Annotated in this window: 46 protein-coding genes and 1 pseudogene; 21 read left to right on the forward strand and 26 right to left on the reverse strand. The window is 42.1% G+C overall.

All coding sequences use genetic code 11. The annotated features are described in order from the left end of the window. Window positions 1-128: 128 nt before the first annotated feature. The gene (locus tag H6G97_RS21075) at window positions 129-374 is read left to right on the forward strand and encodes a GNAT family N-acetyltransferase (RefSeq protein WP_242055043.1); all 246 of its coding nucleotides are present in this window, start codon (window positions 129-131) and stop codon (window positions 372-374) included. A 730-nt stretch (window positions 375-1,104) separates the two neighbouring features. Beyond that, the gene (locus H6G97_RS21080; RefSeq protein ID WP_190942640.1) at window positions 1,105-2,814 is read left to right on the forward strand and encodes a fasciclin domain-containing protein; all 1,710 of its coding nucleotides are present in this window, start codon (window positions 1,105-1,107) and stop codon (window positions 2,812-2,814) included. Window positions 2,815-2,873: 59 nt separating this feature from the next. On the opposite strand, the gene H6G97_RS21085 is transcribed toward H6G97_RS21080, so the two are convergent. Further along, window positions 2,874-3,539, reverse strand: coding sequence for a class I SAM-dependent methyltransferase (locus H6G97_RS21085; RefSeq protein ID WP_190942641.1), 666 nt, complete (start codon window positions 3,537-3,539; stop codon window positions 2,874-2,876). Window positions 3,540-3,606: 67 nt separating this feature from the next. Here H6G97_RS21085 and H6G97_RS21090 point away from each other — a divergent pair, with 67 nt between their 5' ends. Continuing rightward, window positions 3,607-4,014, forward strand: coding sequence for a hypothetical protein (locus H6G97_RS21090; RefSeq protein WP_190942671.1), 408 nt, complete (start codon window positions 3,607-3,609; stop codon window positions 4,012-4,014). A gap of 205 nt (window positions 4,015-4,219) precedes the next feature. Further along, window positions 4,220-4,993 carry a hypothetical protein gene (locus H6G97_RS21095; RefSeq protein ID WP_190942642.1) on the forward strand — a complete coding sequence of 258 codons (774 nt, stop codon included), beginning with the start codon at window positions 4,220-4,222 and terminating at the stop codon, window positions 4,991-4,993. Window positions 4,994-5,237: 244 nt separating this feature from the next. Here H6G97_RS21095 and gcvP read toward each other — a convergent pair whose 3' ends face one another. The 3 genes from gcvP to gcvT all read right to left on the reverse strand — a co-directional run bounded on the left by gcvP (window position 5,238) and on the right by gcvT (window position 10,130). Then, a complete protein-coding gene (gcvP, locus tag H6G97_RS21100) occupies window positions 5,238-8,156 on the reverse strand; it encodes an aminomethyl-transferring glycine dehydrogenase (RefSeq protein ID WP_190942643.1) in 2,919 nt (972 codons plus the stop codon). A gap of 322 nt (window positions 8,157-8,478) precedes the next feature. Further along, window positions 8,479-8,868, reverse strand: coding sequence for a glycine cleavage system protein GcvH (gene gcvH, locus H6G97_RS21105; protein WP_190942644.1), 390 nt, complete (start codon window positions 8,866-8,868; stop codon window positions 8,479-8,481). A 125-nt stretch (window positions 8,869-8,993) separates the two neighbouring features. Continuing rightward, a complete protein-coding gene (gcvT, locus tag H6G97_RS21110) occupies window positions 8,994-10,130 on the reverse strand; it encodes a glycine cleavage system aminomethyltransferase GcvT (protein ID WP_190942672.1) in 1,137 nt (378 codons plus the stop codon). 211 nt (window positions 10,131-10,341) lie between these two features. On the opposite strand from gcvT, the gene H6G97_RS21115 reads away from it, so the two are divergent. The 3 genes from H6G97_RS21115 (at window position 10,342) to H6G97_RS21125 (ending at window position 15,578) form a co-directional block, all read left to right on the forward strand. Further along, the gene (locus H6G97_RS21115) at window positions 10,342-10,839 is read left to right on the forward strand and encodes a pentapeptide repeat-containing protein (protein WP_190942645.1); all 498 of its coding nucleotides are present in this window, start codon (window positions 10,342-10,344) and stop codon (window positions 10,837-10,839) included. Window positions 10,840-11,413: 574 nt separating this feature from the next. Continuing rightward, window positions 11,414-12,979, forward strand: a complete 1,566-nt coding sequence (locus H6G97_RS21120; protein ID WP_190942646.1) for a P-loop domain-containing protein — start codon at window positions 11,414-11,416, stop codon at window positions 12,977-12,979. 1 nt (window position 12,980) lies between these two features. Further along, entirely contained in the window at window positions 12,981-15,578 is a 2,598-nt protein-coding gene (locus H6G97_RS21125) for a WD40 repeat domain-containing protein (protein ID WP_190942647.1), read from the forward strand. 12 nt (window positions 15,579-15,590) lie between these two features. On the opposite strand, the gene H6G97_RS21130 is transcribed toward H6G97_RS21125, so the two are convergent. Then, window positions 15,591-16,154 (reverse strand): Uma2 family endonuclease, encoded by a 564-nt coding sequence (locus H6G97_RS21130; RefSeq protein ID WP_190942673.1) that lies wholly within the window; start codon window positions 16,152-16,154, stop codon window positions 15,591-15,593. Between the two features lie 45 nt (window positions 16,155-16,199). Here H6G97_RS21130 and H6G97_RS21135 point away from each other — a divergent pair, with 45 nt between their 5' ends. Beyond that, the gene (locus tag H6G97_RS21135; protein WP_190942648.1) at window positions 16,200-17,444 is read left to right on the forward strand and encodes an ATP-binding protein; all 1,245 of its coding nucleotides are present in this window, start codon (window positions 16,200-16,202) and stop codon (window positions 17,442-17,444) included. Here H6G97_RS21135 and H6G97_RS21140 read toward each other — a convergent pair. The 4 genes from H6G97_RS21140 to H6G97_RS21155 all read right to left on the reverse strand — a co-directional run bounded on the left by H6G97_RS21140 (window position 17,438) and on the right by H6G97_RS21155 (window position 22,295). Continuing rightward, window positions 17,438-18,313, reverse strand: coding sequence for an SDR family oxidoreductase (locus H6G97_RS21140; RefSeq protein WP_190942649.1), 876 nt, complete (start codon window positions 18,311-18,313; stop codon window positions 17,438-17,440). The genes H6G97_RS21135 and H6G97_RS21140 overlap by 7 nt on opposite strands. Window positions 18,314-18,502: 189 nt before the next feature. Continuing rightward, window positions 18,503-19,246, reverse strand: a complete 744-nt coding sequence (locus tag H6G97_RS21145; RefSeq protein ID WP_190942650.1) for a tetratricopeptide repeat protein — start codon at window positions 19,244-19,246, stop codon at window positions 18,503-18,505. A 491-nt stretch (window positions 19,247-19,737) separates the two neighbouring features. Beyond that, the gene (gene crtO, locus H6G97_RS21150) at window positions 19,738-21,432 is read right to left on the reverse strand and encodes a beta-carotene ketolase CrtO (RefSeq protein ID WP_190942651.1); all 1,695 of its coding nucleotides are present in this window, start codon (window positions 21,430-21,432) and stop codon (window positions 19,738-19,740) included. 104 nt (window positions 21,433-21,536) lie between these two features. Then, window positions 21,537-22,295 (reverse strand): LmeA family phospholipid-binding protein, encoded by a 759-nt coding sequence (locus H6G97_RS21155; RefSeq protein ID WP_190942652.1) that lies wholly within the window; start codon window positions 22,293-22,295, stop codon window positions 21,537-21,539. Window positions 22,296-23,252: 957 nt separating this feature from the next. Here H6G97_RS21155 and H6G97_RS21160 point away from each other — a divergent pair. Then, a complete protein-coding gene (locus H6G97_RS21160) occupies window positions 23,253-23,474 on the forward strand; it encodes a ferredoxin-thioredoxin reductase variable chain (RefSeq protein WP_190942674.1) in 222 nt (73 codons plus the stop codon). 5 nt (window positions 23,475-23,479) lie between these two features. On the opposite strand, the gene H6G97_RS21165 is transcribed toward H6G97_RS21160, so the two are convergent. From H6G97_RS21165 to H6G97_RS56005, 7 genes are all read right to left on the reverse strand, one after another. Then, window positions 23,480-23,701 carry a hypothetical protein gene (locus H6G97_RS21165; RefSeq protein ID WP_190942653.1) on the reverse strand — a complete coding sequence of 74 codons (222 nt, stop codon included), beginning with the start codon at window positions 23,699-23,701 and terminating at the stop codon, window positions 23,480-23,482. Window positions 23,702-23,912: 211 nt separating this feature from the next. Further along, a complete protein-coding gene (locus H6G97_RS21170) occupies window positions 23,913-24,704 on the reverse strand; it encodes a YdcF family protein (RefSeq protein WP_190942654.1) in 792 nt (263 codons plus the stop codon). Window positions 24,705-24,802: 98 nt separating this feature from the next. Then, window positions 24,803-25,309 carry a hypothetical protein gene (locus H6G97_RS21175; protein WP_190942655.1) on the reverse strand — a complete coding sequence of 169 codons (507 nt, stop codon included), beginning with the start codon at window positions 25,307-25,309 and terminating at the stop codon, window positions 24,803-24,805. A gap of 131 nt (window positions 25,310-25,440) precedes the next feature. After that, window positions 25,441-26,952, reverse strand: coding sequence for a bifunctional aminoglycoside phosphotransferase/ATP-binding protein (locus tag H6G97_RS21180; protein WP_190942656.1), 1,512 nt, complete (start codon window positions 26,950-26,952; stop codon window positions 25,441-25,443). A 99-nt stretch (window positions 26,953-27,051) separates the two neighbouring features. Continuing rightward, complete coding sequence (locus H6G97_RS21185) at window positions 27,052-27,657, reverse strand: 50S ribosomal protein L25/general stress protein Ctc (RefSeq protein WP_190942657.1); 606 nt, start codon at window positions 27,655-27,657, stop codon at window positions 27,052-27,054. A 69-nt stretch (window positions 27,658-27,726) separates the two neighbouring features. Next, window positions 27,727-29,070, reverse strand: a complete 1,344-nt coding sequence (locus H6G97_RS21190) for an adenylosuccinate synthase (RefSeq protein WP_190942675.1) — start codon at window positions 29,068-29,070, stop codon at window positions 27,727-27,729. A 926-nt stretch (window positions 29,071-29,996) separates the two neighbouring features. Further along, the gene (locus H6G97_RS56005) at window positions 29,997-30,089 is read right to left on the reverse strand and encodes a PEP-CTERM sorting domain-containing protein (RefSeq protein ID WP_199349517.1); all 93 of its coding nucleotides are present in this window, start codon (window positions 30,087-30,089) and stop codon (window positions 29,997-29,999) included. A gap of 1,307 nt (window positions 30,090-31,396) precedes the next feature. On the opposite strand from H6G97_RS56005, the gene H6G97_RS21200 reads away from it, so the two are divergent. The 3 genes from H6G97_RS21200 (at window position 31,397) to H6G97_RS21210 (ending at window position 35,081) form a co-directional block, all read left to right on the forward strand. Continuing rightward, window positions 31,397-33,565 (forward strand): PAS domain S-box protein, encoded by a 2,169-nt coding sequence (locus H6G97_RS21200; RefSeq protein ID WP_190942658.1) that lies wholly within the window; start codon window positions 31,397-31,399, stop codon window positions 33,563-33,565. A gap of 196 nt (window positions 33,566-33,761) precedes the next feature. Beyond that, the gene (locus H6G97_RS21205; protein ID WP_338421804.1) at window positions 33,762-34,640 is read left to right on the forward strand and encodes a phosphodiester glycosidase family protein; all 879 of its coding nucleotides are present in this window, start codon (window positions 33,762-33,764) and stop codon (window positions 34,638-34,640) included. A gap of 129 nt (window positions 34,641-34,769) precedes the next feature. Further along, a complete protein-coding gene (locus H6G97_RS21210; protein WP_190942659.1) occupies window positions 34,770-35,081 on the forward strand; it encodes a threonine dehydratase in 312 nt (103 codons plus the stop codon). A gap of 398 nt (window positions 35,082-35,479) precedes the next feature. On the opposite strand, the gene H6G97_RS21215 is transcribed toward H6G97_RS21210, so the two are convergent. Next, window positions 35,480-35,689: a hypothetical protein gene (locus H6G97_RS21215; RefSeq protein ID WP_094352741.1), complete on the reverse strand. Its 210-nt coding sequence runs from the start codon at window positions 35,687-35,689 to the stop codon at window positions 35,480-35,482. Window positions 35,690-36,055: 366 nt separating this feature from the next. On the opposite strand from H6G97_RS21215, the gene H6G97_RS21220 reads away from it, so the two are divergent. Then, window positions 36,056-37,105, forward strand: a complete 1,050-nt coding sequence (locus H6G97_RS21220) for an adenosine deaminase (protein WP_190942660.1) — start codon at window positions 36,056-36,058, stop codon at window positions 37,103-37,105. Between the two features lie 428 nt (window positions 37,106-37,533). Beyond that, the gene (mutL, locus tag H6G97_RS21225; protein WP_190942661.1) at window positions 37,534-39,267 is read left to right on the forward strand and encodes a DNA mismatch repair endonuclease MutL; all 1,734 of its coding nucleotides are present in this window, start codon (window positions 37,534-37,536) and stop codon (window positions 39,265-39,267) included. Between the two features lie 19 nt (window positions 39,268-39,286). Here the strand turns inward: mutL and H6G97_RS21230 are convergent, their stop codons facing one another. Together H6G97_RS21230 and H6G97_RS21235 are read right to left on the reverse strand one after the other, a co-directional pair. Then, window positions 39,287-39,574 (reverse strand): hypothetical protein, encoded by a 288-nt coding sequence (locus H6G97_RS21230; protein WP_190942662.1) that lies wholly within the window; start codon window positions 39,572-39,574, stop codon window positions 39,287-39,289. A 24-nt stretch (window positions 39,575-39,598) separates the two neighbouring features. Continuing rightward, window positions 39,599-39,970, reverse strand: a complete 372-nt coding sequence (locus H6G97_RS21235) for a hypothetical protein (RefSeq protein WP_190942663.1) — start codon at window positions 39,968-39,970, stop codon at window positions 39,599-39,601. On the opposite strand from H6G97_RS21235, the gene H6G97_RS21240 reads away from it, so the two are divergent. From H6G97_RS21240 to H6G97_RS21265, 6 genes are all read left to right on the forward strand, one after another. Next, window positions 39,957-40,106, forward strand: a complete 150-nt coding sequence (locus H6G97_RS21240; protein ID WP_242055045.1) for a hypothetical protein — start codon at window positions 39,957-39,959, stop codon at window positions 40,104-40,106. The genes H6G97_RS21235 and H6G97_RS21240 overlap by 14 nt on opposite strands. Window positions 40,107-40,193: 87 nt before the next feature. Next, entirely contained in the window at window positions 40,194-41,837 is a 1,644-nt protein-coding gene (locus H6G97_RS21245) for a type I restriction-modification system subunit M (RefSeq protein WP_338421806.1), read from the forward strand. Between the two features lie 217 nt (window positions 41,838-42,054). Then, window positions 42,055-42,264 (forward strand): restriction endonuclease subunit S domain-containing protein, encoded by a 210-nt coding sequence (locus tag H6G97_RS21250; RefSeq protein WP_190942664.1) that lies wholly within the window; start codon window positions 42,055-42,057, stop codon window positions 42,262-42,264. A 12-nt stretch (window positions 42,265-42,276) separates the two neighbouring features. After that, window positions 42,277-42,987 (forward strand): restriction endonuclease subunit S, encoded by a 711-nt coding sequence (locus H6G97_RS21255; protein ID WP_190942665.1) that lies wholly within the window; start codon window positions 42,277-42,279, stop codon window positions 42,985-42,987. Further along, the gene (locus H6G97_RS21260; RefSeq protein WP_190942666.1) at window positions 42,984-45,377 is read left to right on the forward strand and encodes a DEAD/DEAH box helicase family protein; all 2,394 of its coding nucleotides are present in this window, start codon (window positions 42,984-42,986) and stop codon (window positions 45,375-45,377) included. Before H6G97_RS21255 ends, H6G97_RS21260 begins: the two co-directional genes overlap by 4 nt. Next, window positions 45,374-45,721 carry a M48 metallopeptidase family protein gene (locus tag H6G97_RS21265; RefSeq protein WP_190942667.1) on the forward strand — a complete coding sequence of 116 codons (348 nt, stop codon included), beginning with the start codon at window positions 45,374-45,376 and terminating at the stop codon, window positions 45,719-45,721. Before H6G97_RS21260 ends, H6G97_RS21265 begins: the two co-directional genes overlap by 4 nt. A 161-nt stretch (window positions 45,722-45,882) precedes the next feature. On the opposite strand, the gene H6G97_RS21270 is transcribed toward H6G97_RS21265, so the two are convergent. The 7 genes from H6G97_RS21270 to H6G97_RS21295 all read right to left on the reverse strand — a co-directional run bounded on the left by H6G97_RS21270 (window position 45,883) and on the right by H6G97_RS21295 (window position 50,642). Beyond that, window positions 45,883-46,227 (reverse strand): hypothetical protein, encoded by a 345-nt coding sequence (locus H6G97_RS21270; RefSeq protein WP_242055046.1) that lies wholly within the window; start codon window positions 46,225-46,227, stop codon window positions 45,883-45,885. A 364-nt stretch (window positions 46,228-46,591) separates the two neighbouring features. Continuing rightward, the gene (locus H6G97_RS21275; protein ID WP_199349518.1) at window positions 46,592-47,545 is read right to left on the reverse strand and encodes an NAD(P)/FAD-dependent oxidoreductase; all 954 of its coding nucleotides are present in this window, start codon (window positions 47,543-47,545) and stop codon (window positions 46,592-46,594) included. A gap of 134 nt (window positions 47,546-47,679) precedes the next feature. Next, complete coding sequence (locus H6G97_RS21280) at window positions 47,680-48,333, reverse strand: glycerophosphoryl diester phosphodiesterase membrane domain-containing protein (protein WP_190942668.1); 654 nt, start codon at window positions 48,331-48,333, stop codon at window positions 47,680-47,682. A 125-nt stretch (window positions 48,334-48,458) separates the two neighbouring features. Beyond that, window positions 48,459-49,052 (reverse strand): zinc-binding dehydrogenase, encoded by a 594-nt coding sequence (locus H6G97_RS52730; RefSeq protein ID WP_242055048.1) that lies wholly within the window; start codon window positions 49,050-49,052, stop codon window positions 48,459-48,461. 11 nt (window positions 49,053-49,063) lie between these two features. Further along, complete coding sequence (locus H6G97_RS52735; protein WP_242055050.1) at window positions 49,064-49,408, reverse strand: alcohol dehydrogenase catalytic domain-containing protein; 345 nt, start codon at window positions 49,406-49,408, stop codon at window positions 49,064-49,066. A 2-nt stretch (window positions 49,409-49,410) separates the two neighbouring features. Next, on the reverse strand, window positions 49,411-49,569 hold the full coding sequence (locus H6G97_RS21290; RefSeq protein WP_190942669.1) for a RidA family protein: 159 nt from the start codon (window positions 49,567-49,569) through the stop codon (window positions 49,411-49,413). Between the two features lie 68 nt (window positions 49,570-49,637). Continuing rightward, the gene (locus tag H6G97_RS21295) at window positions 49,638-50,642 is read right to left on the reverse strand and encodes an SDR family oxidoreductase (RefSeq protein WP_190942670.1); all 1,005 of its coding nucleotides are present in this window, start codon (window positions 50,640-50,642) and stop codon (window positions 49,638-49,640) included. Window positions 50,643-50,880: 238 nt separating this feature from the next. On the opposite strand from H6G97_RS21295, the pseudogene H6G97_RS21305 reads away from it, so the two are divergent. Beyond that, window positions 50,881-51,258, forward strand: a pseudogene (locus H6G97_RS21305) (transposase); the annotation flags it as partial.

Consider the following 51,258-nt stretch of genomic DNA (forward strand, 5'->3'; position numbering starts at 1 on the left):
TTTAATTCAGCAACTAAAACGCCCAAGTATTCCTATGTGCTTGGTTTGATTTAAATTGTCGTGTGGTAGGGCTACGCCCCGCTCGCTATTTGTTCCAGTTGCGTAAGTCCTGAACTATTGTTCCCAACTTGACGCGTGGCGCACGTCCATACGGGATTATTGAAAATGTTGTCACTCACCCCAATTATCGACAACAGGGATTTGGTACACAAGTGCTGCATTATGCCTTAGCTTTGGCATGGGAGCAACAGTGTTATAAAGTGATGCTTTTAAGTGGCTCAAAACGTGAGGAGACTTTGCACTTCTATGAAAAAGTAGGGTTTAAGCGTGGAGTAAAAACCGGATTTGTTGCCCTACCTCCAGAAAAGTTGTAAGTAAGATTCATCCGGATTGGACAGCTTTTAAAAAGCCTAATTTATCTTTGGATTCCTTTTCATAAAATTGTCTTTTACAAAAAACTTAATTCTTAGGCGAAAATATTGAGTCAATCAGGCTGGAAATTTTTGATTGCGATCGCTAATTTTCAGTTTAATATTTTGAAATTTACCATCGAGGACAACTATCTAAAGAGTGAAAATTTTTCCTCAAAATCCAGCCCTGAGTTAGTTGTATAATCTCGATTAAAGACTAATAATATATTATGTAGGCCAAGATACATTTTACTTATTAAATGTTGCTATAGATCATGATGCATTGAGCTTGACGGCATTAACTCTCCTCGGCAATTCTAAAGACACGGCTATTTAAGGCCAATTATTTTACTGCTTGGTTGCAATTTTAGAACTGATGAAATCGCTTACTTGCACTAATTATCTTTATTGTTGCAATCTACCATATTACCACAGTATGCTTGCTTATTTTTAGCGTCATCTGCGGTTTTTGAAAAAATAAATAAGATTCCTATACCATCTGTAGTGAACATTGGGATAAATGTTATGAGATATCAAAGTAGCTACTCATAATATCCCGCATTTTAATTTTCCAGAGTTAACGGGTTTCATATCGAGGCATAACCAAATAACTATCTGGATATTTGTATTCACCTAACGTTGCATTCAGTATTTCCCAATAGTCAACCCAAAAAATTCAAAAGAGGATATTTCCATGTCTAGTTTGTTTCGTTGCTCATCAACAAAGGTTGCTTTGCTAGTTCTGGGAATGACCACAGCTATAATAAGTCCCATCGTAATTTCTACCCCAGCATTATCCCAAAGCACTGTTCCTACAACCCCATCTACAACCCCATCTACAACACCATCTGCAACACCATCACCAACTTCAACAGTTAACTTGTCTGATGTTTCCTCAGATTATTGGGCGCGTCCTTTCATTCAAGTTTTAGCTCAGAATAACGTGATTAGTGGCTTTCCTGATGGCAGTTTTAGACCGAATCAACCTGTGACTCGTGCTGAATTTGCTGCCTTGATTCAAAAAGCTTTCGGCAACCAAAACCGAGTTCGGCAATTAAGTCCAGGTGGATTTAGTGATGTTCCTGCTGGCTACTGGGCGGCTTCTGCAATTCAAAGCGCCTACGAAACTGGATTTTTGGCAGGCTATCCTGGGAACGTATTTAGACCAAATCAACAAATACCCAGGGTACAGGGAATCGTTGCTTTAAGTAATGGCTTGGGTTTGTCTGGTGGCGATACAAGTATTCTTAGTACTTACTACAACGATGCTTCAGCTATCCCAGACTACGCTGTTGGAAGTGTGGCAGCAGCAACACAAGGTAATCTTGTTGTCAACTACCCAGATGTAAAACAACTCAATCCACAACAGTCCTTGACTCGTGCTGAAGCAGCGGCACTTTTATACCAAGCTTTGGCTAGACAAGGACGGGTGCAACCCATTGCTAGTAATCTTCCAGCTAGTCAGTATATTGTAGCTGGAACTCCTGGCGGTACTCAAACCGGTACCGATATTGTTTCTCTTGCTGCATCTAGTAATTCTTTTACCACTCTGACTTCTTTATTAAAGACATCGGGTTTAGCAGATGTTCTGCAACAGGCGGGGCCTTATACAGTCTTCGCTCCCACCGATCAAGCATTTGCTGCTTTACCTGCTGCTACTTTACAACAGTTACAGCAACCAGAGAATAGAGATGCATTAGTTAAGATTTTGAGATATCACGTAGTTCCCGGTGCGGTAACTTCCAGTCAACTTTCGGCTGGGGAACTGAGAACCGATGAAGGAACACCAGTAAATATTCAAATTGATACCGCTAACAATCAAGTCGGCGTGAATAATGCCAGAGTTCTCCAGGCAGACGTGAAAGCTAGCAATGGTGTTATCCATGCAATTAACCAAGTCCTGATCCCAGCTGATGTTAATATCAGTCAGTTAAATCAGCCACCAACAGGAAACACAGATGGTACAACTGATACTACAGTAGGTAGAGCTACTCGTGGTGGCAGAAGCTATATCGGTGTTGCTGGTAATATTGGTTTGAGTGGCAGTGATACAGCTTTGAGTGAAGGTAACTTTACAGTAATCAGTAAACTTGGTCTGACACGCAATATATCAGTTCGGCCATCAGTATTGTTTGGAGACGATACAATATTTCTGGTTCCATTGACTTTAGATTTTTCTCCCCAAGCAGCAGGTGCGGTAGGGGAAAGAACCTTTGCTATATCTCCTTACGTGGGTGCTGGCGTAGCTATTGAAGCTAATCTTGATACTGATTTTGGATTACTGCTAACTGGTGGTGTAGACGTTCCTCTGGGTACTCGGTTTACGCTGACAGGTGCTGTAAATGCTGCTTTTATGGATGAAACTGATGTCGGGCTACTATTTGGAGTTGGCTACAACTTCTAAGAGTTAACAGTATCAACATACGCTAGGGGGCGCACAATTAGTTGTGCGCTCGCTCCTATTTAGGGGCGCTTGATGGCTAAAGTAAGCCCATCGGCGATGGGGACAAGGGAGAGTGTTATTCGTTCGTCATGATGTAACTTTTTGTTGAGCGCCCGGATAGATTGGGTGCTTTCATCTTGATATTGATCGTCAGCTACTTGTCCCGACCATAAAACATTATCAATAGCAATTAATCCACCTGGACGTACTAATTGCAGCGATCGCTCATAATATACATCATAATTTTCTTTATCAGCATCAATAAAGGCAAAATCATAAGTCTCGGCTTGCCCAGTTGCCAATAGCTGATCTAAAGTTTCCAAAGCTGGTGCTAATCGCAGATCGATTTTATCGGCAACCCCAGCTTTCTGCCAATACCGTCGGGCGATCGCAGTAAATTCTTCACTCACATCACAAGCGATAATCTTGCCATCAGTCGGTAGTGCTAAAGCTACAGAAAGTGAGCTATAACCTGTAAAAACTCCAACTTCCAAGGTTTTCCTCGCTCCAATTAACTGCACCAGAAGGCTCATAAACTGCCCTTGTTCTGGTGAAATCTGCATTCCACTCCAGGGATGATTGGCAGTTTCTTGGCGTAACTTCCCAAGAATTTCTGGTTCCCGCAGCGAAACTGATAAAAGATAATTGTAGAGTTGGTTATCAAGACCTATAGACTGTTTTGGCATGGTAGATGAAAGAATTGAGAGAATCTACAGTTATACTATCGCTGATAAGTGGAATCTCAGGAATAACATGGTGCGCTTAGTTTTGATAGCAATATTGCTGGTGCTAGTAACGGCTTGTGGCAGTATTGGACTGCTACCGACTAACGATTTAGTGCAAAAAGCGATCGCACTTGGGCTAGAGCAAACTCAACAAAAACTTAGCCAACAGTTGGATCTAGATTTTCAAGGATTTGAAATCAAACGTCTATCAATTGCCCAGGAACAACCCTTAACGATTGAAAATTTACCAGCTTTCCACGTTCGGGGAACCTACGACTTGATTATTAAGCTACCAAAACGACAGTTGACGCAACCAAAAAAACCCTTTGATGTTTACCTGCAAATTCAGCAAGAAGGTAAAACTTGGCGATTGCTGCTTCCAGATAAAGGTAGCAAAAATACTCAACCAATTTGGCGTAGTTATCTCATTCAATAGCTGGTTTGTGCAACTACAAAAACCATCACAATCACCTCTGTTACGACTCTTCCCAAAAAGGTAGCAAAGATACTCAACCTAATTGGCGTAGCTATCTCATTCAATAGCTGGTGTGTGCAAATAGAAAAACCAGCACAATTACTTAGGTATAAGTGCTAGGGTAAAGTCATGATCGAGGTGATAGTTTCACCGGAGACAGGATAAGATGTATATCAACTTTTTCATCAGTTCCATTACCGGAATTGTGATTGTGGTGCTAACGGCTTTTGGCTTACTGCAATGGTTGCACCTCCCTGCGGGTAACTTTCTTGATTGGGTGATTGGTGGTGCAAGCTTTTGGTGGCTATTGGTAATTGTTACCGTACCGTGGAATGTGCATTTTCAAGCCAAAGAAGTCTTAGCAGAAGCAGCACAATCAACTGAGAGAGGAATTCCAGTCGATGAAAAACAAGTGAAGTATGTGACAGTGTTGGCAAAGCGATCGCTCTGGGTTGCCATTGCTTTACACTTATTCTCAGCCGTTGGTCTTTATACACTTGCTGTCACTGGTATTAGTACGGTGGGGTATATAAGTTCTGGCGCAGCTTTGTTATTAACAATTCTCCGTCCAGCGATTCGCGCTTATGAGTATTTATATGCGCGGTTAACGATGATTCGCCAAGAATGGAAGTATCCGCGTGAAGATATTATTGAACTGCGCGATCGCTTCTCTATATTGGAACAAAAAATTCAGTCATTGGAAGATCAACTCAACGCCGAACAACCCTATTCATTACCCGCAACTCAACAACGCTTTGCCGAAGAGACTCGTAGAGATTTAGCTCAAGTTGCGGCTAATTTAGAAGAATTACGGGCGACAAATCAAACCGAACATGAGCGTTTGGGAAGAGAAGCCAGAAATGCGATCGCGCAACTTTCCACCGACGGGCAATTTCTCGATCATGTCCGCGAAATTATTCGATTTTTTAAGACTGCTTAATTATTGCTCCCATAACTCTAGGACTTACGCAAAATATCTCTTAAACTTTTATTTCTCCGTGTCCTCTGTGCCTCTGCGGTTCGTTTCTCTTTCTTCTTTCTTGTACTTAAATATGGTTTAGCGCATCTTCATACAGAATTGGTATAAGTCCTAAACTCAACATAACTGATACAAATAGTTAGGGACGTACAATTGTACGCCCCTATAGCCTCAGTCTCCTAATCAGCGTAATAGGGCTGAGGTACTACGAATAAGCATCCATTGGCAGACAAGAGCAAACAAAATTCCTGTCACCAAAAGCTGCATCAATGCGGCCAACAGCAGGCCAGAATTTATATTCACGAGTCCAAGGCGCAGGATAAGCAGCTTGCTCACGAGAATAAGGATGATGCCATTCTCCGGTGATAAGACTTTCGGCAGTGTGGGGTGCGTTCTTCAAAACATTATCTTGGGCATCCACCTTGCCAACTTCTATTTCGGCAATTTCTTGACGAATAGAAATTAACGCATCACAGAAACGATCTAATTCTTGTTTAGATTCACTTTCTGTAGGTTCCACCATGATTGTACCGCCTACAGGCCAGGAGACAGTTGGCGCATGGAAGCCATAATCTATCAGACGCTTGGCAACATCATCGATTTCGATACTTGCCGATTTTTTTAGCGATCGCAAATCTAAAATACATTCATGGGCAACCAGACCATTTTTCCCCTGATACAAAACCGGATAGTACGATTCCAGTTTCTTAGCAATGTAGTTAGCGTTGAGAATTGCCACCTTAGTTGCTTCGGTTAAACCCCCTGCACCCATCATGGCGATATACATCCAAGAAATCACCAAAATACTCGCACTACCCCAAGGCGCAGCCGCAACAGCACCAATACGTTGGGAATTAGAGATTTCTTCCCTACTCCCCACCACAGGATGTCCAGGTAGGAACGGCACAAGATGAGAAGCAACACCAATAGGCCCCATACCAGGGCCACCGCCACCATGAGGAATACAGAAGGTTTTGTGCAGATTCAAGTGACAAACATCCGCGCCAATATCCCCAGGACGGCAAATTCCCACTTGGGCGTTCATATTTGCCCCATCCATGTAAACTTGTCCACCGTGACTATGGACAACAGCGCAGATTTCCTGAATTGGCTCCTCAAAGACACCGTGGGTTGAGGGATATGTCACCATTAAGGCAGCTAAATCATTGCTGTGTTTTTCTGCCTTACTCTTCAGGTCATCAACGTCAATATTACCTTGTGAGTCACAGGCAACAGCCACAACCTTCATCCCGCACATCACTGCACTCGCTGGATTTGTCCCGTGTGCGGAAGTAGGAATCAAACAAACATTGCGGTGTGCTTCACCCCGATTTTCGTGATACTGACGAATGACTAAAAGTCCAGCATACTCACCTTGAGAACCGGCATTTGGTTGTAAAGAAATTCCTGCAAAACCAGTAATTTCAGCTAACCATGCCTCAAGTTGCTCAAACAGAAGTTGATAACCTTGCGTTTGTGACGCGGGGGCAAATGGATGAATTTTCCCAAATTTCTCCCAACTTACCGGAATCATCTCAGATGTCGCATTCAACTTCATTGTGCATGACCCTAAAGGAATCATCGATGTCGTTAGCGACAAGTCCTTGCTTTCTAGCTTGTGCAAATAGCGCAATAACTCAGTTTCTGAGTGATAGCGGTTAAAGACTGGGTGAGTGAGATATGTACTTGTACGGGAGAGAGGGAGATGGGAGGATGAGGAAACAGTTAATTCTTCTAAACTGAAGGGTAAATCATCTGTACCAGCGAAAATTTGCCAAAGGTCGATTAAATCTTTTGGTGTAGTTGTTTCATCCAGCGAGATACCAACAGCAGTTGCATCAAAAACCCGCAGGTTAATTTGCAATTTTTCGCTAGCTGCCAGAATATCTTCTAAATTTCGTCTTCCCAATTCAACTCGCAGCGTATCAAAGTAATCTTTGGAACTGATGTTGTAACCCAAACGCTTCAGTCCTTCCGCCAGCAACACTGTCAAAGAGTGGATATTTTCGGCAATTTGCTTCAGTCCAGCAGGGCCATGATAGACCGCGTACATACTCGCCATTACCGCCAGCAACACCTGTGCAGTACAGATATTACTAGTAGCTTTTTCACGACGAATGTGCTGTTCGCGGGTTTGCAAAGCGAGACGCAATGCAGGTTTACCCTGGGTATCTTTTGATACTCCAATAATTCGCCCTGGAACTAGCCGCTTATACTCTTCTTTTGTAGCGAAGTATGCCGCATGAGGGCCACCATTCCCCAAGGGAATACCGAACCGCTGAGTGCTGCCTACAGCAATATCAGCACCAAATTCCCCAGGAGGGGTTAGCAAAGTTAAACTTAAAGGATCTGCTGCTACCGTCACCAATGCACCCTTAGCATGGGCTTTTTCTATAAAAGCGCGGTAGTCGTAAATGGTGCCATCACTTGCAGGATATTGCAGAACAGCCCCAAAAATTGCTTGTTCAAAATCAAATGTTTGATGATCGCCAACAACAATCTTAATCCCCAATGGTTGAGCGCGTGTTTGCAACACATCGATAGTTTGGGGATGGCAGTCACGAGAGACAAAATAGGCATCTGCATGATTTTTGGAGACACCATAGCTTAGGCTCATTGCTTCAGCAGCTGCGGTGGCTTCATCAAGTAACGAAGCATTGGCAATTTCCAAACCTGTGAGGTCAATAATCAGGGTTTGAAAATTCAGCAGCGCTTCTAGTCGTCCTTGGGCAATTTCTGGCTGATAAGGAGTGTAGGCAGTATACCAACCGGGGTTTTCTAGGATGTTACGCCCAATTACAGGTGGGGTAATAGTATCGTAATATCCCATACCAATATATGAGCGGAAAACTTGATTTTTGGCAGCAACTTTTTTTAACGATGCCAGCGCTGCGTACTCACTTTCTGCTTCTGGTAACTTTAGCGGTTGCTTCAGCCGAATTGCCTGTGGAACTGTTTGGTCGATTAGGGCATCCAGGCTGGGAAACCCCAAAACCTTAAGCATAAGCTGGATGTCATCGGAGTTAGGGCCAATGTGTCTTGGCGCAAAATTACTTAATTTCTGACTTTTTTCGTCCAGCACTTGCTGCTCATGAGATTTGAGAATAGGGGCGTTTAATACCACAAATTACTCTCCAGACGGTACTATTTCATATTTTGCAATAAATACTGATGAGAAGTAGGTGTAATTTTTCAGTTCATCTAAATTTCATGATTTATTTTGAGATGGAGTGGGAGATGAGAGAGATGGCAATATCGTTCGGTTAAGGAATTTTTGGTTGAGGCAGCCTGTTCTTGGGCAGAGGGAGATGAGAGCAGGGGGAGCAGAGGGAGAAGAGAAGCAGAGGGAGAAAGAGCTACTTAGTAATAAGTAATGCTTCCTCCTCCCCTGCCTCCCCCGCCTCCCCTGCTTATCAGAACCAAATTCCCCTTGTTCCCCTTACCCCCTACTCCCCTTCTACCAGCGCCCGATACTCATCGGCTGTCAAGGCATCCTCAACTTCGCCAGGGTCATTGACGCGCACTTTCAAAAACCACCCTTCCCCGTAGGGATCTTCTGACACTTCTTCGGGAGAATTTATTAAGGCTTCATTCCGTTCTATAACGGTGCCTGTCACTGGTGAATTCAGTTCCTCAACGGCTTTCACGGATTCAATTGTGCCAAAGTTTTCTCCTCTAGCAAGAGCATCGCCAATTTCTGGCAGTTCCAAAAAGACGATATCACCCAATTCATGTGTGGCAAACTCAGTAATGCCAATGGTGGCAATTTCACCATCTATTCGCACATATTCATGAGAATCCAGGTATCTGAAATCTTGAGGATATTCAAAAGACATATCACTTCCTCTCCCTTATTAAAAAAATTATTGCCTCAATAGTCATCCAAGCCATATATGGTAATGAACCTTAGTGTAGATTGAATAACTCACAACACATTATTCCTCAAAAACCTCGGCGCTTATCAGTTGGCAACACGATTTTTTGACCGATAAAAGGGACGTTTAACCACAACTGATGGATAAGCTTTGCCGCGAATTTCGACTTCTAGCTGTTGACCGACGGTTGCTAGTTGGGTAGGAACGTAGGCTAAGGCAATGGGATAGCCAAGTGTCGGCGACAGAGTGCCACTAGTTACTTCTCCCACAACTTTACCTGCGGATAACACTTGATAACCATGACGGGCAATGTTACGTCCTTGAGTTTGCAAACCCACCAATCGGCGCTGGACTCCAGCGGCTTTTTGCTGTGCTAAAACTTCTCGACCAATAAAATCGCCTTTGGTATCTAAGTGAACTAGCCACCCCAAACCTGCTTCTAAGGGTGTGGTGATATCATCGATATCTTGTCCGTAAAGCGCCATCGCTGCTTCTAGCCGCAGGGTATCTCTGGCACCAAGCCCACAGGGGATGACACCAGCTTTATAGAGGTTTCGCCACAATTCTACCCCCACATCCGGGTCTACCATCACTTCAAAGCCATCTTCTCCGGTGTAACCTGTGCGGGCTAGGAAGGCAGGTTTACCTAGTAGGGTTGCTTCTAAATGTCCGAAAGCTTTGATTGGTTGTAAGTCTTCTTGCACTAATGGCTGGAGATATTTAATCGCTTTTGGCCCTTGCACGGCGATTAAGGCTTTATCTGGTGAAAGGTCTTGGAATTGCACATTATCCAGGTCAAGGTGTTGCAATAGCCATGCTTTATCTTTACTAGAGGTTGCCGCATTAACTATAATGAATGCCCTTTGTGTACCAGTGGTGTCTTCACCTTGGTAATAAACAATGATGTCGTCAATAATTCCGGCTTGGGGATTTAACAATACGGTGTATTGTGCTTGACCGGGTTGCAAACGACTCAAGTCAGAAGGCACTAAAGACTGGAGTTGGGAAATCAGGTTTTTACCTTGGAGGGTAAATTTGCCCATGTGGGAAATATCGAACATTCCGGCTGTATTTCTTCCAGCCTCGTGTTCGCGGCTAATTCCACTAAATTGCACAGGCATTTCCCAGCCGCCAAAGCTGGTAAGGCGTGCTTTGAGTTCTACACCCAATTGATATAAAGGGGTTCGCGCCAGAGATTGGGCGTTGTCTTCTTGATTAGCCACAGGTAATTTTGCGTAGATGCGGAGCAACTTGCCATTAGGCATCGCACCTCAACATCTATCATCCTACGAGAGATTAGGGAAGAGGTAACAGGTGACAGCTAATAGGGAATAATCTCTACCCTGTACCCTATTCCCTTCTTCACTCCTTTGTCCCCTTCTGTGAGGTTTAATAGTTAATGGTGCAAGTGTTGAGATTTATTAAGAAGACATTATGAAATATTGGCGATTGTTAGCTAGTTTTGTCTTAGCTATGGTTCTTTTTTGGTTTCCCTTATCGGCACAAGCTGCAAGTTCTTCCAGTATTACCCGTTCTATGGGTAATGATGAACTCAAGGGCAAGGATTACTCTGGTCAAAGTTTAGTTGGCACGGAGTTTACCAATCTCAAATTAGAGAATGCTAATTTTAGCAATGCTGACTTACGTGGTGTCGTGTTTAACGGTACTCTGCTGGAGGGAGTAAATCTGCATGGCGCTGATTTTAGTGAAGGTATAGCTTATCTAACAAGATTTAAAGATGCTGATTTAAGCGATGCTGTGTTGACTGATGCAATGATGCTGCGTTCTATTTTTGATGATGTAAATATCAAAGATGCTGATTTTACCAATGCAATTTTAGATGGAACGCAAGTGAAAAAACTTTGTGTTCAGGCAAGTGGTGTTAATTCTAAAACCGGTGTAAATACTCGCCAGTCTTTAGGATGTAAGTAGAATTTAACCCTTTCTTTGCTAGTGGAGAGCAGGGTGGTTTCATACGACGCTGCGCTATAGTTGAGCCTCAGAAGGTCAACGTTGAACCTCGGAAGGTCAGCGTTGAGCCTCGGAAGGTCAGCGTTGAGCCTCGGAAGGTCAGCGTTGAGCCTCGGAAGGTCAGCGTTGAGCCTCGGAAGGTCAAAGTTGAGCCTCGGTAGGTCAACGTCGAGCCTCAGAAGGTCAAAGTTGAGCCTCAGAAGGTCAAAGTTGAGTCTCAGAAGGTCAAAGTTGAGTCTCAAAAGGTCAACGTTGAGCTTTGGAACTCGAAATAGCTAGGCAATGTCTACGAAGGGCTACGTCTACTCGCTTTGGCAATGAGTGTGAGAATCGAACCGCAGAGACGCAGAGGGCGCGGAGGAAAAGTTTTAGAGGGTGGGTTAGCGCAGCAAGGTGTAGGGGCACGGCATGCCGTGCCCCTACGGGTGTACGTGACGTAAGCGAGAAACGCTATATATGTGTGTATTTGCTTAATTTTGGCATCTGTCGTTAGGATATGTTACAGGTGTAAAAATTATCTCTACTGCTAGCGAAGATGAATATTGACCCTGTAGTTAATGCACTTAAAAGTATTGCTAAACCTGCGGCTTCTCTAGTTATTAATCAAGCTCAACGCAATGAAACTGTAGTTAGAACTTTAAAACAATTCAATTTTGACCCAGTACAACCACCTAAAGATGTTGATGGTGTTTATGTTTATTCTTTAATTGAGTATGGTGTGGATAAGCAAGAAGTACTGCTGAATCTTTTTCGAGAAAGAGAAATTAAAAATGCTTTTTGGAGTGCTTATACTTCGAATGATCCTTTGGGTTTCTACAAGGAAGTAGAAAAGTTTTTGCAGGGAACGGATTCAGAATATGATATCCGATTGATGAGAATTGAACTGCGATCGCAGTTAGAGGAGTTTGGGGAAATATTTATTAAGGTTGCTAAAAAAAGTAAATCGAAAGAGTTTGAACCTTTCCCTGAATGGAATTTAGATGAGTATCCAACAGAATTTAAGTCGTTAATTAGAGAAAAAATTCGCTCGTTTTGTGGTCGTCAGTTTGTTTTTGACGCATTTAAGCAATTTTGCAATAAAAATCGCAGTGGTTATTTTACAGTAGTGGGTAATGCGGGGATGGGGAAGAGTACCATTGCTGCTAAATATGTCTGGGACAATAAATCACCATGCTATTTTAATATTCGCTCCGATGGTCGCAATCGAGCAGAGCTATTTCTGGAAAGTATTCGCAAGCAATTAATTAAGCATTACCAGTTGCAGAATGCTGAAAAGGCTAATTTAGCAGATTTATTAGAACAGGTTAGCAAAAAACTGACTGCTGGCGAACATCTTGTAATTGTAGTTGATGCGTTGGATGAAGTGGAACAAGAAGCAGGAGGGAATCTTTTAGATTTACCAACAGCGCTACCTGAACGTGTCTATTTTCTGCTGACTAGAAGACCCTATACCAGAGATAAAAAACGCTTGTCTGCACCAGATGTGCCAATAGAGGAGCTAGATTTAAGGGGAAGTCAGTATGTTGATTTGAGTCGTGAAGATATTAAGGAATATATTCGGTTCTTTTTGAATGACGAGAAAGACTATAAGAATGCACTTAGACAGTGGATTCAAAACCGCAATATTTATGATAACGATTTTGTTGAGCAGGTAGCAACTAAGAGTGAAAATAATTTCATGTACCTGCGCTATGTTTTGCCAGGAATTGCTAATGGTGACTATAATGACTTGAGTTTAAAGCAATTACCCGATGGGTTGCAAGAATATTATCAAGTCCATTGGCAGCGCATGGGGATGGAGGAAAAACTCCAGGAAGTAAAGGTATTTATTCTGTTTATTTTAGTGGAGATTGGAACACCGATTCCCTGTGAGATGATGGCAGCTATTGCTGAACAAGATGAATATGATGTGCAAGTAGTTTTAGATGAGTGGGTTGAGTATTTAAAGCCGCAAAATATTAAAGGAGAAAACTGCTACAGCATCTATCACGCTAGTTTTTTAGATTTTTTGAAAGCAAAACGAATTTTAGACGCTAAACGTAAACTATTTCAAGAGGTTAATCAACGCATTGCAGACTATCTTATAAAAGAGATGGCATGATATGGGAGAATTTGCTACTAAGTTAGCGGCACAAACCCCTGCTTTTCAACGTGCTTATTTAGGTACTTTGGCTCCAAGCCTGCTGAAGTCTGGCAATTTAGAAAAGTACTATCAACTCCTGACCGATTTTGATTTTATGGTGGCAAAGATTAACCATCCTGAGTTTGGAGTGGAAGCGTTAGTTAAAGATTATTATTTAATTGATGAATTTGCAGAGTTAGATCACCCAAAATATAAGTCAGAAAAAGTAAAAATCATCAAATTAATTCAAGGAGCATTGCTACTATCAGCCCATGTTGTGGAAGTTGATCAAACACAGTTATCTGGCCAGTTGCAGGGACGTTTAGTAGAAAAAAAAATCCCAGAAATTCAAGCACTATTAGTACAGAGCAAGCATAAAACTATTACACCTTGGTTATGTCCCTTAACTGTTAGCTTAACGCCACCAGGGAAAAACTTACTTCGCACCCTGGCTGGTCATCATCGCTCGGTAAATGCAGTTGCAGTAACTCCTAATGGTCAACAAGTGATTTCTGCTTCCGCTGACGGCACTTTAAAAGTTTGGAATCTCCAAACTGGAGAAGAACAGCTCACTCTGACTGGTCATCATGGCTCGGTAAATTCAGTAGCGGTAACTCCTAATGGTCAACGAGTGATTTCTGCTTCTAGTGACACTACCCTGAAAGTATGGAATCTGCAAACGGGGGAAGAACAGCTCACTCTGACTGGTCATGATAGCTCGATATATGCGGTTGCAGTCACTCCTGATGGTCAACGAGCAATTTCTGCTTCTGGTGACACTACCCTGAAAGAATGGAATCTTCAAACGCTGAAGGTATGGAATCTTCAAACCGGGGAAGAACTACTCACTCTAACTGGTCATAATGCCTCGGTAAATGCAGTTGCAGTCACTCCTGATGGTCAACAAGTGATTTCTGCTTCTAGTGACACTACCCTGAAAGTATGGAATCTCCAAACGGGTAAAGAACAACTTACACTATCAATATCGCCAACATTATTAAAATTCCTATTGCTGAAGTGGAATTCCTGGATAAGGAAAAAACAACTTGCCCTAACTTATCATTATGGCCCGGTATATGCAGTAGCGGTAACTCCTAATGGTCAACAAGTGATTTCTGCTTCTAATGACTGCACTGTGAAAGTTTGGAATCTCCAAACGGGGGAAGAACAACTCACTCTGACTGGTCATCATGGCTCGGTATATGCAGTAGCGGTAACTCCTAATGGTCAACAAGTGATTTCTGCCTCTGGTGACTGCACTGTGAAAGTTTGGAATCTTCAAACGGGGGAAGAACAACTTACCCTGACTGGTCATAATAGTACGGTAAATACAGTTGCTCTCACCCCTGATGGTCAACAAGTAATTTCTGCTTCTAGTGACTGCACTCTAAAAGTTTGGAATTTAGAAATCGGAGAGAAACAACCCACCTTAACCAGTCATAATAGCTCGGTAAATGCAGTTGCAGTCACTCCTGATGGTCAACGAGTGATTTCTGCTTCTAATGACTGCACTTTAAAAGTTTGGAATTTAGAAACCGGAGAGGAACAACTCACCCTGACTGGTCACAATGGCTCTATAAATGCAGTTACACTCACTCCTGATAGTCAAAAACTGATTTTTGCTTCTAGTGACTGCACTCTGAAAGTTTGGAATTTAGAAACTGGAGAGGAACAACTCACCCTAACTGGTCATAATGGCTCAATAAAAGCAGTTGCAGTCACTTCTGATAGTCAACGAGTGATTTCTGCTTCCGCTGACGGCACTCTAAAAGTTTGGAATCTCCAAACTGGAAAGGAACAACTCACTCTCACAGGCAATTTATTTTACTCGTTCATGTTGGCTTTAGGGAATTCCTTATTTAAATATCCTGATGCTAGTAAGGCAGGAAATAATTCTTCAGCAAGTACAACAGTCGAAGTTATAGGCTGGATGTTGACCTTGGTATTCCGCAGAGTTGGTAGTCATAATCAAGCACTCAATGCAATTGCGGTCACTCCTGATGGTCAAAAAGTGATTTCTGCTTCCGGCGACAGCAGCCTGAAAGTATGGCATCTGCAAACAGGAAAAGAACTACTCACTCTGAGAGGTCATACAGACTCGATAAATGCAGTTGCACTCACCGCAGATGGGCAACGGATAATTTCTGCTTCCGATAATCACACGCTGAAGGTGTGGCATCTGCAAACAGGGGAAGAACTACTCACTCTTACAGGTTATAGTAGCTTGGTAAATGCAGTCGCAGTTATCCCCAATGGGCAACCAGTGATTTCTGCATCCGAGGGCAATACCTTTAAAGTCTGGAATGTGTTAACAGGGGCGGAACTACTTACCCTCACTGGTCATACAGACTCGGTAAATGCAGTTGCAGTCACCGCCGATGGGCAACAGGTGATTTCTGCATCCAACGACAACACCCTCAAAGTCTGGAATCTTTCTACTGGTGAGGCTATAGCCACTTTCACAGGGGAAAGCCCCATCTCTTGCTGTACAGTTGCACCAGACGGCAAGAGAATTGTGGCAGGTGAAGCATCAGGTAGGCTGCATTTTTTGCGTCTTGAAGGAATGGCAGGAGAATAAGGAGAAATATTTCTATCTGCCAAAGATTTCATTGACGCTAATATTCACATCAGGTAAAGCTTGAATTGATAAACCTTGACCCCTAGTGAACTTTTGCATAAGCTGATATTCTGCGGCTGTTGGTTGTTGATAAACTTCCACAATTTGCTCGTTAATATCTACTAACCAAACTTCAATAATGTTAGCTTCTGCATATAAAGGAATTTTCTCTTCTCTGTCATACACAACAGTCGAATCAGCCACTTCAATTAATAAAAAAATATCCTGGGGTTGGGGGTGTGCAGTGGCGTAGAAATCATCACGGGGTTTAAGCAATGCGACATCTGGCTGAGGTTCTGAGTTATTGTTCAACGCGACCGGATTTTGAGCAGCAAGTATAACGCCTTTACCCAACAGCTGCACCAACAGATTAACAAGTCGATTTACACAAGCAGCGTGTTTTGTCCCAATCGGCGACATATCAATAATCTCTCCCCGAATCAATTCCACTCGGTCATCTTCTGTGAGAATCCCCGACTCAACCATCTTATGATATTGCTCAACTGTAAATTTTCGTCTTACTAAGTGCACAGTTATAATTACCTCCACTACTGCTTTATCTTTTCATTATTCTCCAAAATTATGAACTCACCACCCAAACCACGCACTGCAATCAATTCCAGAGGACATCCAACGGAGTTTGAGCAAATCATTCAAGAAAAAAGCCTAAACTTTGTCGGTCGTGAATTTGTCTTCACGGCTATTAACAACTTTCTCGACCGCGATCGCCACGGTTACTTCACTATCATTGGCGCACCTGGTAGCGGTAAAAGTGCCATCCTCGCCAAATATGTGACAAACAATCCTCAAGTTATTTATTACAATGCCGAACTTGAGGGTAAAAATCGTGCTGACGAATTTATCATAAATATCTGCACGCAACTCATTAATCAATACTCGCTTAATTACACTTTTCTCCCTGATAACGTCACAGAGGGAAGTTGGTTTTTCTCTAGTCTTCTCCAGCAAATCAGCGATGAGTTAGAACCTCATCAAAAACTGATAATTGCCATTGATGGGTTGAATTGCATTGACCGCAATAGTCAACCACCTGGTACAAATCTGTTTTATCTCCCCCGCTATCTCCCGGATGGGGTCTATTTCCTCCTCACTCGTAGACCTTTCTTGCGGGAGAAGTCGGGTTTATTAATTGAAACGCCGTCGCAAAGTCTTGATTTAGCAGATTTTCCAGAAGAAAATCGGCGGGATATTCAAGCGTATATTCAAAATTACCTAACCCCCCTTCCCTACGAGGGAAGGGGGGGACAAGATTACTCCCCTCCTCTCGTAGGGGAGGGGTTGGGGGAGAGGTCAAATCTTATATCTTGGTTGAGTAATCACCAGATTAATGAGCAAGAGTTTTGCGATCGCACCACCACTTTGAGCGAAAATAATTTTATGTATGTTAGCCAGATAATAGGTGCGATACCTTCTCTGCGAGACGCTACGCGAACGGTAAGCTTCTCTACGAGACGCTCCGCGAACGCTAACGCAGAAAATTTCTACCTGGAATCTTTCGAGTCCAATCAACTCCCGCCTGGTTTAGAAGCATATTATCAGCAGCATTTACACAAAATGTTTCCACCAGAAGAAGGGACGGAACACAGCATAGATGTATTAAATGTCTTTATACAGCAGCAAAAAGCAATATCTGTAGATGCTATAGCTAATATAATCAATACAGATGAATACGAAGTTGAAGAAGTTCTAGAAAGTTGGCTTGAATTCTTACACCAAGAACAAATTGCCGGAGAAATTCATTATAGTCTCTATCATTCCAGCTTCCGTCACTGGTTAGGTACGCAACAAATACAATCTGATTATTGACTATTGATTAATTCCTGCAATTCTTCCCTTACAGATAAAGGCTGATACCCCAATGCAAATGCTTTGGAACTATCCAAAGAAACATCTGTTGGTCTAGGTGCTGCCATTTTGACATCTTGTTGCCGGCAGGATTTAAGACTAGTGCTAGGAAGTTGAAATACTTCCACTAATATTTGTCCAAAATCATAACGCGAAATCCGCTCTTTGCCACCTAAATGAATGATGCCGTTGACTTTTTTTAATGCTAATAAAAGTCCTTTGGCGGCGGTTGCTCCACTTACTGGGGTGCGAAATTCATCTATAAATAAACTTAGTTCTTTTTCTGCTTGTAAAGTCTCAACAAACGGCTGAATAAAGCTTTTAGCTGTGGGTGTTGCCGCACCAAACATCAACGGCATTCGACAGACTGCTGTTATGGGATGCCTTTCTAGCATACCTGCCTCTGCGATCGCTTTCTGCTCACCGTAAAGATTGACGGGACACACGGCATCTGTTTCTTGATAGGGAGCATTTAAGCCATCAAAAACTAAGTCGGTGGAAGTAAAAGCACAAGGAATAGAATTATCCGCGCAAAGTCCGGCAATATTGCAGGATGCAATGACATTAATTGCGTGTGATTCTTGAGGGTGGGCTTGACAAAAATTCGGTTGTGAATGTGCAGCAGTATGAATAACTGCTGTTGGTTTGACATTATTAAAGATACTTTTTAATTCATGAAAATTTGTTAAATTTGCTTTTAACATTTTCATGCCAGGAATCTCTAAAGAATGGGATAAATAAGTGCCATAAATTTCCCATTCTTGTTTGGCAAGCTGACAAAGATGCCATCCTAAAAAACCACTTGCCCCGGTGATTAACAATTTTTTCATGTCTAATCGTAAACCGCTCAAGAAAAATACCTTTCTACAGCAGACTTATATTCTAATACGCTTGGGTTAAGGGCTACTGGCAAAAATTTTGGGTTTTATAGACGCCATAAATCGCCGTCTCTACAAGTGTTTTGGTCTTATCTGAACTGTATTGGCTTATATTCTACACTGAGCGGTGGTTACAACAGACTATTGCAGCAATTCCTGAAACTGCTTTTGACTACGCACTTTGCTAAAGTCTGGGTCAGTTTTTGCTAATTTCTTGTATTTATCAGGAACAAGCTTGATTGCTTTGCTTAGGTTGCCAATTGCTAATTCTAGATTGCTTTGTAAAGCATAAGAGCAAGCTTTATTGTAATATGCTTGGTGCAAATCTTGCTTGATGGCGATCGCTTTATCATAAGATGTGATCGCATCTTGGTAGCGGTGCAGCTTTGTCAAAGCTATGCCTCGGTTAATTAAGGCTTCGTATTTGCCAGGTTGGATAGCGATCGCTTTGTCGTAAGATACAAGAGCGTCTTGGTAGCGTTGCAGCGATTTTAAAGCTATGCCACGGTTATACCAAGCTTCATATTTGTCGGGTTGGATAGCGATCGCTTTGTCGTAAGATACAAGAGCATCTTGGTAGCGTTGCAACGATGTTAAAGCTATGCCACGGTTAATCCAAGCTTCAGGACTCTCAACTTTGATTGCGATCGCTTTTTCATAAGCTTTTATCGCATCTTCATAACGTTGCCCATCTAATAAATCATTGCCTTGATGAAAGAAATCTTCTGCTTTTTGCGTAGCCTTCGCTTCTATGAAAAGTTGGGTTACATTGGTCTCTTTCACAACCTGTGTAGTATTTTCTATTGATGAGTTTGCCCCACCACTACAGCCAAACGCAAAGAAAACTATTAAGTTAGATGCAACGAAGCAGCGCCGAAAAACCATGCTGTACCTACAAAACTTATAAAGTGATATTAAAATTTGTTCGCTTTTTGAGTATTACTAAAAATACACTAGTTTCTACCCATTAATTTACTCATTTTTTAATAAAGAGCTTTGTTAAGGACGCATAAATGATTATTAAAATTAAGTGTTTATCACATTATCATATTAAATATACATAAAGCAATTACTTAGAAAATATTTCACCCAAAAAACGATCATTTCTGTTGCCATATACGCTGCGATCGCACTTGTCTGGTGTACTCTGTTTCAATTACCAAGGGTGCGATCGTACTCGTTTTTCACTAAACAATGATGTTATTTGCTTTATGTATTAATCAATGGCTACAACGTGCTTTGTCAATATGCACAACAATCTTCAGCCAAGTCAAACACAACTTTTAATTGCATATTGAGCATGGCGTGATCAGAAACTGAGTAAAAACGCAAAGAGGCAAAGCCTTACTTCGCGCTTTTGCCTCTTTGCATAAAACCTAATTAATGCCAAACACTGACTCGACGGTTGACTTAATCGAATCTCTTGCATCCTTCAAAGTTTGACTAATGGGATGTTTTGCCTGTAAAAATACACGCGCACAATTGCGTCCCGGCATTCCCGAAATCGAACCACCTGGATGAGTACCAGCACCAGTTAAAAATAGATTTTCAATTGGCGTTTTGTAGTTCGCTATTTCTGGCAAGGGACGGAAAAACACCATCTGATCTAGGGTCATGTCAATATGGTAATAATTTCCTTTATATGCGCCTAATCTTTCTCCTAGTTCTGCTGGACTTTCTACACGACGGGCAATAGTTGCACTCTTGACATTGGGTGCATAGTCTGCCAATTTATCAACCACCCTATCTGCAACTTTGTTTTTCAATTCATCTGTCCAACCAGTACCTTTTAAACCAGTGCCTTCAGCACCAGCAATTTGATAAGGGGCAAAATACTCAATCCATACGGTGTGCTTACCTGGCGGTGCTAATGTGGGGTCTAAATAGCTAGGCATGACCACATACATTGATGGGTCAGCATCAGGAATCTGTCCCAAGGTACATTTACTATGAGCCTCTTCTACATGAGCCACCGAATCGGCAATTAAGATAGAACCAACGAGATATTCGTCTTTATGGGCGTGGTATGGAAAGCGCAGTGGTTCGTCTAAAGCCAAATCTATCTTGAGGATAGTTTCGTTATTGTTAACGATGCGGCGTTCTAATCTTTCCCATAAATTTGGGTCGGCTCCATCGACGTCAGTTTTATCAGTCATTTGTAAAAATAACCGCTTGGCATCAATATTAGAAATAACGCCGTATTTAGCGCGATATTCTTTACCACCAGCAACCCGCACACCTACAGCTTTTCCATCATCAATTAAAACTTTTTCAACATGCTGGTCTGTAAGAATAACGCCACCTTTGCTTGTGACTAAATTCACCAAAGCTTGTACAAGTGCGCCAGTTCCGCCGCGCGGTCTAGCCATTCCAGGATTGTGACGCATCGCCATCATAATTGCACCAATGGCAAGAGTTTTTTGCGATGGCGGCGCACCAAGTTCTGCTGCGAGTCTGGCTAATGGCGCTTTTAGAAATTCCTCATCAAACCACTCGTTAAGTAAATCCTCAGCGCTGGTTAACATGGTGCGAATAAAGTCCAGCGTTTTGTTTGGGGAACCAATCATCGAAAATAAATCTTTGAATTTTTTGATATCGTAGTTGCCCACAATATCTATAATTGACTTGGGCGGTGCATTAAACATAGGAACCATTGCACCGATCGCTCGTTGCCAATAGTCTACAAATTCTGCGTATTTTTTGGCATCACGCTCATTATAACGAGCGATTTCGGCACAAGTCTTTTCCAGCGATTTATGTGCTAAGAAATACTTCCCATCAGGATGAGGACAGAAAACAACTGGATCACACTCCAAATAATGCAAGCCGTATTTTTCTAGTTCTAATTCTTCAACAACTGGCCCTAAGTGAATAAATTCATGGTCAATAGCACACAAGTTAAATTTAAATCCGGGAGCTTCTTGCGGTAAACATTCTTCAGTTGTTGCTGCACCACCTGGAACAGAACGCTTTTCTAGTAACAGGACGCTATAACCAGCTTTCAGCAAGTAAGCTGCACAAACTAACCCATTGTGTCCAGCACCGATAAGCACAACATCATACTCTTGCATAGTTGGAATTTATAAATAAGTAGATTTTAAAAGCTTATAAAACTTTTAATAAATTTACATCACTCCCTAGTTACAAAAAATATCTTTAACTAGTGTTAATACCGCTAAGGAGATAGTACGGTTAACGATGATGGTATTTGCTTTACTTGAGTTTCTACCAGAAGTATTAAACTACCAATTTCTACTTTTATATCTTTAATAGAAAAGGCTATATCTTCCCATTTAAGATATGGTAGACCCATTATTTCTTTAGCTTTATGCATAAATGCTGTAACTAATTCTATTGAAATACCCTCTCCCTCAGTGCAGTTAAAACTCTCCAGCATCGCGGGTTGTAAATTAGTCCGTGGGCGAAGAATCGCGGTGTAACCGAAAGGGCGAGTCTTTCCCATTTCTTTTAACAGCACCTTTCCTCTACATTCTATTTTGCCATCACCAGGTAAAAATACCTGAATTTTTTGCGGCTCAAAACTAACAATATCGCCATCAACATCCAACTGCAAATTTTGCATCTGGGTGCGAATCAAGTCTGAGGTCAAGGCGTGGTTAATATCTACTTCTGTAACTATAATGCGAACTATGGCATTTACTGGCTCATTAAGTTCTATTTGACCAAAAATAGCGCTGAAGGGATTAATGGCAATACTTTCTGTTTGCAGTTTTATTTCCTGTACCCGAAGGCCTTCTTGGATTACTAATCCTTGGCCTGTAACCGAAACTCCATCCGCCTGTCCCTGAACTATTTTCAAAAGATCGGTTTGTACATCTACTTCTATTTCTTCTACTGTATCTAGCTTTTCGGATACTCTCCTTTCAGCTTCCTGTGATAGAAATTTTTCCTCCAACCGATTCTCATCAGGCATGAATTGGTAATCTCCTAAATTTCCTCTTATTAGTTACTGTAAAGGCTAATTCTGGAGAGTGAATCTATATTGGGGTATATGTTAACTTAGAAGATTTTTCAAGATGGGTAAAAATTTTGGTCAATAAATTCCTTTTTCAGTTCTTTACTCTGTGTTATCAGCATTTATGTAGTTATAAAAGTGACTTTTAAACCGCCCAGACGCAGAGGAGGACACTTGTATGGGCGGGTTTACCGACTTGAGCAAAGTGTCCGTGGTGCAAAGAAAAAAAGAAATTTTACAAATTTCCTGGAAAGAGCTATTTTTATCCCCTCAACCCTTGCAATTTTACCTGTTTTGAGAAATGAAACGGTCTTACGTTAAAAAGAGCGTTGGGGGGAGCAAAAGCTTATGGAGCAACTCTAGAAGACTGATGTGTACAACGTAGCCTCTCAAAAAAGAAGAGTACATTCGCTCATAACAGCGCGTCTGCTATTATCAAAAATTGGTGAGAGAGTTGACCTGGGGAACATCCTAGAGTGAAGATAAAAAGGTTAGATATCTTTTTGCCAAAGTACTAAGTACATCAGTCTGCTTATTTCGTTTCATATCCCTACTTTTGGGATAAAGATGAAGGGTAAGGGCGATACATAATTAACGCGGCAAAAACTTAAAAAAGTCCGCACAGATTGCTAAGACGTGCGGCAGTACCAAATTGAAGGAACTGCTGTGGGAAACCTTTGCAGGTGACGTTTTTCCTTCTGAAAAGACGCTTTGGCGAACGTCGCTAATGCTAGTCGCCTAAAGCGCTGAAGTCACCGCAACGCCTTGCCTTGCGTGGACGCAGAGGGTTAAATGCGCCGCCGCACCCCGATAAAACGTCAAGAAATAGCTGATTAAATCAAATTTTAAGCGATTTAATCATATATTCTGTAGCAGATACTTGTGGAAAAGCAAATGCTAGGTGTAAATGTTGTTATGAAAGTTGGCGATCGCGTCCGTGTTAAAGATTCGGTAGTAGTGTATCATCATCCTGAACATCGGAATCAGGCTTTTGACATCAAAGGCATAGAAGGTGATGTAATAGGTATTGCCAGCCAATGGCGAGACAGACCTGTAAGCGCTAATCTGCCGATTGTAGTCCAGTTTACTAAAAAGTTTAAAGCCCATTTACGTGAAAATGAGTTAGAAGTCATCTAAATCACTTATCGGCGGCGAAACCACTGAAAAATATTCAGTTCGCCGCGCATTCTTTTAAGCTCTTGACGGTTTTGCTCTGCTGTTGTGTAATACCATTCACAATAACGCTGAAACTCCGACCGTGAGCGAACTTCGTGGTAAAACTGATGGGTTGTTTGGTAAGATGCAAAAGCTTCCTCAACTTGTGGTTGAGGGGATGGAACAATATAAGGTAAGTTTTTAGACATAAAGCTAAGAGTCGGGAATAGAGAATAGGGAGTGGAGAGTTTTTAATTCAGGCAATTATCGTACTTTCTAATTAATAACTTATAACCCTTCTCTACGAGAGGCTGCGCCAACGGCATGGTTCGACTTTGCTCACCAGCAGCGGTAGTTGAACGCAGTCGAAACTCAGGGCATCGCTCATAACTCATAACTTTCTAAAAATTCTTAACTTGATTACAGCCAACCGCGTAAGCGATAAACAAAAGAACCAATATACTCTTTTAAAGCGATGGTAAATTGGTGCAAGTTGTCGGTATCAGGTAATAAATTTAGTATAGCGGCTTTGGGAGTGCTGCCGAGTTCTTGCAACTCACCTTCACTAACAAGAAAGTCAGTAGGTGCAGGAATGGCATTGATTCCTTGACGCTGGAAAATTTGAAGCGATCGCGGTATATGCATTGCCGAAGTTACTAATAATATTTGACGAATACCACGAGATGACAAAATTTTTCGGACATTTACAGCATTTTGATAAGTATTGAAAGAATCAGGTTCTTGGACAATCGCCTCAGATGGAATACCAATAGATGTGAGTATTGTTGCCATATCTGCCGACTCTGGTGAACCACTCCCACGCCAATCAATGCGACCACCGCTGAGAATGATTATAGGTGCTTTTTTTTGGCGATATAGTTGTGCAGCATAAATCACGCGATCGCCTGCTTCACTCAAATCGACAGTAGGTCTTGGGGGAAAAGCTGATTTAGTTGCGCCACCCAAAACCACAATCGCTTCTGCAACTGGCATTTGAGCGGGTGGAAGATTTTGCCATTCAAGCGATCGCACTAATGATTTAGCAATCCAAGCATTACTGCAAAATAGCAATAAAGTGAGGGCAAAAGCAATTGCGATCGCAGCAGTCCGTGGTCGTTTCCCCAAAGTTACTAATGCGACTACCAAGCTTACACAGGCTAATCCTAGTGGATAAAAAAATAGTGGTAGTAACTTGGATAGATATAAAAACATACTGGAGGTCGGGGACTTGTACTGAGCTTTGTCAAAGTATTCGAGATTTGAGATTGAGGATTTTGGCGCAGCCTCTCGTAGAGAAGTGTCCCCAATCCCTACTTTTCCCAAAACTTGAAATTGAAACTACTTCCAGCGCTGCGACGGTAACGGCGACCGGCTCTTCTTGTTTGACGTTTGTTAAACCTCTCATTTGTTAGTTCAACTCCGCCCTCTTCTGACTCTTCACCTTGCAACTGAGTTCTAGTTTCTTCCTTACTTCCCCACCAAGCAGTAATCCAGCCTCCAGCTAAAGCGCCTATTGCACCAAGCAAGATACTCATAGGTGCTGGATACCCCAAATATACAAAGCCCAGCATGAAAAATAACCAGTATTTCAATCCTGTATCCACACCATCAGAGGAGGCGACAGCTGGAGCCTGGGGACTATTATCGGTTATATTCGCGATCCAGCTTAAAATGAAACCGCCCATGATTCCTAAGAAGATGCTCAGGGCTGGTGCAGAGCCGGTCATTATTAATATAAATGTTAAAAATGCCCCAAATAACAGCTGAGAAAAGAAGCTGGGAGAAATACTGAAAAAGTCGTTCTTTTTGTCTGCCATAGAGTAAAAAAGCTCTTAACTAATTACTAATGACGCTCGCGGACTCGCTAACGCTACGCTAACGTAATTCGTATTTTCGATTCAATTACGAATTACGAATTACGAATTATGAATTATCTCAATTGTGCCTGTTATGCTTGAGTTGTATCGAAAATCTTTACGTAAGGTTGTTCTTCTTCAGTAAAAGGTTCAGCTTGTTCGATTTGTGAGGCCAATAAATCGGCGGTGGCATCAGCAATATCACCACTGCGATTGTTCAAACGCTCTTTTAGAACTTCAAGCGGTGCTGTGCATTGGATAATCTGAATAGGAAGTTGGTGCTTTGTAGCTTGGGCGATCGCTTCTTGCCGTAACTGCTGTCTATCATACTTGGCATCCAAAATCACCGAAAAACCTTGTCTAGCCAGTATAATTCCCAATTCCAAGAGCCGTGTGTAAGTTTTCTCGGTCATTTCCGATGTATACAAATCATCGCCACCCTTTTCGCACAAGGGAATTCCCCCTAAATGTTTCCGCACTGCATCAGAACGCAGGAGAATTGCTCCCTGTTGACGCGCTAAATTTCTTGCTGTGGTACTTTTACCAGAACCCGACAACCCCGACATCAAAATTAGTTGTCCCAGGTTCGGTTTAGTGTATTCCCAAGCCTGTTTGTAATAGTCAGCAGCAGTTTTTGTCGCTTCTTCTTTTACTGTCGCGGGTACACTCGGATCATCTAGCAAAAACGAAGTTACCTTTGCCCGGACATAAGCCTGACGACTTAAATACAATGGCAACACCTGTAAGCCTTCCCAGTCTCCAGTTTGCTCTATATAGGCATTTAAAAACGCATTACCCAAGTCTTTACGCTGCCGCGCTTCCAAATCCATCACCGTGAACGCCACATCGTACATCACATCGACAAAGCGAAACGGCTCATTAAACTCAATGCAATCGAACAGCAAAATTTTATCGTGCCACAGGGCAATATTTCTCAGGTGTAAATCCCCGTGACATTCACGAATATAATCGTTGTGAATTCTGCTAGCAAATAATTCTGGACGTTCGGCAAAAAATTTATCTGTATATTGCTTTGTTTCTGTAAACTGCGCCTGTGTCTGGGGGCCACCAATATACTTCTCAGTTTGTTGATAATTCTCATCAAAGGCAGCGCGAACATTTGGGACTTCACCAAAAGTACGAATATAATCATTCGTCTGTGCTTCGGCATGGTATTGAGCCACCACCCCTCCCAACTCCTCTAGGTGTGTCTCATTCAACTTGCCCTGTTCAAATAGTGTACTTAATAGCGACTCTTGCGGAAACTGACGCATCTTTAGCGCATATTCTACAGGCTCATCAGTTCCCCCTAACTGGTATTGCTCTCCTATTGAAGTTATGGGCAAAACTTCTAAATACAGTTCACCAGCACCCCGTTGATTTAACCGCAACTCTTCCTGAGAAAAATGTTGTCGCTTCTCTAAGGTGGAAAAGTCTAAAAAACCAAAATTCATCGGTTTTTTTAGTTTATAGGCGTAATCCCCAGTCAGCAACACATAAGAAATGTGGGTTTGAATGAGTTGAATAGGTTCTGTTACCGGATGGGGATAAAATCCAGGTTGCAACATTTGCTCAATAAAAGCTGGAAGAGTCGCTTCTGTCATCTCTGTCCTCTGCGCTCTCTGCGCCTCTGCGGTTCAAATACAAAAAAACCAGGAGTTTCCCCCTGGCATCATCAAAAATTATTACACAGTTTACCTAGCTTAAGAAACTGCTTCAGTTTCAGTTTCAGTCCCAGCATCTTCAGCGCTAATTTGTGGTGGCAAAACGCTCACAACAAGCCGCTCTGATTCAGCTAGAGGTGTTACACCTTCAGGAAAGGGTATATCACCAATACTCAAGCTGTCTCCAATTTGCATATTAGAGACATCGATTTCAATTACATCTGGGATGTTTTCTGGCGCACAAGTTACTTGCAATTCGGTGATTACGGTGTCTAACACACCACCTTCTTGTTTAACACCAACAGCAGTTCCCACAAAACGCAACCGCACTTCTACAGTTGTGTCGCCGTGGCCAGCAACCGCAAAAAAGCTGAGGTGGTAAGGCGTACCTTTTGCTGGATGGATCTGAAGTTCCCGCAGCAAGGTTTTGCCACGCCAAGGTGCATCAGCAATATTCAACTCAATCAAAGTATTGTTGACGGAAACTCTTTTGAGCAAGCGCTCAACAGTTTTAGCATCAATGGTCAAAGAAATGGACTCTGTACCTTTATGACCATACAAATTGGCAGGTATCAATCCAGAACGGCGCAAAGCTCTTGGCTTGCTGCCTTCTGCACGTTTTTGAGATTCGACTGTAATAGCCATAGAAGTTATCCTTTGTCATTTATCCTTTGTCTTTTGTCATTAATCATTAGTAAATGACTAATAACTAATTTACGCACTTAGCAAGGTTGCAGGTGTGCCATCAGGGTGCAATAAAGCGCGTTTGGGGCCGTGAATGGGGTCTTCTACGATTATGGTTTGATCGCGGCTGGCTCCTAGCGAGACGATCGCAATCGGGACTTCCATCAATCCGGCTAAGAATTTTACGTAGTCCAGTGCTTGCTGTGGCAAGTCTTCTAGAGTACGGCAATGAGTTGTTGACACTTTCCATCCTGGTAAGGTTTTGTAGATGGGGCGACATCTAGCAAATTTACGGGAACTGGTAGGGAAGTGTTCGCTGCGCTCGCCATCTATGTCATAAGCTACACAAACTTGGATTTCGTCTAATTCATCAAGAACATCCAGTTTGGTGAGTGCCATACAATCCATGCCATTAATCCGCACGGCATAGCGACCGATGACAGCATCAAACCAGCCACAGCGCCGTTTGCGTCCGGTGGTTGTGCCAAATTCGGCACCGCGATCGCACAATAGTTCTCCCAACTCTCCATCTAATTCCGTAGGAAATGGCCCCTCTCCCACGCGTGTTGTATAGGCTTTCGACACCCCAATTACTCGGTCAATCATTGTCGGCCCTATCCCTGTACCAACGCAAGCCCCCCCCGCTACAGGGTTAGAGGAGGTGACATAAGGATAAGTTCCATGATCTAAGTCTAAAAGCGTACCTTGTGCACCTTCAAACAAAATATTGCGCCGTCGCACAATCGCATCGGATATTTTTAACGATGTATCAACAACGTGAGGCCGCAAGCGTTCTGCATACCCCAAATACTGTTCAATCACCTCTTGTGGATCTAGAGGCGGCAAGTTGTAAAGCTTTTCTAAAATGACGTTTTTATAATTAATCGTCCACTCCAACTGCTCACGTAGCCCATCAGGATCCATCAAGTCTAAAACCCGAATCCCTGTACGTTCAGATTTGTCAGCATAAGTCGGCCCAATGCCCCGACCCGTTGTGCCGATCTTATGGCTTCCCCGTCGCTCTTCAGATGCCTGATCAATCAACCGATGATAAGGCATGGTTACGTGGGCTGTCTCAGATATCAGCAGGTGGTCAGTGGAAATATTTAATTCTTTTAGTTGGTCGAGTTCTGCGATCAAAATCTGTGGATCGATGACTGTTCCACAGCCGATAATGCAATCGGTATTTGGATACAAGATACCAGAGGGAATCAAGTGCAGTTTAAAGGTTTGACCTTTGACTACAATCGTGTGTCCAGCATTGACACCCCCTTGATAACGCACTACAACATCTGCTGAACGGCTGAGTAAGTCAGTTATTTTACCTTTTCCTTCATCGCCCCATTGGGCACCTATGACAATGACGTTAGCCAAGAGCTTAATTAAGAAGTAAAGTTTCCACAAACTACTATTGTTAGCATATTGAGTGATTCATGTCAAGCTAATTGTAGTAGGGGCGCACATCTATATCTATATATTGGGGGATGAGCAGGGCAAACGCCTGTTATAGCGGTTCTCGTTTACGTGAGGTACACCCGTAAGGGCACGGCACTGTCGTGCCCCTACACCTTGCAATATAATCTTGTACCGTATCTGAATGGGAACCGCTATATTTACTAATAAAAACTAAAAAGTATTCCCAAATTATCTAAATAAACCTTGTTCATTTTGAAACCTGGAGTTTTGAAGGAGAGTGTATTATTCGGTTGTGGCTTGAGTTCTGAGCTTTACTCTAATTCTAAAAAACTATGGTTTTCAAGGTAGACGCGGTTTAACTGTAAAAATTCATGGGGCCATAAACGACATAAATCGGAGATTTTCTTCAAATATATAACTCTTTATTAAAACTAAAATAAATCATTAATTGGGTATATAAAAGTAAATTTCTTTTGAATTCGCAGTTGCCCATGCACTCACCATTACAATTGCACTTTGGTCATTAATCATAACCAATGGTTAATATGTGTCGCATCTATTCAGATGGTGTTGCATTAACCTTGAGGTTTCATTTGCTAAGGGAGCATTTGATTACCTAATAAAAAAAATCTCCTGAGCGATCAGAGGCTAAAAAGCCAGAGAATAAGATTAAACCTATTAGTTGCAATGCTAGCGTTTGCCTCGTTGACAAAAATCTTTCAAAAGTTTGAATGCCTTTTAAAGAAGGATTGTGATAACCAACACAAATTAAAGCTTTAATAAAACTGAATTATTTTCATTATTGCCTTATGGTGGTTCACTAGCAGCAAGAGTAAGTGATGGAGAAGCCCATCCAAAATTTGACTTTTCCCACTAAGTTCAAATTAAAAACTTTTTTTGCGTAATGTCAGTAATCCGAGTACGCCAAGACCAATTAATGTCGATGGTTCGGGAACAGAAATTGTTTGTGCTGTCAAACTAGTTTCGTAAGAAAGTTTAGGGTTTGTAGCCGACTCAATCGTATAACTAGCTTCAACTTGTTTTAATCTTCCCTCACCGACGGGAATGGAGAAAATACCGTCTTGATCTCCGGTTATTTTTTACCTAAGTATTCTACTGTAACATCTGGAATTTGTTTTCCTTCGTAAAGAACTTAAACCTTTAAGTTATCTCCTGCTTTGACTGCAAGAGGATTCTGTAAGGATACTATTTCTAATGGTAAATTGAATGGTTTAGCCAGAGTTTCAGACCAATCATAATGAGCTTTTGTATATTTCAGGTAATGACCTACGTCTTGGTATTGGTTAATTTACTGCTCGGAAATACTGCGAGATTCATTGTCGGATATCCTAGCATAATAGCCATTATCAAGAAATCCAGTTAAGGCTGCAATTTCACTATTAGGAGTGAGAGATAATTTATCTTCTATCTGGTTAATATTAAATGGAACTTATTGCCTGATTGCATTATAAGCAGTAACTTGCTTAAATTTAGATGTTTGGTAAGGTTCTGGGTCATCTTCTGGATGACCAAATAAGAGATTATATTCTCCGCTTTTGTAGTCAAACCAGATAACGTGTGTTGAAACGGCTGACTAATTTAAGGTAAAACTACCACTGCTAATAGAAATTGTTTCCAAATTTTAGTAAACATCTAAAATTATCCTAAATCAGGTGATAAGTAATTAAAAACATAATATTTAATGTATAACAATCCCCCTACCAGGGATTTTTATTCAAAATAATCATAAATAATAAATATTATTTTTATTATTTGTTTAAAAAATATTTATTGTTAACAGTGATACAATATTTTTTTACAATAAATAGCCTTGTTGCACGAACAGAAAAAGTGCTAATCTATTCTATCGTGAATAACTCGGCTGCAAAACCGGGAGATAGTGAGCCGATAATTGACCCACCTTTGCCTGTTTGACTGGGGAATTAGTACCAATCAGGAAATCCCTGTAATTTTGCGGTTAATTAAAATTCTCAACAAAATATCTTGCATTGCAGCGTATCTACAAATATTATGGATAGGCAAATTATCTGATCCGAGCTGCATTGGTAACACTACGGCTAAAAATGAATTTATATTAAAAATTAGCGGATTTATTTTTAACTATTATGTATAAACTATCATTACCAAAAATCCCGTTATTTACAACTTTAATAGATTGTATTTTGTTACCCGTGCCATCAAAAATCTTAAAATATTCTCAGTATTTATTTTTAATCTTTAATCTTAACTGATGGAGGGCATCTGCGGCAGGAAGGGCGATCGCATGAGCAAAAAATGGTATCGAGTTCAAAAGCTGAAAGCAATATTCATCCTAGTTTTGGCAATTATATTTACTAATGCTGTAGTTTCATATAGCAACACTGTTAAGCTGATTCACAATCAGCAATGGGTAACAGACTCATATAAAGTGATTACTCAACTCGAAAGTATTAAATCTGCACTCAAAGATACTGAGACTGCACAACGCAATTACCTAATTACAGCAGATGCAGATGATTTACAAACCTATATTGCAGCTGATCAACAAACTAATAGCAATATTCAGATTTTTAGCAAATTAACTGCTAAGAACCATCAAAAGCAGCAGTGGATTTCGTTGTTGAAGCCGAAAATTACCAATAGACTCAACATTTTGCAACAAGAAATTTACCTTAGACAAAACCAGGGGTTAGAAGTAGTTCAGCAGCTAATCTTATCTTATAAAGATAAGCAAGTCGGCAAAGAAATTCAACAGTTGATTGACGACTCTTTAAAAGCAGAGCAAAACTTATTACAGCAGGGAATGCAGCAGTCACAAGCTAGTTCCCAAAAGGCGATAGTTACGTTTTTTATCGCTGCTATTGTGGATTTAGTGCTGGTGGCACTGCTGTATGATTTGTTGTGGCGTTATATCAGGCAACTTCAGCAGACGGAATTGGCCCTACGCCAAAGCGAAAACCGTTTACGAGCCATGATAGATGCAGAACCAGAATGCATCCAGTTAATTGCCGGGGATGGCACCCTTTTAGAAATTAATGCAGAAGGGCTGGCAATGATGGAAGTGGAAACTGCTGATGTATTAATTGGTTTACCAATTAATGCCGTAATTGTACCAGAGTATAGAGCAGCCTTTGCCGACTTGCATAAAAGTGTCTGCCAAGGTAATAAGGGGAATTTGGAGTTTGAAATCGTTGCATTCAAAGGCACGCGCCGCTACATGGAAACTCATGCCGTACCATTGCGTAACGAATCCGATGGTACGTTTATTCATTTGGCACTGATGCGAGATATAACCCAGCAAAAACAAGCAGAACAGAAAATCCGTGAACAAGGGTTGCTGCTGGATGTATCAAGTGATGCGATTTTGGTGCGAAATATCCACAACCAAATCTTGTTTTGGAATCAAGGTGCTGAACGTCTATACGGTTGGGAAACTGGGGAAGTTGTGGGTAAAAATGTTTTGCAACTTTTGTATAAAGACATTTCACCACAGCTAGAAGATGCTTGCTTGACGGTAATGAATACGGGTGAGTGGCGGGGTGAGTTGCATCAACTGACAAGGGAAGGCAAAGTAATTATTGTTGAAAGTCGGTGGATACTGATCCGAGATGATAATGGACAACCCAAATCCATTTTGAGTGTGAATACCGAGATTACGCAGCAGAAACAACTGGAAGCTCAACTTCTGCGATCGCAACGTTTAGAGAGTATCGGTACGTTAGCTGGCGGTATCGTCCATGACCTGAACAATATACTATCCCCAATTTTAATGTCAGTTCAACTGTTGCAGAAGAAATTGCCCGATTCGCAGAGTCAGCAAATACTACAAACTTTAGAAAATAATGTTAAACGTGGCGCTAATCTGCTCAAACAAGTGTTATCTTTTGCACGGGGCACGGCAGGAAAACAGACAATTGTCCAAATTCAGCCGTTGATGGCAGAAATTGAGCAAATTATCGATCAAACATTCCCCAAATCCATCATCTGCCAAACAGACATTCCCAAAAATCTGTGGTGTGTGCGTGGAGACGCAACGCAATTACATCAGGTGCTGATAAATTTAGTAGTTAATGCCCGTGATGCCATGCCCAATGGTGGTATTTTAAGAATTGTGGCGGAAAATCTGGTGGTTAGTGAACATTCTGCCCAGATAAATATTGATGCTGAACTGGGTTCTTATATTGCGATCGTGGTGACGGATACTGGTATGGGGATGTCGTCGGAAGTCCAGCAACGAATTTTTGAGCCATTTTTTACTACCAAAGAGGTAGGCAAAGGTACAGGTTTAGGACTTTCTACAGCATTGGGTATTATTAAGAATCACGGTGGTTTTGTCAATGTTTACAGTCAGGTAGGCAGAGGGACTCAATTTACAGTGTACTTGCCTGCTTCAACATCGAGAGAAGTGCATTCGCTGTCTCCAGAACTAGAATCAGTTACAGGAGATGGCTAATTGATTTTGCTGCACAATTAAAAGCTGTTAAGTAAATTGGCGTAAATAAATATAATATATCCCGTCATTGCGAGTGAAACGAAGCAATCGCAAAGTCTCTGGGATTGCTTCTCTTCGAGACGCTCCGCAAACACTCGCAATAACATCTTAATATTTAATCATGTTTTATTTGAGCTAACCGCAAGTGGGTTTAAATGTGAAAAAAATAAGATTACTGGCTTTAATATTAATTAGTTTTGCAATGGTGTTGTGGTTTAATTTCCGTTCTTCAACACCTTTAATACCCACTATTGCATCTTCACCACCAAAAACTATTCGCTACTTCGAGCGCACTTTACCCCAAAGCATCGCTCATATCGTGTTAATTCCAGCTAATAGCAGATTTTTGGTAACTCCTGCACTATCACAGAAGGTAGGCACCGTAGAGGAATTTGCCCAAAAGCATCGAGCCGTAGCTATCTTGAATGCAGGCTTTTTTGACCCAGCCAACCAAAAGACTACATCTTATGTTGTCATACAAGGGAAGTTGGTCGCTGATCCCAAGGAAAATGAGCGACTGGTGAACAATCCCAACTTAAAACCTTATCTGGGTAAAATATTCAATCGCGCAGAATTCCGCCGCTACTTGTGTGGGCAAACTATCCGCTATTCTATTGCGCTACATAGTCAATCACCACCAGTAGGTTGTCGGTTAGTCGATGCTATAGGTGCAGGCCCAAGCCTTTTACCAGAAATCACTTTAGCAAAAGAGGGCTTTGTCGATAATGCTAATAAACGAGATGCACTTGGCAGCAACCAACCCAATGCCAGAACTGCCGTGGGTATTACCCGTGATGGCAGCGTTGTTTTAGTTATGGTGGCTCAAAAACCCTCGGCTCCCGCTAACTCTGGGGTGTCGTTGCCAGCATTAGCTGATTTTATGAAAACTCTTGGTGCTAATCAAGCGATGAATCTGGATGGGGGGAGTTCGTCTTCGCTTTATTACAATGGCAAAACTTTTTACGGGAAGGTTGATTTGGAAGGAAATTCTATCAAGCGTCCGGTGAAGTCGGTTTTGCTGGTTCAGGAAAATTAGGGGCTATAGGAAGTAAATCTTAGTTCTTAGTTGAGCTATACCTACCCACTGGTAGATTTTTGCCATAGAATCAATCTCCGAAGCCAAATTGAGTCAAAATGATAATAGGCAATGATTGAAGGTGCTATCATGCTTCGTTTAACTCAAATTATTCGGAACTTGTTCCTTCGTTTTGAAGGCTTTTTTGGTGTTTTATTCCAAAGTTTTTCTAATTTTTTCAGAAATTTATTTGGTTTTTTTGCCAACCTTTTCGGATTAACTAGTTCTGGTTATTTCTTGGAATCTGATGATGCACAAGGTACAAAGCAAGCTTCTGCTAAACAGCTAATTGAACAGAATCAGGATAACACTCCTAAAATTCCCACCACTAATAGCCGTCGTCCTAATGCCAAACTTGACGATTACTACCTCAACATGGCTCGTAATGTGAAAAAGAACTAACAAAAGCTATCAACTTGAGGGTGAGTTGAGTAATAAGCGGTTCCACCTTTAACTTCCATAATAGACATCTGGTGAAATTAAATATACATTATCCATAAGCTTTGTAGAGACGTAGCAGTGCTACGTCTCTACATTCATTTTTACCAGATGTCTAATTAGTGCAAATGAAGATATTCACCCCACAAGACTTTGATTAAATTTAGATATCCAGAATATATGTGGAATAGCTTACTACAACCACTTTGTATTTTCTGGAAAATTATCCAGCCACAATTAACGGATTTGTCTGTGCATAGGCGTAGCCTGCCACAGGCATCGCACCTTTAATAATAACTATATCCAGTTTGAGGCTAGACAATAGCTAGAGATATTTTTGAGATTGAATGTTTACTTGATTTTTAACTTACCAAATCAACTAATGCGTTGCTCTGAAAGCGGACTATAGATGAAACTGAGCAACCGCGATAATTCTCAGAGGTAAATACTGATAGTGTGATATTAGCTTGACCGGGATCTAAAATGCGTTTTACCTTGCAGGTTTGCATTTTGTTGTTGCAGTAAGCAATAATGCGATCGCCAGCCTTGACTTCCAACGCTTGAATTTTCAATTAATACCAACCTTGCCAGGAGTTTGCTTCGTTAAAGGAAAAATATATTCCTATATTTCACTTCTTCAACAATAGCAATGTTTATTTAAGTATAACACAAAAATTAAAGTCTTTAATCCTATCAATTTAATCTTGATAATGTCAAGTTTATTTATGCTCAAAAGACTATATAAATGCTGGATTTTCCGAAAATAAGGATAAAATCGCTACCTTATCGCAGGCTGTAGACGGAAAGCCCCATTTGAACAATTCAGATGGTGAGAAACCTCCGCTCCAATTTCTTTCGAGCTAAATTTTTTCGAGTGCAAATTTTTTCTCTCTATGTTTTTGTTACAATCGATGAAATTTTTACATAAAAATACCACTATGGCTTTATATGCTGAATTACATAGACATCTGGGCGGCTCGGTCGTACCAAGAGTTTTATGGCGATATTTTGAGCGACATTCTTCGGAGTTGATTTCCCGCTTTACTGACTATTCACAATTTGAAGATTTTTACACCCGTCCACGCAACACCTTAGATGAGTATCTAGAGTTACACACCTTGGTAGAAAGTGTGCAAACTGTGGAGACTTTGCCTTACTTCATCTATCGCTTGGTGCGGGGTGCTTATATATTTGAAAATTTGGCTTATCTGGAACTGCGCTACACTCCCTATTTGCGGACACCTGAGCATCTGAGTCAAGCGGAAAGAATTGACAAGATGGCAGAAATTGTGCAAGTAGTAGGACTTGCCAGCCACCAGCCAGAATATCCAATTGTTACTAGCCAAATTCTCTGTATGCACACGCGCCTACCTTATGAGGTGAACAAGGCGATTGTTGATTTAGCGGCACAAAATAAACAGTATGTCTGTGCAGTAGATGTAGCAGGGGGTGATAGCTATTATGCTGATCGCTTAGAAGAATGGATTAGTCTATATGATTATGCGCGATCGCTGGGCGTTAACACTACCGGACATCTATATGAAACCACCGCTGGCTGTTACCCCGAACTATTACCCTATCTCATGCGAATCGGCCACGGCATCCAAATTCCCCTACTATATCCAGAGTTACTTAATGATGTAGCTCGACGCGGACAATGTTTAGAGGTTTGCCCGACAACTTACCTGCAAACTGGTACTTTGCAGGATATCCGTCAACTCAAATTAGTTTTTGACCGTTGTTTTAATGCTGGGGTCGATATCGCTATCTGTACTGATAATGCTGGATTGCACAATGTACGTCTACCGTTTGAGTATGAAAATCTCTTGACTTACAACATTATTAGTTTTGAACAACTACAAGCTTGTCAGGATGCAGCTTTCCGCCATGCTTTTGCTTGGCCTTACAGCCAACGTCCCGCATCCCTGTTGAACGGTTTACTCAAACCTGAACCACCTAAAGTTTTGGCAACAAGGGATAGTAATTAACGACCAGCTAGAGGTCAATACTTTTCGGGTTTTGGGGAAAAGGGGAAAGGGAAAGGATTTGAATTTACCTTTCCCCCTTTGCCTTGTAAAACCTGGTTGACCCCATTGCAAACGGGTCTTTAAATCATGGACATCAGCAACTAAACTATTACTCATAAGCTTTTCGTGGTTATCGTCTCATAAGCAATTTACCAAAAATCGCCTTTCAATTGAGTTTTATTGACAATTAATCAAAATTTCTCGTTAATTCGCTTTCTTATCTCCCCAGCTAAGGGTAAGCTAAAGCTACATCTTCCCCAGTCTTTTTATTATTTAAAAGACCCTTTGACAAGCTCAGGGCAATACGCTGCGCGTAGCTTGCTTCACTGTAAAGGGTATAATTTTTAATTGATTTCTTCCTCTGCCCCAGAAGCTATAAACTATAATTTATGGCATCTACTATTCAAGCTCTACCAACAGAAGTCGTATATCTTATTACAGCTGGTGAGGTAATTGACTCTTTAGCCTCTGTGGTGCGGGAATTGGTAGAAAATTCCCTAGACGCAGGTGCAACGCGAATTGTGGTTTCTCTATGGCCGCAGCAATGGCGAATTCGTGTGGCAGATAATGGTTGTGGAATGAACCTGGATGATTTGCAGCAAGCAGCCACAGCCCACAGCACTAGTAAAATTCGCTCTAGTGCCGATTTATGGAAAATTAACAGCTTGGGGTTTCGTGGTGAAGCGTTGCATAGTTTGACGACTCTGGCAGATTTAGAAATTTTGAGTCGTCCTGTGGGTGGAAAATTAGGATGGCGGATTAGCTATGGCGATGGTGGGAAAGTTGTGCAACTTGAAGTAACTGCGATCGCACCTGGTACAGTAGTGACAGTTTCTCATCTTTTCGGTAATTGCTCATCTCGTCGTCAAGGATTGCCCACAGCAGCACAGCAAATGAAAGCCGTGCAAGCCACAATTCACCAAATTGCCCTGTGTCATCCCCACGTCACCTGGCAAGTTTGCCAAAATGACCGTCAATGGTTCACCATTTCTCCCGCCGCGACAACTGGACAATTAATACCGCAGATTTTAACGCAAGTACGACAAGGTGACTTGCAAGAAGTGAAACTCGAAATACCCAACCCTCCCTACCAATCCCCAGTAGAGACAGAATTAATCGTATCTCTTCCCAGTACAGACACGATTAATCGCGTCTCTCTTCACTCCTCACTAAATTTAGTGGTAGGATTACCCGATCGCTGTCATCGTCATCGTCCAGATTGGGTGCGTGTAGCCATCAACGGACGGATGGTTAAGACACCGGAATTAGAGCAAACGATATTATCAGCATTTCATAGAACATTACCACGCGATCGCTATCCAATTTGTTTCCTACATCTTGCCATTTCCCCCGAGCAAATTAATTGGAATCGCAATCCAGCAAAAACAGAAATTTACCTCAACGAAATCATTTATTGGCAAGAGCAAATTACCCAAGCAATTAACCAAGCACTCAGCATCTCTTCTAACAATCTCAAAGAAGCTGTCCACACAACACGAGTTAGTAAATTACTCAAAGTTGCAGAAGCAAAAGGCGGCTACAATTTCAATCCTCAAAATCCCAATGAAAATCACAAAACTCCTAACACCTTGAAAGCTGTTGCTCAAGTTAGCAACACTTATATTGTGGCGGAACATTCTGGAGGAATGTGGTTAGTAGAACAGCACATTGCCCATGAGCGAGTTTTGTATGAGCAATTGTGTGATGATTGGCAACTTGTTCCCGTCGAACCGCCAATTATTCTTTATCAATTATCGCCAGCGCAAGTATCGCAATTGCAACGCATCGGTTTAGAAATAGACCCCTTTGGCGAACAACTTTGGGCAGTGCGAAACATACCCGCACCTTTGCAACAGCGAGACGACTGTGCAGAAGCAATTTTAGAACTTAGTTGGGGAGGCGATTTACAAACAGCCCAAGTAGCCGTCGCCTGTCGCAGTGCCATTCGTAATGGTACACCTATGAATCAACAAGAAATGCAAACACTTTTAGATAATTGGCAACGCACTCGCAACCCTCGCACTTGTCCCCACGGGCGCCCAATTTATTTATCTTTAGAAGAATCAGCTTTAGCTCGGTTTTTCCGGCGTAATTGGGTAATTGGTAAAAGTCATGGAATTTGATGGAAGTCGGCGGGAAACTCTATCCCGCAAGTGGCGTTTTACTAGATTGTCTTAAAAGGCTGTCTTGCCAAGATTTTGCCTCGGACTCATTTGTTGGAACGTTATGAGTAGCAACGACAATAGTTTCTAACCATTTGGCATCGGTTAAATCTCGACCTTTGGGAATTCTTGCCTCTAGCTGTTCTCTGAGGCGTTCAATCTGTATTTCAAGTTTACGGCGGCGTTGAGTAAATTTTTTAGCGTCTTCCTCTTTATCCTTGATTTTGCAACCATTTTTGAGCAAATAGCTGATCGCACAACGAGTCAAGTTATCTTCTGTCTTGGGATAGGACTAAAATAAGTTCTTTGATAAACTCTTGCTATCTAAATTTTGAGGTTTTTTGGGCTTTTTAGCTTTTTTTACATTCGTTGATTGAGTTTCAGCAGTACTAAGGGGAGCAAATTCAGCCAAAACTTTAGCAGCTTTAGTACGAAGACTATCTAAGCTGACACCACTATTTTCGACCAATTCAACATCACTGTTAAGCATTTCCAACCAGCGAATTTTGCCTTCTAGTTGGAACTGCGATCGCTTCATCAACGCAAACCAAGATTTGTAGATGTAGTTCACCAATGCGATCGCACTCGTGTAAAACCGTGCAGGCTGACCAGAGCCGGAGTTATTTATTTCAGGTAAAGGTAAGCGGTTTATGTTGTTGTCCAAAGCACAGGAGCGTTCGCTTGAGCTTGTGGAGTTTGACAGAAAAAAGGCGATCGCATCTCTAGAACAAGGTCAACCTGTGATTCCTGTGTGGTTAGATATCATTTATCAACAATTAGCCGAGAAACTGGGAAAATAGGGATTCTGTTTCATAAGATAGAAGCGATGTCTTCTCTACGAGAGGCTTTGCCAACGACGAGCTTCGCTAACGCAGGAGTTAAATAAAGTGCCGCGTGGAACAAGGAAAAACAGTAAAAAGCAAGCAGAGGAAAATGGTTCTGGAGATTTACCACTTCTACAGTTAGCGAACCAAGCTGATGAGCGTTTGGATATTCCCGCAATGGAACAATGGCTGTGGGATGCTGCTTGTAAGATACGCGGTTCGACGGATGCACCAAAATTCAAGGATTTTATTCTGCCGCTAATTTTCTACAAACGGCTGTCTGATGTATTTGATGATGAGTATGAAAAATGCGCCGAGAAATTTGGGGGTGGAGACTTAGCCCGTGCTTTCATTGAAGCAGATCACAAAGATGCAATTAAAAATAACCGTCAGCCGATTGTGCGTTACTATGTCCCCCACGAATACCGTTGGGATGCGATTCGCTTTCATCCTAAAGATGGCTTAGGAGAATTTATCACAACGGCAATGCGGGAGGTGGCAAAGCGCAACCCTGGATTATCGGGAACGCTGACGCTGAAGGATTATAACGAGAAGCAAAGCAATCAACGCGTTTTGGATGATGACCGTTTGAAAGACTTGATTGAAGTCATCAGTCGGCATCGGTTGGGGTTGAAGAATACCAATGCGGATGTCTTGGGGGAAGCCTATGAGTATCTGCTGCGGAAGTTTGCCGAAGGACAGGGGCAAAGTGCGGGGGAGTTTCTGACACCATCAGAGGTGGGTTGGTTGATTGCGGAAATTATTGACCCTGAACCCTACACGAAGATTTATGACCCCACTTGTGGATCGGGTAGGTTATTGACTAAGCCGCGTCTGGTATTCAACCGCAAGCATCCAGGGGAGGAGAGTAAAGCACCTCGGTTATTTGGGCAAGAGTTGAACTGGACAACTTTTGCGATCGCTAAAATGAATATGTTTTTGCAGGATTTTACTGACACACAAATTGAGATTGGCGATACATTCAGGCAACCTAAATTTACGGTTGACAAAAAGGTAATGCGCTTTGATTATGTGGTTGCTAATCCGATGTGGAATCAGGACAACTACGGCGCAGATGCTTATGAGGAAGATTCTTTTGAACGGTTTCAGGACGGAATTGCATCCAAATCTTTAGCAGATTGGGGATGGGTGCAGCATATTTGGGCATCGCTAAAAGATAATGGACGGGCGGCGGTTGTTTTGGATACAGGTGCAGTGTCTCGCGGTTCGGGGAGTCAGAACAAAAATCAAGAAAGAGACATTCGCAAGGTATTTGTGGAAAGGGATAGAGTTGAAGGGGTGATTTTGCTACCTGAAAACCTGTTTTATAACACGACTGCACCAGGGGTGATAATTTTGTTAAATCGCCTGAAACCTCTCAATCGTAAAGGCGAGTTTTTGCTGATTAATGCTGCTGATTATTTTGTGAAGGGCGATCCGAAGAATATTTTGACGCAGGAAGGAATTAAGGCGGTTGATGAGGTTTATTGCAATTGGGAAACGCGAGAGAAGCTGAGTAAAGTTGTTAAGTTAGAAGAGTTGAGGGAAGCGTATTATAATCTTAGTCCGTCGCAGTTTGTAGATGTTAGCGATAAAGTTGTGCATCGTTCCATTGAGGATATTTTGACAGATTTGGCAGTAGCAAGACAAGAGAGGGAATGGGCAGATAAAGATTTAGCTGAGGTGCTTGCTAATTTGAGACTTTAGATTTTGTTTGGATTAATTTTTTCAGGAGGATAGGATAATGACTCAAGGAATTGATAAAGAACAAATAGTGATTGATGAATTTAAAATGGTAAGAATGAGTGAATTGATTACGGCGAGTTGTGTGTTGAGCTAGATAGTGATTTTCGCGTTTATCGGAAGAATAAAAATTAAATGATTGATTTTATTATTGCTGATGGAATATGAAAGAGGGGTAGGAATGGATCAAATGCAAGTGCCGCCTCATTGGAAAATTGTAAAGTTGGGGGATATGGTTAGAGAGTCTATCAGAGATGGTGTACACCAAACTCCAACTTATGTAAATTACGGTATTCCTTTTATTAAAGGTAAAGAGATTTTTGATAATAAGGTAAGTTTTGCAAACTGTTCTTATATTTCTTTGGAAGAACATTTAAAAATTAGCAAATAAGTAAAGCCAGAATTGGAAGATATTTTATTAACTAAAGTTGGAACAGTAGGAAACGTTGCAATTATTGAGACATCTAAGAATTTTAGTATCTTTGTTCAGGTTGCTTTAATAAAGCCAAAACTAGATGAAGTAGATTCTAGATTTTTAATGTATGTACTTCATTCTAGATGTGGTCAGGAAGAAATAGCGTCCAAATCCTCTCAGTCAACTATGCGTTTTATAGGAACGCAAAAAATAGCTACGATTAAAATTCCTCTTCCCCCACTCCCTGAACAAAAAACGATCGCACACACTCTGCGAACCATCCAGAAAGCCAAAGAAACCCGTCAGCGAGAGTTAGAACTGGAACGGGAACGCAAAGCTGCACTGATGCAGTATCTCTTTACTCATGGCGCTCATAACGAACAGCGTGAGAAGAATAAAATAGGTAAAATTCCTAAGAGTTGGAGCATTGTTCCTTTTAAAAGTATCACAGTTTCAGGAACTCAAAACGGTATTTATAAGAGCAAAGAGTTTTACGGTAGAGGCTATCAAATAGCCGATATGAAGGATATTTTCAAGGGTGAAATTTTAGAAATTGTGGTAACTTTACAGGCTTGCGATCGCAAAATTCAAGCCCTAGAGAAAGAACTCACCCTTATCGACGAACTCTTCCACGCCATGCTAGAACAACTGATGACAGGTAAAATTTCCACCCAACCCTTAACTGAGACTTACGTATGAGCGAAAGTTCCGCCGTGCAAAGACCGATGCTGAAATATGCCTATCAAATTGGCTGGGAATACTTAACTGCAAAAGAGGCATTACAACGGCGGGAAGTCCTCCAACGTATCCAAGACCCGAATAAAAAACGGGGACTAGTTTGGCATACCCAAGGCAGTGCTAAAACCCTCACCATGATTACAATTGCCGCCCAACTCGGCAATATTAGCGGCGATAATACCGTAATCATGATTGTTGACCGTAACGAACTGGAAAACCAACTAGACAAAAACCTCAAGGCTTATGGCATCAAAAGCTACGAGGTGGCAAACAGTAAAGCTGACTTAGAAAAACTAATTCAAGATGATTATCGCGGGTTAATCGTCGCCATGATTCACAAATTCGACAAGATGAAGGTAGAAAATAAGCGTTCTACGATTACCGTCTTAGTCGATGAGGCACACCGTAGCACAGGTGGTAATTTCGGCATATATTTGATGGCTGCCCTCCCTAACGCCACATTTATCGGTTTCACAGGTACACCTGTCAATCAAGCAGCAAAAGGACAAAGTACCTTCCAAACCTTCGGCGAACCTACTGACCCAAAATACAGCCTAGATTCGTATTCAACCGCCGACTCGGTACGAGATGGCACAACCCTGAAGCTAAATTATGCCCTTGCTAAATCAGAGTTTCGCGTTCCCAAAGAAATTTTAGAAAAAGAATTTCTCCAACTCAAAGCCGCAGAAGATATTGACGACATTGAGGAACTGGATGGCATTCTTGATCGCGCAGTTAAATTAAAAGAGTTTCTCAAAAGTGAAGATAGAGTAGATAAAGTAGCTAAATTTGTCGCCGAACATTTCCGCGACTACGTTGAACCAATGGGCTTTAAAGCTTTTATGGTTGGTGTAGATCGGGAAGCTTGTAGACTTTATAAACAAGCCTTAGACAAATATCTTCCTGCTGAATACTCAACAGTCGTCTATTCCCGAACTACAGCCGAAGGACTGCGCGAGTACAATCTGACTGATGCCGAAGAGAAAGAAGTCCGCAAAGCTTTTATTAAAAAATCCGTCGTTTCTGTCAGAATATCCTTACCGGATGCAGTAATCAAGTTTATCGGATTGCGACCCAAAGATTTTAATTACACTAGCAAAACCCTAAGTTTTACGGGTTATTGTTCTGCTGAAGATGCCCAAAATTTAGAAAGCCTTTGCAGTGGCGATGCTGATGCTGTGACAAAAATTCGCCAACTTTACGAAGACTACCGCAAAGCATTGCCCAAAATTCTCATTGTCACCGAGAAACTATTGACGGGGTTTGATGCGCCGATACTTTATTGTATGTATCTCGACAAACCCATGCGGGATCACGTCCTCTTGCAGGGAATTGCCCGTGTGAATCGCCCCTATGAAGACGCAGAAGGTTTAGTTAAGCCTTACGGCTTTGTTCTAGATTTTATCGGTATTTTTGGCGACAAACTAGAGCAAGCCCTTGCCTTTGAATCAGGAGAAGTTAACGACATCATCCAAAATGTTGATGTGATCAAAAACCTCCTGCAAACCATGATGGAAAATACTGCACCGGAGTATTTACCACTAGCTAAGGGATGGGACGACAAAGCAAAAGAACGGGCTGCGGCGCACTTTGCAGACAAAGATTTACGGGAGAAATTCTTTAAATTTGTCCGCCAATTACAATCAATTTACGAAATCCTCTCTCCTGATCCTGACTTGCGCCCCTTCATGAAAAATTATCAAGCGATCGTCAGGCTTTACGGAACGATACGCGCTGCTTACAATACCAGTCCTTACATTGATATTGAACTCACCGCCAAAACCAAAGAACTGGTACGCCGCAACGTCACAATCGGCGAGTTAGAAATGCCAGGGACAATCCACGAACTCAATGCCCAACAATTAGAACAATTCCGCCAAAATAGCACGACGGATACTGTAAAAGTTCTAAACTTGAGTAAGGCACTTTTTAGAGATGTACACGAGCAAAGTCAGCGATCGCCTTTTTTGATTTCCATTGGCGAACGTGCAGAAACTGTCCGCGCCAGCTTTGAAAACCGCCAAATAGAGGCGCAAGAAGCTTTAGCTAAACTAGATGAAATTGCCAATGAATGCATAGAGGCAGAGTCAGAACGGCAACGGCTCAAGGTTGATGAAAACACCTTTGCCATTTACACTGTCATCAAGCAAGCAGTTGCTCTCATTGATATCAACCAAGCCGAAACCATCAACGCCATTTATGGTAACTTCCCTGATTACTGGTGGGATGCGCGTCAGGAAATTGATTTAAGAACCGAACTTTACGCTACTATCTATCCTATTACAAGCTCAGTTGAGCAAACCATTGAAGTCACCAACAACCTGCTGAAACTCAAACGAGTCGAATCATGAACACGGCTCCTTTAACAGAAAAACTCGAAGCCGCAACGCAATGGAAAGACGCGCAAGCACTTAAGAGCGCTGTGCGAGAATGGAGCGATCGCATTAAAGTCAAAGTCAAACAAATTCAACTGGGTCCGATGAAGCGCAAGTGGGCATCTATTTCTACTACAGGACGTTTAACGCTGAATACTGAACTGCTAGATTTACCAAAAGAATTGGGTGAGTTTGCGATCGTTCACGAACTTGTGCATCTCCTCGTTCCTAACCACGGTAAGCTATTTAAGTGCTTTATGTCTGCTTATTTGCCTGATTGGGAAGAGAGGGAGAAGCGATTGCAGGGCTTTGTAGGGTAATGCGGGAAACTGCTTTTAAAAGACTTATATCATTATGTTTTTTATACGGACAAGAACCTTAAAGTCTTTCATATTCTAAAACCCGTAATCTTCACGCATTTGTTCGTAATCAAACACCTCTGGCATCTGGTATTCTGTCTCACCGTCAATAGATGCCACGTCTATTTCTTCTGCTTCAACAGGCAAATACGTAATTCCTCTTCTGAAATTACATTAGGAGAAGCAATTAATCCTGCTTCCCAACGTTGATAACGGGTTCGATCACCCAAACGCGCATCAGGACGTTGATTATATTTGTCCACGATGTAGCGCACAAACTTATGTTCCAACTCCCGTAAAGTCAGACAAGCCTCTTTCTCAGCTTGCTCTGGGCGTTCCTGCACATTTGATCCTGTGTATCCCGGCAAAGTAGAAAAGAAGTCAGTATTAAAAGTGCCAAAAGAACGCTCAACAATACCACCTTCACTGGGGCGATCGCGTAAATGACAAACAAATCTCAATTGCATACCTATCTGTTGCAAATGGTTTGAGCGAAAATGTTGCTCGTTGCCAAAATTTAACCTTTTCTTTAATAAAAAATCCCCCAAAATTTGTAATGCGGCAATTTGCTTATGGATGCCAATGTCAAGAAATCCAAGTGCAGTATTGTCGTAATCTGGGTGAAATCAAGGCAATTACCAACCTTTCACTTCAACAGGTATAAGTCCTAAAATAAGCAGTTGGTTGATAGCCCATTCTTTGATACACCGGAAAGCCAGCAGGAGTTGCATGCAAAACAGTACGTTTTTTGCCATACCGTTGCCAGGTTTAAATTGTCCATCTTGAATTCCTGCCTAGATGTACTGTAATCCCTGCTCCAACCGTTTTGGATTACCTAAGCTGAACCAGATTTTCTTCAGTCAAAGTTTGATTGATGGAAACAGCAGCGATCGTCCCACTCGCGACTGCTACGGCGATCTGTGAATAAGGGCTAGACACATCGCCCACCGCATAGAGTCCAGGAATCGAGGTTTGCTTAGTCTCATCCACTTGTACAATGTCATCGTTGCCAAGTTTACAACCTAACTTTGCGGCTAGATGACTGTGCTGATATGATCGAGGGCGCAGCAAAATACCGCGACGGGGCAGCACTTCATTGTTCGTAAAGACGATCCCTGTTAGTTTGTCGTCTTGATGTTCGAGTCGAGCAATTTTTTCTTCGCGTAGCTGAACCCCCCAATTTGATAACTGCTGTCGTTGCTCATCAGTCAATTCGGCAGAACCATCTGAACACAACACTAAATCGCGGCTCCAGCCGGTCAGCATGAATGTCATTTCAAGTCCTACCTCACCTTTGCCATAAATCGCTAAAGGTTGATCTCGCACTTCCCAACCATGACAGTAAGGACAGTGGAAAATGCTGCTACCCCAGAGTTTTGCGAATCCATCAATTGCCGGAAGTGAATCTTTCATACCCGTGGCTAACAGTAGTTTGCGACCGACAAATTGGTTGCCATCACTCAGGGTGACTTGAAAGCGATCGCCCAATTTTTGAGCATCGACCACCTCGCCTACCTGAATTTCAACATCATCGTAAGGATGCAATTGCTCTCGTCCAATTTGCAGCAGTTGCACAGGTGAAATTCCATCTTGAGAAAAGAAACCATGAGCAGCATGAACAACTTGATTGCGTGGCTTTCCAGCATCGCAGACCAAGACCCGTTTGCAGGCTCGTCCGAGCATCAAAGCAGCAGTTAAACCTGCTGGGCCGCCACCGACGATGATCACATCAAAAACATCAGTCCGTGAGTTAACGTTCATAGCTTGTTCTAATATTGTTGGCATTCATTGAGTTGGCAGTAAGAGAAAATTGAAACCTGCCATCGAGTGAGGTGGATAAAGAAGGCGATTAATTAAGAACTATCCACCTTCTTTAAGCAGAGTTGCCCAGCAAAGGTACTCAGATACTAACCCCGCTTCTAAAAATCAGAACTGCTAGGTGTTAAACCCACGATGTCTGCATAGGCGGCAGCGATCGCGCAAGCACTGATTGGAATCGTCACTAGCAGACCCACACCCAGCAGCAAAACACCCGCTAGATTTAGTAGTACCAACACAAAAGCAAAGCCAAGGAAAGAGAACCAGTTTTTGGAAATCAGCTTGCGGCTAAATTCCATTCCAGCCCAGAAGTTCATCTTCTTTTCGAGTACTAAGGGCAGTGCGAAGATGTAGGCGACTGCCAGGTAAAGACCAGGAATCAGAAGCAGTAATAACCCAATACCAATCACCACGCTAGAAACGAGACTGACCAGGAAAAGCGGCAGGTAGTTATTGAAACCCCTGAAGAAATCACCAAACGTTGTGGCTCGATTTTTCAAAAGTTTAAATGCCACGATTAAAAATCCTGCATTTAAAGGACCAGAAATTAAGAGACTGATGAATGACTCCAGAGGGACAGACTGGCTAACTATGGCGATCGCAATGTTAATCAAGAAAGCCACAAGTGTAAAGCCAACAAACCCACCAGGATTTTTCTTGAATGTTTTCCAGCCACTGCCAATGTACTGGCTAATCTTAACTGTGTAGCTTTTCTGAAGTATGCCTTCAAGCCCCGTTGATCCGTAACCTTCCATAGTCGTTCTCTCCAAAATGCAAAAATTGATGCCCTCGTTTCAGACAATACCAAAAACCAACTTCAGCGCTTTGTGAAGCTGGTTTTCCATATCTGTCCGAAGAAGACTTTTCAGAATAATTTGGGTTAAATTGTGATGACAATCTTTCCTGATGTCAGATTAGATGACATATATTGCATGGCTTCAGGCAGTTTCTCTAGCCCCTGAAATTCGCGATCAATGGTAATGGGCAAGGAACCATCCGCCAACCCTTGACCCATAAATTTTTTGGCACGAGCAAAAGCTTCTTCATCTCGAACCAATCCCAAGTGACGATTTCCTGTGAAATCAAACACTTTATAGCCGTGGAATTGAACGCTGCGTATTACCAGTGGCAACCAAGGGAAAGTTTCCAGATTCTCGGCATCCAGCAAACCATAGACAATCCAATGTCCGCGAATTCTTGTTGCCTGTACTAGTTTTTCACTGAGTGCGCCTGCTACCGCATCATACACAACATCGGCTCCCTGACCACCTGTAAACTCCATCACACGAGCGATCAAATCTTCTTCTTCTGTGGCTATCACATCGTCAGCACCCGCCTTGAGCAAGATGTCACGTTTTTTGTTGGTTCGGGTAGTAGCAATGATTTTTGCACCAACTTTCTTTGCGATCGCGATCGCAGCTAATCCAGTAGTGCTGGTTCCTGCGGTAATCAATACTGTTTGATACGGTTGCAAACGACCCAGTTCTAGGAGTGCGAAATAGCCGGTGAAATTATTTCACCAAAATTGGCATAGTCGCTAATTGAAAAAGCCGGAATGGAACTAACGCGATCGCCCACTTCAAACTCAGTAACTTTTGCTCCGACGGCTTCCACTACACCTGCAATTTCATTTCCAAGACGAGAGGGTAGTTCTGGCGTTTCCAGGTAATTATTTGCCATCCACAGCAAATCAGCACGATTCAAACTCATTGCCTGCACCCGAACGCGCACTTCCCCAGAGTTTGGTTCAAGTAGAGGAACCGTATCTAGTTGCAAAACCTCTGGATTACCGTACTGATGAAATTGATAAATGCGAGTAGTTGTTACCATGATTAATTCTCCTTGTTGATGAACAATTCACTATTGCCCATGTCATCGTGACTCACCTGCCCAGAGAGATAGATGGTGTCTCCAACTTTCACTGCCTGGGAATACCCGTACTCTTGCTCCCAAGGCATATTAAGGCTTTGTGTTTCCTTGCTAATCGTCACAAAGTCCTTCTTTTGAGTTAATCGTGAAACAGAATGTGGGCAGAACCTAATACCTTGATTAAAGGTCTTCACCCTGAAAATCCACTTAACGCGGCAGCAAATCCGAAAGCGGCGGCAATTGCTACCGTACCCCATTTGAACGGCGGGTTGCGATCAAGCCAATCCATGAAGCTGGGTACGCTCAAATTACCAAAATCGCCCTCTACGGTGTCGTAACCAGAGATTGGGGCATATAAGTTGTCGGGGGCATCTGCCGATTTTGGCTCACCTGTCAGTTGAGCGGTAAAGCCAACCTGGAGAAATAAGCGATCAACAATCGACGGGGCAATGCGTTGCAGCATCTCTAATATTCGCCCCATGTCACCCACAACAAAATCACGGGTAGGATGTTGGGCCACATATAAAATGGCATCGGCAACGGTGCTGGGTTTGTTGTAAGGAGGTAATCCAGCAGGCGCTACTCCCAGCTTTGTCCGAATTTTGTTAAAAATGGGTGTATTCGTGATGGCGGGCATCACATTCGTGACGCTGATTGGCTGTTTTTGGTACTGCAATTCAATTCGCAGGGAGTCTAAAAAGCCTGCTATACCATGTTTAGAGGCAGCATACGCACTTTGCAAGGGAAACGGAACTCTCGCCGCTAACGAGGAAACATGAATAAGTGCGCCGCCGCCTTGTTTGAGGTGCGGTAGAGCCACCATTGCGCCATAGGCTTGCCCATTCAGGTTGACATCAATGACTCTTCTAAATTCTTCCGGTGTGATTTGGTCAAACGGTGCAACGATGCTGGTTCCAGATAGATGTACCCAGGTATCAAGTCGTCCGTAAGTGGCAATGGTCTGATCGGCGATCGCTTTCACCTGTTCAAATTCACTGACATCTGCAACGACCGCGATCGCTTCTCCACCCAACTGCTTAATCTCCTCCACCAAAGTTGCCAACCCAGGTTGGCTACGAGCAGCAACAACAACTTTTGCACCTTTCTTGGCAAACCGCAGGGCTGTCTCTCTGCCAATTCCACTAGAAGCGCCAACGATGGCGACTACTTGCTGACTGATCGGCTTTAATTTCATGGGTTCTACTCCTAAAATTTAATCACTTTGAATACAATCCCCAATGCTTGCGGCAAATAGTTGTTAATACTTACACCAGGGTTCATTTCTCTGATTCGATGTCTCACATCAACGTCCAGTATCAGTTTTTGAGGAACGATAGAAGGTCGTTGTTGAGTTGCTCCTTGTGCGTGTCGGTTAAACCGTGGGGTGCGCCGGGATAGATTTTTAGAGTGGCATTCTTTACCAATTTCGCAGCAGCGATCGCACAATATCAAGAGCTTTAAAAAAAATTGGGTTCACACGGAAAAAAAAACTTATGGCTATCAAGAAAGATCGGAAGTTAAACGACAAGAATTTCGAGAAGAGATCCAGAAGTATCAACAAGAGTCAATCGTCTATATAGATGAGGCTGGAATGGATAATAGAGATGATTATGGCTATGGTTGGAACGAAAAAGGAAAGCGATTTCATGCACTCAAAAGTGGGAAAAGACAAGGACGAGTCAATATGATAGCCGCCTACTGTAATGGGCAGTTATTTGCTCCGTTTACTGTTGAAGGTACTTGTAACAGAAATGTTATTGAAACTTGGCTTGAAACCTGTTTAATCCCCACACTAAAACCTGGACAAATAG

Origin of the sequence: Nostoc flagelliforme FACHB-838, from assembly GCF_014698065.1 — a bacterium.
GTDB classification, from domain to species: Bacteria; Cyanobacteriota; Cyanobacteriia; order Cyanobacteriales; family Nostocaceae; genus Nostoc; species Nostoc flagelliforme_B.

Bases quoted from the DNA above. Each gene is read 5' to 3' on its own strand.
- H6G97_RS21080 (WP_190942640.1), top strand. From the start codon at position 1,105: ATGTCTAGTTTGTTTCGTTGCTCATCAACAAAGGTTGCTTTGCTAGTT.
- H6G97_RS21085 (WP_190942641.1), bottom strand. From the start codon at position 3,539: ATGCCAAAACAGTCTATAGGTCTTGATAACCAACTCTACAATTATCTT.
- H6G97_RS21090 (WP_190942671.1), top strand. From the start codon at position 3,607: ATGGTGCGCTTAGTTTTGATAGCAATATTGCTGGTGCTAGTAACGGCT.
- H6G97_RS21095 (WP_190942642.1), top strand. From the start codon at position 4,220: ATGTATATCAACTTTTTCATCAGTTCCATTACCGGAATTGTGATTGTG.
- gcvH (WP_190942644.1), bottom strand. From the start codon at position 8,868: ATGTCTTTTGAATATCCTCAAGATTTCAGATACCTGGATTCTCATGAA.
- H6G97_RS21115 (WP_190942645.1), top strand. From the start codon at position 10,342: ATGAAATATTGGCGATTGTTAGCTAGTTTTGTCTTAGCTATGGTTCTT.
- H6G97_RS21120 (WP_190942646.1), top strand. From the start codon at position 11,414: ATGAATATTGACCCTGTAGTTAATGCACTTAAAAGTATTGCTAAACCT.
- H6G97_RS21125 (WP_190942647.1), top strand. From the start codon at position 12,981: ATGGGAGAATTTGCTACTAAGTTAGCGGCACAAACCCCTGCTTTTCAA.
- H6G97_RS21135 (WP_190942648.1), top strand. From the start codon at position 16,200: ATGAACTCACCACCCAAACCACGCACTGCAATCAATTCCAGAGGACAT.
- H6G97_RS21140 (WP_190942649.1), bottom strand. From the start codon at position 18,313: ATGAAAAAATTGTTAATCACCGGGGCAAGTGGTTTTTTAGGATGGCAT.
- H6G97_RS21145 (WP_190942650.1), bottom strand. From the start codon at position 19,246: ATGGTTTTTCGGCGCTGCTTCGTTGCATCTAACTTAATAGTTTTCTTT.
- crtO (WP_190942651.1), bottom strand. From the start codon at position 21,432: ATGCAAGAGTATGATGTTGTGCTTATCGGTGCTGGACACAATGGGTTA.
- H6G97_RS21155 (WP_190942652.1), bottom strand. From the start codon at position 22,295: ATGCCTGATGAGAATCGGTTGGAGGAAAAATTTCTATCACAGGAAGCT.
- H6G97_RS21160 (WP_190942674.1), top strand. From the start codon at position 23,253: ATGAAAGTTGGCGATCGCGTCCGTGTTAAAGATTCGGTAGTAGTGTAT.
- H6G97_RS21165 (WP_190942653.1), bottom strand. From the start codon at position 23,701: ATGTCTAAAAACTTACCTTATATTGTTCCATCCCCTCAACCACAAGTT.
- H6G97_RS21170 (WP_190942654.1), bottom strand. From the start codon at position 24,704: ATGTTTTTATATCTATCCAAGTTACTACCACTATTTTTTTATCCACTA.
- H6G97_RS21175 (WP_190942655.1), bottom strand. From the start codon at position 25,309: ATGGCAGACAAAAAGAACGACTTTTTCAGTATTTCTCCCAGCTTCTTT.
- H6G97_RS21180 (WP_190942656.1), bottom strand. From the start codon at position 26,952: ATGACAGAAGCGACTCTTCCAGCTTTTATTGAGCAAATGTTGCAACCT.
- H6G97_RS21185 (WP_190942657.1), bottom strand. From the start codon at position 27,657: ATGGCTATTACAGTCGAATCTCAAAAACGTGCAGAAGGCAGCAAGCCA.
- H6G97_RS21200 (WP_190942658.1), top strand. From the start codon at position 31,397: ATGAGCAAAAAATGGTATCGAGTTCAAAAGCTGAAAGCAATATTCATC.
- H6G97_RS21210 (WP_190942659.1), top strand. From the start codon at position 34,770: ATGCTTCGTTTAACTCAAATTATTCGGAACTTGTTCCTTCGTTTTGAA.
- H6G97_RS21220 (WP_190942660.1), top strand. From the start codon at position 36,056: ATGGCTTTATATGCTGAATTACATAGACATCTGGGCGGCTCGGTCGTA.
- mutL (WP_190942661.1), top strand. From the start codon at position 37,534: ATGGCATCTACTATTCAAGCTCTACCAACAGAAGTCGTATATCTTATT.
- H6G97_RS21240 (WP_242055045.1), top strand. From the start codon at position 39,957: ATGTTGTTGTCCAAAGCACAGGAGCGTTCGCTTGAGCTTGTGGAGTTT.
- H6G97_RS21250 (WP_190942664.1), top strand. From the start codon at position 42,055: ATGGATCAAATGCAAGTGCCGCCTCATTGGAAAATTGTAAAGTTGGGG.
- H6G97_RS21260 (WP_190942666.1), top strand. From the start codon at position 42,984: ATGAGCGAAAGTTCCGCCGTGCAAAGACCGATGCTGAAATATGCCTAT.
- H6G97_RS21265 (WP_190942667.1), top strand. From the start codon at position 45,374: ATGAACACGGCTCCTTTAACAGAAAAACTCGAAGCCGCAACGCAATGG.
- H6G97_RS21270 (WP_242055046.1), bottom strand. From the start codon at position 46,227: ATGCAATTGAGATTTGTTTGTCATTTACGCGATCGCCCCAGTGAAGGT.
- H6G97_RS21275 (WP_199349518.1), bottom strand. From the start codon at position 47,545: ATGCCAACAATATTAGAACAAGCTATGAACGTTAACTCACGGACTGAT.
- H6G97_RS21280 (WP_190942668.1), bottom strand. From the start codon at position 48,333: ATGGAAGGTTACGGATCAACGGGGCTTGAAGGCATACTTCAGAAAAGC.
- H6G97_RS52735 (WP_242055050.1), bottom strand. From the start codon at position 49,408: ATGGTAACAACTACTCGCATTTATCAATTTCATCAGTACGGTAATCCA.
- H6G97_RS21295 (WP_190942670.1), bottom strand. From the start codon at position 50,642: ATGAAATTAAAGCCGATCAGTCAGCAAGTAGTCGCCATCGTTGGCGCT.